The organism is Chloroflexota bacterium (genome assembly GCA_026706485.1).
GTDB lineage: Bacteria > Chloroflexota > UBA11872 > UBA11872 > UBA11872 > JAJECS01.
In genome coordinates this window covers 57,672-101,590 of record JAPOYR010000007.1, presented here as the reverse complement: position 1 = coordinate 101,590, position 43,919 = coordinate 57,672, and the positions used below count along the sequence as shown (strand labels likewise).

Sequence of the window (43,919 nt, the reverse complement as noted above, 5' to 3'; positions counted from 1 at the left end):
TCGTTGGGCGGTCTCCCACCCGTCAGCCGTGTCTCACACCTCTGTGGTCAGTACACCTAGTTGGGTCCGGCGGGGACTTGGCGTTCTACTTCGGAGGGTCTTTCGGCCTCGGCAATCGCCGCCGCTGCGGTGGTTGTGCAGGTCTCAAAGGGCCCGAACGGGAGGCCCCGACAAGGGAGAGATCTCCCTAGGCTGGCTCAGGAGTGACGATGCGACGCCGAGGGTCAGGTCGTGGCGGGCCACGAGGCCGGGCCGACGGGCTTCACAGTGCAGCGCCAGCTGCAGGCCGAAGACTTTGCGTGTCGGGGACTGCACCGGCGCTGATCCCGCACTGGCCCGGCGACCGGGTGAAGACCGACCGGCGCGACGTGCACCAGTCGGCCGAGTTGCTGCGCGCGGACCCGCTGACGAGGAGCATCCGCCCAGTAGCGACTGGGAGGCCGTGCACGATCCCTGCAGGGGGCGACCGCCGCGTTCGTCTCGTCTTTGGTGCCGGCGCGAGGATGCTGCGTCAGGGTGGGCTGGCAACGTCTACCGACGATCGCCGTGACGACGCGCGAGCGCCGCGCACTCCTTCCGCTTGGTTTCGATCATTCTCTTGTCAGGATTCTTCCATCCACCGAGCTTCGTAAGGTTCAGTGGGGGGCGCAGTTGGTCAATCAAGTCAGCCTCAGTCGTGCAAGGATCAGCAGATGCAACGCCGATGACACGAACCCTCGCGGCAATCCACTTGGTCAGCCTCTCTTCGCCCGCGGCGTCGAATCTGTAGTTGGTGTACCGCTTGGAATCTCTGGGCTTCTCGGATCGAGGTTGCGGATTCAGATCCAGCTTCTTGCGCAACAAAGCGCCGATTGAGCGCCGGAGCGTTGAGCTACCAGTGCGACTCTCGACCAAATGCGTTCGGGATACGCGCGCCCGAACGCCGGTTTCCGCTTTCCCCACGTAAAGAACCACGGGATCAGAACGAGGAGTAAGGCCAAGCTCTCTCACGGCTTCAGGCCCCGCGGCGAGGACATAGCAGCCCGGATTGGCAGGCAATTTAGCGTCCGCAACGGGCTCGGCCTGCGCAAGATTGACCTTGTTCACACTGAGTGCCTCGCTGCTTGGAGTGAGTCCCGACATGCGTGCGGATAGTACTTTGTGCGCGAAGCGCTTCCGGGCCACCGACCACGAGTAGTCGTCGTGACTGGCGTTGATGTGAATGCGGAATCCTTGACCGACAAGCGTGACGTAGAGCTTGTCAACGTTGCCGACCACAAGGATTGCCGACCGAGCGCGTGTCGCACCGTCGAACGTTGCGATGCCCCAACGGATGTCGCTGCGGTGCTCACCGGTGCTGCTAATTCGGGCCGTCCTCATGCCGAAATCTGGCGCTGTGACCGTCTCTCGCCACGTGCCTAGGGGCAGGGTAACGAGATGATCCTCGCGCCCCATCCCGTTAGCGAGCACGACCTGGCGAACGACCCTGGTAGCGATCCTGAGGTACCCGTTCCCGAACATGGCCTAAAGGGGCGGCCAAGTACGCCGGACTCGCTCCCCAAATCAGCAGGTCGATCCGCACCATGTGCCACACCATGGCCCCTCGACGACGAGCCCCACGGGCAGTCAGGTCATCCACGCCCAACGTCTTAGCGTGTCGAGCCTCTTAGCTGCTCGCATAGGTGCCCGTGAACGACTGCCACCGGAAGTCCACCGACCACGGCTGGTCGAGGGGCAGGACGCTGATCGCGGTCCGGAAGTCCGTTCAGCTCATGGCGAAGGGACGCCCCTGACTGGTGAGCGACACGGGCTGGTCGTCAGTCCCGCCCCCCAGCTCCTCCCACACGCCAGGACTCAGCACCACGGTCACTCTCTCTCCGGGTTCGCCCGAGACGTGCTGGCTGACATCCACGACGAATGTCTCCGGCTCGATTGCGTTGATTGTGTCTGACGCACCCTCGACAAGGTCTGAAAGTCGTAGCCCCTGAGCATTTCCATGAGCTCGCGCCGCTGGGACTCGTTCTGAGCGAACTCGAAGTCGAACCCAGCGGCGATCATGATCAGGACGGGGAGTGGAAACCGCGATAGCGACGGCGGTCGGCGTGGCGAGTTTAATCTGCGTCTCCTTCCGATGATTTGGAGTCGGAGGGGATGACCGTGCTTTCATCCGGCTTGACGCTACGCCCGATGGCGTTCGGGGGGACCTCGCATGGCTCCGCCGTTTCAACCGGCACGCTAACCAGGCGCTCACCGACTTCGGGCGCGGTGTACTCGGGCAGCGGCGGGGAGTGGTGGCCCGTGTCGTCATCGCCGCTGACCGGGACTTCAACCACCACCTTGCTGACGATGATGTTGTCGCAGGGGCCGGTATCCGGGGGCACTACGGGTATTTCTCCCGCGACGGCCGGTACCAAAACCGGTCCCGTGTAGCGGATGTCGCGAAAGTCATCAAGCGACTCCCACCCGTTGCGCTGCCGCATGCTCTCTCGTTCCGCCGGCGAGAAGCGTTCCCAGCTGTAGACGATGAGTTCGTCGTGGAAGACATCTCCCATGCGCACGGTCGTGCCCGACGGAATGTGTAGGGCTGGCACTCGCGCGTTGATGACCGCCTCGGTGGCCCGCCGACGCATGTCGCCCGACGGGTACGCCGCGCGTGCATTGGCCAACCGACGCTCGACCTCACGGAGGTCCGTGACGATCCGCACGGTCTCTGAGCTTTCGGCGGGCGAACTGGACGTGAAGTACGGCACCGCGGCCGGTCCCGTCACGTGATAGTCGCGAAGCGCGTCGAGCGACGGGGCCTCCACGCGCTCGCGCTCCGCTGGCGACATTGTTTCCCAGTAGTAGGCGATCACGTCGTCCGGGACGACATCCCCGAGGCGGACCGTCGTTCCCGCTAGCACGATGAGTGCTGGCGCCTCGGCAGCGGGCACCGCGTTCCCACACGCCGCTGGCGCGATGACCAGCGCCCCGACGACGAGCACGACCACGGCGATAGTGCGGATCCCGCTAGTGATGGCAGCCAGCGTGGGGCGTGGCATGCGCGGCATCGGCGCCCCCGTCCATCGGGTGGGCCCCGCTGCCCACCCGAAGGCAACGTAGCTCGCGGTGGCCGACGCGACAAGCGGGTTTCCTTCGCTGGCGCATGCCAGGTGGCAATCGGAGGCGGCCATGGAACAGGCGAGCGGGGATATTCCAGGTCTGCTGCAGGGGTGTTTGGACAGCGCCGCACTCATGGCGTGCCTGTCGGCGCCCGTCGGGCTGTGCCTGCATGCCTTGGTCCGCTCGCGGCGGTCGGCGGCGCGGCACCGCGCAGCCTACAATTACTCGACCACAGACACGCGTAGGCACCCCGATGCTGGGCAGGTCCGACCTTCGCGACTCGCCCGCTGCGAACACCCTTGGAACACTGTCTAGCGGCGCTGACCGCGAAGGGCGCGTCCCCGACGACCATCGAGAACTCCCGCTCGGTCCTGCCGTCGTACCTGCGCTGGGCGACGACGGCTGCGGTACCAACCTTCTCCGACTTTACCCTGCGGCAGGCGGGAGACTATGTGGCTCACGCCAAGGGCGAGCATCTGTGTTTCGCCCATCAACGCAACGTCCGCGCCGGCGGTCGGCTCAGTGACTACACCACCAGCCCGCCCGGGCGTGCTGCGGGCTTTCGCCCCCTGTGCTCGCGCGCGAGGACTGCACGAAACAGCAGGAGCCGGCGCGGTTAGGCCGCCGCGCCAACTACCAAGCCAATCGTGCCCATCTCCCCCGAGGGATGCTAGGGGCTGGTGGCCACCCTGACGGGCCCGACCAGTCTACGGGCGCGCGGGCGGACGAGTTTGAACCTGCTCTTCCATAGCGGCATCCGGGCGCCGGAGCTGCCTGACATTCGGCTGTGCGACCAAGATCTGCGGACGGGAATCCTAGGCGGGCGCGGCAATGGCAGTCAGCGCCAGCGAGATGAGTGGCGCACTGTCGGCATAGGTGAACTCGCCCAGCGCGCGGCGCAGCAACACGCCTTCTGCCATCGGCCGCCCTACCTCCGGGGAGGGCCGAGCGAGGTCGTGCTCGTCGAAGGCGTGAGCCGCGAGGAACCGCTCGTCGCCTTGGCCGCTGGCACGTGGCGCACGAAGGTCGAAACCGCCGATGCTAGGATTGACTTGGCGTAGATTGCCGTGGCCGGGCCGGAGTTCGGTGGGGTCGCATATCTCCAACCTGCGCCCCGCTAATCTCCTGGAAAGCCACGGACGCCTGAGTCGGGGCCCGCCGGACACTGTATAAGGGCACGAAATCCATACCAGAGTGAACGCGGTCAACTATCAACCGTTGTCGGTTACCCTGGAGCGATTGTGGTGGCGCTAAACGTGCTGCCTTAGAGTACGACGTATGACCTAGTGCAAGTGATCCTGGAATTCTGGGGACGGCTTGACCGCAGCCGTGTCGGACGCAGCATAGCGAGCCTCGTGCAGTCAACTGTGCTGCTAATAGTCCTGCTGGCATTGAGTCAACTTACAGACTTCATCATCAGCCTTACTGTCCAAGACGACCTGATGGAGTCCATTGCAGACCAGACGGCAGACCTTCTAATACTCTTCGCACAGATTTCTGCCGTCGCAAGTGGGTCATTCATTGTAATTGCCGAATCTATATATGGAATTGTCGAATATTTGGAGCTCAGGAACAAGTCGAGGCGAGAAGGCTAATGTATACTTTAGTTTATGTGCGGCTACTTCTCATTGGCTTAGTGGGTGGAATAGTGGGGCTAATTGCTGCCATCAGACAGGATTCGCCGGATTTGCTGTTCGCCTCCATCTTGGCTAGTGGCGCTAGCTTTATGATAGCAATAGAGATTGTTGCTCTCGGCTGGTACTATGTCATTTGGTGGCCGGCCGCTAGATGGATGGCGTCGATTGGGAGACGACTTGATGCTATTGAGCAACGAGTTGATTCTCTGGCGGAGGATATGGGTATATCGCTAGATCGGGATTCCGTCCCTGATCTGAGCTTAAGGCAAAAGATAACCCTCACTGCCATACGGCTCACTTGGTCGAATTTTGTGCCCGGCGGTCTTGCGATAGCGGTGGCGAGCCTAACTTGGACACTCCTGGCCGCCGGAATCGACAATCTACCTCAATCTATAGTGCTGGATGTACAATACGGAGTAGCGCTGACCGCAGTTGGACTGTTGCCAGGATTTTCCTGGGTCATTTTGACGGAATACAAAGTTAGGAAGCTAAGAACCATGCTTAGCAGGGTCCTGTTAGCCAGCGTTAGGTGTGAGTATGAACAATTTCCGATCAGCACTCACGGAACATGGCTCTTGCCTGGTGCCTTCCTGACAGGCTCTAAGTGGGGCTGATCGTTGGAAAGCGATAGTGGGATGCATAGGGCATCCGGCTAGTGGCGTTCGCGAGACGGTAGTCTCTACGGATGCGACTCATTAGGTGTGCGTGGATTGAGTCGACCGCTCCGCTACGGCGCGGCAAGGCAGCTGCCATGTTGTCACGTGTGGGCGCTAACTGGATGGGAATGGTTAGCCCACGGGATCGCACTGGCTCGGAACGTCTACGGCTTTCGGTCGTGCCGAGTATGTGGCGAACATCGAAGGTCTCCACCGCCAGTGCGGTAGTTCCTTGCACTGGCAGATGACGGGCATCGCGCCGTGGTGAGCTTAAGGAAAGCTCTGGTCTAATCCGGGGGCGGCTTATGGGCGGGGTCGATGCTCATGCGTGCCGACGATCCGGGGAGGGCGCCGATGGTTGCGCTACGCTCACTTGCCGACGTGGGGTATGACGGCCAACCGCGCCAGACGCGGCGGGAGCGTTTTCTCTAGCGCATGGACGCGCTGCTGCCCTGGGCACGGCTGGAAGCGCTCATCCGCCCGGTCTACCCCACCGGCGAGCGCGGGCGGCCGCCGTATCCCTTGGCCCTGCTGCTGTGGATTCACTGCGTGCAGCTGTTCTACAACTTGAGCGACCCGGCGATGGAAGACGCGCTCTACGACAGCGTGGCGGTACAGCGATTTGTGGGGCTGACGGCGCGGGACCCGCGGCCCGATGAGACCACGATCCTGCATTTCCGGCACCTGCTGGAACGGCACGACCTGGACGCGGGGCTGCTGGCGGAGATCACCCAGCACCTGGCGACGCAGGGCCTGCGGCTGCGGGAGGGGACGATCGTGGACGCGACGATTCTTGACGCGCCGGCGTCAACGAAGAACCGCGCCCAAGCGCGGGACCCGGAGATGCATCAGGTGAAGAAGGGCCAGCAGTGGTATTTCGGGATGAAGGCGCACATCGGGGTGGACGCCGCCACGGGGCTGGTGCACAGCGTGGCGACGACGGCGGCCAGCGTGGCGGATATCACGCAAGTGCCGCAGCTCCTGCACGGCGCCGAGACGCGCGTGTGGGGCGACGCGGGGTACGAGGGGGTAGCCCGGCGCCCGGAGCATCGGGGGCGGGCGATCGATTGGCAGGTGGCGTTACGCCGGGGGCAGCGGCGGCGCTTGCCGCCGGGCAGCGCCGCCGCCGAGGCGGAGCAGCGCAAGGCCTCCATCCGGGCAAAGGTGGAGCATCCGTTCCTGTATGTGAAGCGGCACTTCGGCTATGGGCAGGTGCGGTATCGCGGGTTGGCCAAGAACCGCACCCGGCTGTGCCTGTTGTTCGGGTTCGTCAATCTGCTGCTGGCGACACGCGCCGCACCCGCGTAAGGGGGGGTGATCTGCGCCCTGCGCGGGGTCGAACCCGGCCCCGGGCGGGGTTTGAACGGCGGGGTCGAGCTGGCGCAGCGCCCCGGGCAGCGATTCCGGCCCCGCCCAAGCACCCTGGTGCTCAGGCACCCCAGTTGTTCAGAGGTTTCCTAGGTCGATAACACCATCCCATGCGGCTGTCTCGGCAGTCCGATTCCAGCAGCGATGCTTCGGAATCACGTGTTGCAGGTGAAACGTGAAGCCATCGCCGCCACGCGCCCGCACGGCCCGCGTCTCGTGCAAGAGAAGCCCGCCGCCTTCGCCTGCTGCTTGACTCAGTAGCTGATCTGGAGTTGCTCAAATCAGCCCTGGCAGTCTTTACTGGGAAGTAACCGAGGCCAGCTAGCGACCGACCATGCCCGACTTCTTCGCGCAGCCGATTCTGAACTCTCCCTACGACTATCCGGGGGAGCATTGGGAGCTCGACGAAGACGGGCAGCCGACCAACCGCATCGTCCAGGGCCGCCGGGCCGCCAAGTTCGTCACGCCGGTCCCCGCTCCGCGCAAGCGCTCGGCGCAGCGCCAGATGGTCCTCGACGAAGGCGAGGGCCTGTCGAGCGAGGACCAGCAGTACGACCCGATGCCCATCATCGCGAGCCTGCGGCAGCGGGTGGATGAGTGGCGCCTCATTCCCGACCCCAACAAGTGGGGCGTCACGCCGGAGACCGCCCGGCTCTTGCAGCACTGGCGCAGCCACCAGTTCAGCAGCTTCCGGCCCTTCTTCTGCCAGGTTGAGGCGATGGAGACGCTCATCTGGCTGACCGAGGTCGCACCGAGTGGCAGCCGCGACGGGCGGAGGTTCATCGACCACCTGGCGGGCGCCAACGAGCAGGCCAATCCCGGTCTGGCGCGGCTGGCGCTCAAGCTGGCCACCGGCGCGGGCAAGACCACGGTGATGGCGATGCTGATCGCCTGGCAGACGCTCAACGCCGTGCGCCGGCCAAACAGCCGCAACTTCACCCGCGGGTTCCTGGTGGTCACGCCGGGCATCACCATCCGCGACCGGCTGCGCGTGCTCCAGCCCCACGACCCGGACAGCTACTACAAGGACCGCGAGCTCGTCCCATCAGACATGCTGGCCGACCTGAACAGAGCCAAGATCGTCATCACCAACTTCCACGCCTTCAAGCTGCGGGAGACCCTCGAAATCTCCAAGGGCGGACGCGATCTGCTGCAGGGACGCACCGGCGCCGAGGTGCAGACCACGGAAACCGAAGGCCAGATGCTCCAGCGGGTCATGCCGGAGTTGATGAACATGCGAAGCATCCTGGCCATCAACGACGAGGCGCACCACTGCTACCGGCGGCGGCCCGAGGAGGCGGACGACGAAGGCAAGCTCACCGGCGACGACCTGAGCGAGGCCAAGCGAAACGACGAGGCCGCGCGAATGTGGATCTCGGGGCTGGAGGCCGTGGACCGCAGGCTTGGCCTGCGGCGTGTAGTCGACCTCTCCGCCACGCCGTTCTTCCTGCGCGGCTCGGGCTACGCCGAAGGCACGCTCTTTCCCTGGACGATGAGCGACTTCTCGCTGATGGACGCCATCGAGTGCGGCATCGTCAAGCTCCCGCGCGTGCCGGTCGCCGACAACGTGCCGAGCAGCGACATGCCCGTGCTGCGCGAACTCTGGAAGCACATCGGCCCGAAAATGCCCAAGGGCAACCGGCGCTCGATGCCGAACCTCGATCCGCTCTCGCTCCCCATTGAGCTCGTCAACGCGCTGCAGGCCCTCTACGGCCACTACGCCAAGACGTTCGATCTCTGGCGGAAGGCCAACATTCCGGTTCCGCCGTGCTTCATCATCGTCTGCAACAACACCGCGACGTCGAAGCTCGTCTACGACTACATTTCCGGCTTCCACCACGAGCAGGATGACGGCTCGCAGGTCTTGCGGAACGGACACCTGGAGCTGTTCCGCAACTTCGACGACAACGGCCAGCGGCTGGCCCGTCCGCGCACCCTGCTCATCGACAGCGAGCAGCTCGAATCCGGCGACGCGCTGGATGCCAACTTCCGCAAGATGGCCGCCGCCGAGGTCGACCGATTCCGGCGCGAGATCGTCGAGCGCACCGGCGACCGGAGCCGGGCCGACCATGTGACGGACGAGGACCTGCTGCGCGAGGTCATGAACACCGTGGGCAAACATGAGCAACTGGGCGGCGACATCCGCTGCGTGGTCTCGGTGTCCATGCTCACCGAGGGCTGGGACGCGAACACCGTGACCCACGTGCTGGGCGTGCGCGCGTTCGGCACGCAGCTGCTGTGCGAGCAGGCGGTGGGCCGCGCGCTGCGGCGGCAGTCCTACGACCTGAACGAACTGGGGCTGCTGAACGCCGAATACGCCGACGTGCTGGGCATCCCCTTCGACTTCACCGCAAAACCGGTCGTGATCAAGCCACCACCGCCGCGCGAGACGGTGCAGGTCCAGGCCATTTCACCCGAGCGCGACGACTGCGAGATTTCCTTTCCCCGCGTGCTTGGCTACCGCGTCGAGCTTCCGCGGGAACGCCTGGACGCCGACTTCACGGCGGACTCGACCCTCGTACTCACGCCGGAGCTCGTGGGTCCGACCGACACCCTCGTTCAAGGGCTGATCGGTGAGAGTGAGAATCTCACCGTCGAGCACCTCGGCAGCATGCGCCGGGCCGCGCTGGAATACCACCTCACCTGGCGGCTGCTCGAAACCAAGTGGCGCGACCCGGGCGAGGCGCCCAAGCTGCATCTCTTTGGCCAACTGCGGCAGATCACGCGCCGCTGGCTGAACGAGCACCTGGTGTGCCGGGGCAAGACCTATCCCGCGCAGCTGATGCACCGGGAGCTTGCCGACATGGCCTGTGAACGGATCACCCGCGCCATCACCCGTTCGCATCAGGGCGAGAACCCGGTCAAGGCCATCCTCGATCCCTACAACCCCGCCGGCTCGACCCGCCACGTCAGGTTCACCACCTCGAAGCCGATTCGGTGGCGCACAGACTTTCGCCGCTGCCACGTCAACTGGGCGATCTGCGACAGCGAATGGGAGGCCGAGTTTTGCCGCGTCGTCGAGGAGCACCCGCTGGTGCGCGCCTACGTCAAGAACCAGGGTCTTGGTCTGGAAGTTCCCTACCAGATGGGATCGACCAGTCGCCGCTACATCCCCGACTTCATCCTGCTGGTGGACGACGGTCACGGGGAAGCCGACCTGCTGCGCCTGGTCGTCGAGATCAAGGGCTACCGGGGGGAGGACGCCAAGGAGAAGAAGGCGACGATGGACACCGACTGGATCCCGGGGGTCAATAGCCTGGAGAGTTTCGGTCGGTGGGACTTTCTGGAGCTCAGAGACGTCTACGCGCTCGGGGACGAGTTGGACGAGGCGATCACGGCGAGCTTGAATGAAGTCCTTGTGCGGACCGGCGCAAGCCTCGCGCCTGCTTCGAGCGCTCAGAGAGGCTAGGACTGGATGACGAGGAGACCGCAACCGCTCAAGGTCGAATCGCTGACGCACGAGATGGCCGGCCCGCCCGCCCGCGGCGTGGTTCGGATCCGCACCGCGCGCCTCAAGGGAATCCAGCCGCTAGGCTATGGATCATGGGCGCGCAGATGACCAAAGAGGAAACGCTGGAGCTGCTGCGCGAGCATAAGCCCGTGCTGGTCGAGCAGTTCGGCGTCACCTCACTGGCGCTCTTTGGCTCCACGGTCCGCGATCAGGCCGAGGACGACAGCGATATCGACATCCTGGTCAGCTTCGATGGGCCGGCGGATTGGCGGCGCTATTTTGGTACGCAGTTCTATATCGAGGATCTCCTGGGCCGCCCCGTCGACCTGGTGACGGATAAGGCGCTGCGCCGCGAGCTACGCCCGTATGTCGAAGCGGAAGCCGTCGATGTCTGACGTCGATGCCGAACCGCGCCGATGGGATTTCTACGTGCGGGACATGATCGAATTCTGCGAAAAGGTCACGTCCTATACCAACGGCTTGAACCAGGCAGCGTTCGTCGCCGCCGAGTTGACCTACGACGCCAGCCTTCGCAACATCGAGCTCATCGGAGAAGCGGCAACGCATGTCCCAAGAGCCGTTCGCGACGCGCATCCGGAGATACCCTGGAGCGCGATCATAGGAACCCGCAACCGCATCATTCATGCATACCTTGGCGTAGATAACGACGTCATTTGGACCATCATTCAGGACGCGATTCCCACCATGTTGCCCCGCCTGCGCGCCTTGCTCGATGAAGTGGAAGGCGGAATGACGGCGCATGGCGCGTAGACGCGGGACGCGGCAACCGCTCAAGGTTGAGTCGCTGTCGCACGAGGCGGCCGCGAGGCCGAACATTCCCAGCGCCGAGCATCAGCCGCTGCTGAAGGACGACGAGCGGCATCCGATCGAGGCGGCGTTCGAGCGCCGCAACCCCGACCTGGACCCGCAGCTGGTCTGGCGGGGCAAGGACGTAGCCGACTGGTCAGACCTGGTGACACAGGCGCCGCCCCTCTACATCCAGGAGAAAGTCTCGCCCAAGGCGCTGATCGACGACTTGCGAAAGATCGGTCAGCGCGAAGGGGCGCAACTCGACTTCTTCGCCGATTTCAACGGACTGCCTGAGGGCGCCGACCGCACCGACTTCTACCAGCACCAGGCCAACTGGTCGAACCGCATGATCCTGGGAGACTCCTTGCAGGTGATGGCTTCGCTGGCGGAGCGCGAGGGATTGCGCGGCCAGGTGCAGTGCATCTACATCGACCCGCCCTACGGCATCAAGTTCAACTCCAACTTTCAGTGGTCCACCACCAGCCGGGACGTGCGCGACGGCAATACCGCCCACATCACCCGCGAACCGGAGCAGGTCAAGGCCTTCCGCGACACCTGGCGCAACGGCATCCACTCCTACCTGACCTATCTGCGCGACCGGCTGACCACGGCGCGGGATCTCCTCGCCGAACCCGGCTCGGTGTTCGTGCAAATCGGCGATGAGAACGTCCACCGCGTGCGGGCGCTAATGGATGAGGTCTTCGGACAGGACAATCACGTCGCAGATATCGTCGTCCTAAAGACCAGTAGCCAGACGTCTCGGTATCTGGCCGGCGTTGCTGACTACGTAGTTTGGTATGCCAGAAGCAAGGAGTCACTGAAGTATCGACAGCTCAATAGACCCAAACAGCTCGGTCAAGTAGGAACTTCCCAATACGTATGGCAACTGATGTCTGATCTCAGCGATTCGCGAATTGCTAGGGGCCGTGAGCCCAATGGGCGCGTCTTTGCCGCCGACAATCTGGCTAGCCAGTCCGGGGGCGCGACTACAAGGTTTGAACCATCAATTAACGGGAACCGGTTCCGGGTGGCTAGAGGAGGGTGGAAGACTAGCCTGCTGGGGTTGTCACGCCTCGGGCGAGCCCATCGGCTCAAGCCTATCGGCAATTCACTCATGTATCGGAGATTCTTGGATGATTTCTCGGTATATCCGATTGCTAATGTCTGGAGCGATGTCCTGGCCACGGGATTCTCTGAACAGAAGATTTATGTAGTTCAAAGCTCCCAAAAGCTGGTGGAACGCTGCCTCCTGATGACCACCGACCCCGGCGATCTGGTCCTAGATCCCACCTGTGGCTCGGGTACGACGGCGTACGTGGCCGAGCAGGGGGGGCGCCGCTGGATCACCATCGACACGTCGCGAGTTGCGTTGGCATTGGCGCGGACCCGAATTATGGGTGCACGATATCCCTGGTATCTGCTCTCCGACAGCCCGGACGGCCGCCGCAAGGAAGCCGAAATCAGCGGCCGGCACATCGTGCAGACCTCCGATCGCGCGCCCCTAGGCGCAACCCACGGCGACATTCGCCAGGGCTTTGTCTGCGAGCGTGTGCCCCACATCATGCTCAGGGACATCGCCAACAACGCTGAGATCGACGTGATCTGGGACCGGCTGCAGCCGGCTGTGGAAGCCGCCCTGGCTGACCTGAACCAGACGCTTCGTGGACACCCGACCCCCTACACGTCACCTACCGGCGGACGGGAAGGCGAGCCAATTGATTTAAGTGCGCCCAGCGGTACGGAAGTTACGCTGCCCTCTGGTGAGTCCGCGCCGGCCAGCAGCCTGCTGGAGTGGGAAGTCCCGCATGAGGCGCCGGAAGACTGGCCGGCGGCCGCCCGCGAGCCGCTGGCCGCCTTCTGGGAGGCCCGCATCGCCCGCCAGGAAGCGATCGACGCCTCCATCGCCGCCCATGCCGAGTTCGAGTATCTCTTCGACAAGCCCTACGAGGACAAGCGCACGGTGCGCGTGGCCGGGCCGTTCACCGTGGAGAGCCTATCGCCGCACCGCATGCTGGGCGTGGACGAGCACGGCGAGCTGATCGACCGGGTGGCCGAGACGCCGGGTCACTACGGCGAGCCGCAGGACTTCGCCGCGATCATCCTGGACCAACTGCGCACGGCCGGCGTGCAGCAGGCGCACAAGCAGGACCGCATCGAGTTCGACTCGCTGATTCCCTGGCCCGGCCGTCACGTGTGCGCCGAGGGGCGCTACCAGGAAGGCGACGAGTCGGGTCCGCAACGGCGCGCCGGAGTCTTCATCGGCCCCGAGTTCGGCACGGTGCAGCGCCAGGACTTGGTGGAAGCCGCGCTCGAAGCCGCCGAGGCGGGCTTCGACCTGCTGATCGCCTGCGCCTTCAACTACGAGGCCCACGCCACCGAGTTCGACAAGCTGGGCCGCATCCCGGTCCTCAAGGCCCGCATGAACGCCGATCTGCACATGGCGGGAGAGCTCAAGAACACCGGCCAGGGCAACCTGTTCGTGATCTTCGGCGAGCCGGACATCGACGTGCTGGACGCCGCCAACGGTCAGGTCCAAGTGAAGGTGAACGGCGTGGACGTGTTCGATCCCAGCACCGGCGAGGTGCGCAGCGATGACACGGATGGCATCGCGTGCTGGTTCATCGACACCGATTACGACTCGGAGAGCTTTTTCGTGCGCCACGCCTACTTCCTGGGCGCGAACGATCCCTACAAGGCGCTGAAGACCACGCTGAAGGCCGAGATCGACGCCGACGCCTGGGCGACGCTGCGTAGCGACATTTCGCGGCCCTTCCCCCGGCCGGAGTCCGGCCGCATCGCGGTGAAGGTGATCAATAACCTGGGCGACGAGGTGTTGAAGGTGTTTCGCATTGAGCAATAGCCAGTAGATTTCAGCCATGCGGACAACGGGGTCGAAGGCGAATGCAGGTGACGGACGACCTGCGGTCTGGCGGAATGATTCCTCTGGCGATGTGTGGGCGGTGCAGAGGCGTGTAGATCAGTCTTTCTTAGCTTCCGGCTATCAGTGACGGTCTACTGCGAGTTGCCGCAAGATCGGTTGCTGCTCAGGCTGCATCAGTTGGGCATTTTGCTGGCGTCGAACCTGCCCCTGGCTAGGCCGCAGCGCATCAGTTGCTGGCGGCAGTGGATCGGCTGGCGGGGCGCGTCTCACGCCGCCAATCCCGGCAGGCGGTCGGGCCAAAAGCTACCACGCGATTCCCGACATGGGAGAATCCACGGTGCAGGCTGTCTGGAACCACCAAGATCCGTTGGATCATCCGTAGAGCTAGGCGTCTTGGCCGCCTGCGACGCAAAACGCGGCCGGTGCAAGTCACTCAACCTGGTTTGGCGGCGCAAGGTACCCGGGATGGTGGCGATCCCACGACCGGTCTGATTGGCAGCGGCGGCATGTCACAGGTCGTCGCCGAATGGGATACGCGCGCGGGCCTGTAGGACCTAGGCGGGATGTTCGAAAGGCCGCCTCGCAGGCCTTTCACGCTTCCAGACACCAAAGATTCGGGCACGGCCTTTGAGTTGGGTGGTAATGCATGGAACCCAGGCTCACCGTGACCCTCGCACCAGCCATATCTTGCTCCCGATCCTCGACCCGCCTGTTGTTCTGGATCCGAGAGGGCGCCGGGCCGAGGGTTCCGGAGTCAGAGGTACCCGATGCCACCAATCGGCGCCGACCGGCTCGCTCGGACGAATTACGGAAACCTGGATTCCGCCAGGCGCCGTTCCTCCCTACGGTTGGCTGTGACAGACGAAGGCCGACCGGTGGACGGCCTGAGTTCATCCCAAACGACCGGTTGCGAACCGACCCGCCAAGGAGTTCACTCGATGAATGGCACACGGCATGTCGCGGGCGGTGCAGTTCGCTCCAGCCGTAGACAAGGCCGAGGGCCTGCAGCACCTGGATGGCGGATCTGTCGAGTTCGACTCTGTGAAGCCGAGCCACTGGCCCGCGTGGCGCTGGGGTCCAGGGCATGAGGAAGTTTCGCCGCGGAACCCCGGGACCCCACGCAATTAGGGCCTATCTGAAGCCAGCGCATGGCTGCGCCCTGCCGTTCGACCATGCCAGAGTCCGGGATCCCCACGCCCTGCTCGATCAGGGTTTCGCGGACCTTGTGGCCGACGAGCGCTTGGCCGTCCGCTTCATCATCGAGCCGGCGGACGCGGCCACCGTGCGCGACTTTCGTGCCCAGGCCGAACGCCTGCGGGCCGAGCGGCATGCGCCGCCGGACACTCTGGGCGGGCGCATCCGCCACCTGGGCAGCAGCCTCTGGTGGGGCGTACGCCAGCGCACGTCCCTGTCGCGGCTGCGACGGCACGCAGCCGCGGTGGAGGAGAAAGCCCGCGCCCAACTGCTGACCATGCAGATTCATCTCTGGGTGCAGGCGGCGACGCCGGATCTAGCCGAAGGCCGCATGATGCGGCTGCGGCAAGGCTTCGACGCGTGCGCGAGTTGGCGGAACTGGCTGCGCCGGCACGAGCCGTGGCGCCGGCGGCGCTTCGACCGCTGCTTTGCCGGGGAACGATCGTGGCCGGGCGCGACGCTGGTGGTGAGCCTTGATGAAGCGTGTGTCCTCACCGGCCTGCCGCGGCTGGTGCTGGCGACCCTCAGCGAGCGGCAGGTCTGGACGCGCTGGAGTGGTGGTGGCGGCGAGATGCCGAGCGCCACGGGACCGAATCCCGGCGACGGTCCCGACGCGTGAGCGGCGACGTTCGCCGCACGCGCCGCCCTGCGGGGCGGGCTCGCCGATGAATGCATGACCCCGCCTAACCGGGACATCCCGACTCCCCACACGATTCGCGCCTACCTCGTGCCCAAGCAGCATTGGGCGCTGCCGCTGCGCCACGACTTCAGCCAGGACCCGGTCGTCCTGCTCGACCGCGGCCTCGCCCATCAGACGGCGGGCGAACGCGTGGCGGTGCGCTTCCTCGTCGCGCGGGCGGGCGAACGCCGGGCTCGCGAGGCCCAGCGCTGCGTCGCCCAACTCCGCGCCGGGCAGCGACTGTCGGGCGGCGGGCTGGGACGCACCGTGTTGCGCGAGATCGGCAGCGCGCTGCGAGAGATGCTGGCCTTCCTCATGACCGGCCAGGACTACCACCCGACGCGCCGTGAGCCCACCCATGAGATGCAGGCCCAGGCCCGGGCCGCCGAGACAAAGGCGCACAGCCCGCTGCTCACCATGCAGCTCCAACTCTGGCTGCACGCACCGAGCCGCGCGGAGGCCGAGGATCGCTTTGACCTGCTGCTGGCTTGTTTCGAGCCCACCCGCGGCGCGTTCAACTGGCTCGTGCCCCACCGCCCCTGGCGCAAGGAGCGCTTCGACCGCTGCTTCCTGGATCAGGACTGGTGGCCGGGCGCCAGCTTCGTGGTGAGCCTGGCCGAGGCGCACGCGCTCACCGGCCGGCCACTGGTCGAGCTCGAGACTCTTGTCGGAACCCAGGTCTGGACGCGCTGGGGCGGCCGCTACGGCGACGTGCCCCACGGCCGTGACCTGCGCCTGGGGCAGAGCGGCGACGCATGACCGAGCATCCGGGTAAAGAGTGGGCCTGCATCAAGCCCCACGACGCCCTCAAGCACGTGCTCGTGGTCGGTCCCACGGGCGTGGGCAAGAGCACCTTTCTGTACTGGTGGGCGCGCTCGGTCATGGAACAGGGCTACGGCCTGCTTGTGCTTGATCCGAAGGACGACCTGGTGGAGGCGCTGCTCGCCGCCGTGCCGCCCGGTCGCGTCAGGGACACGATTCTGCTGGACTTCGCCGACACCGAGTGGCCGGTGGCGCTCAACCCGTTGGACGTCCGGGATGCGGCCGAGGGCGAACGCGTGGCCGGGGCCGTCTACACCATGATGAAGGAGCTGGTGAAGGGCGAGGACCTGCACTGGGGCACGTCGATGTCCCAGGCATTCGCCTACGGTTTCCGTACCCTGGCCGCCAATCCCCAGATCAAGCCCTCGATGCTGGACTTGGAGCGGCTGTTCTTCGATCGGGACTGGCGGCAAACGCTGCTGCCGCAGGTGAGCGACCCGTTCCTGCGGTCCTACTGGCAGAACCAGGTGGACCGCACCTCGACGCGGCAGTTCGAGCTCACGTTCGGCGGAGCGCTGCGGCGGATGGCGATGCTGGTGCAGGACCCGCGGGTGCGCAACATCCTGGTGCAGCCGCGCTCGGCGGTGGGCTGGGACGGGGCGCTGGCCGACCGCAAGATCGTGCTGGCCAACCTGGACCAGGCCGACACTGCCCTGGGAGCGGCGGGCTCCCGGCTGCTGGGCAGCATCCTGGTGACCCAGTTCTGGCAGGCGGTGCTGCGAAGACCAGTCGACATCCGGCCACCGTTCTTCGCGGTGTTCGATGAGTTCCAGGAGTTCCTGGACACAGGCCGGGACATGGCGGCGTTCTTCGAGCGCTCGCGCAGCTACGGGGTGGGACTGACGGTGGCGACGCAGAACCCCGGCCATCCGCGGCTGCGGCCGATCCTGGACAGCGTGCTGATCAACACCCGCACGCACGTGGTGTTTGGAGGCCTGCGGGCACAAGTGCGGCACTTCGTCGATGAGATGGTGCCGACGTTCACCCGCCAGCAGCTCGACGGGCTGCCGGCGTATCACATGGCGATCACGACGCTCGTGGACAATCGGCCGGCGCGCCCGTTCGAGGCGCGGGTGGTGCCCATCCCCGCCGGTGACCCGGTGACGGCCGACGGAGTGCGGGACCAGTGCCGGCAGCAGGTGGGCAAGCCGCGGGCGCGGATCGAGGCGCTGGTGGCGGAGCGCTACGGCGAGCCGCCTAAGGACGCCTCCCGAAAGACCAAGGAAGCCAATTCCAAACCTGCCACACCGCCCGAGCCTTCGACCACGACCGGCGTCAAAGTGGGCACGTCGGAGCCGTTGGACGGACTGGATCCCAACCCGAGAGGGGGCGCATGACCGCGGCGCCAGCCATTCGGATGACCCATCGGATGACGTTGCGATAGGTGGCTCGATAGCGTGCTCGAAAGGCGTTTCGAATGGCCCGAGCGCTCGACGCGAACGTCTGGGCCGTGCACCGGCCTCCCGCCAAACCTGATGGACGAGGCCCAATGTTTCGCATTCGTCAAGCATTGGTGACCTTTCGCTTCGTGGAACTGTTAACCCGTACCCCCACTCCTCGTCCTCTTCGATCCTCGTCCTGGGGGTACGGGTTCCCGGCCGATCCGAGCCCTCGTAGTTCCAGCGACTACCCCATGCCCACGACCCCTGGCATCCCCAATCCTCAAGCTCCCGATTCCCGTAGGGTCCAAGCTCTCGCAGTTCCAGCGACTGCCCCATACCCACGACCCCTGGGATCCCCAATCCTCAAGCTGTCAATTCCCGTGAGGTCCGAGCTCTCGCAGTTCCGGCGACTGCGCCATACCCACAACCCCTGGCATCCCCAAGCCGCGAGCTTGCTGTTCCCGCAGGGTCCGAGCTCTGGCAGTTCCAGCGACTGCGCCATACCCACGACCCCTGGCATCCCCAAGCCTCAAGTTCCCGATTCCCGTGGGGTCCGAGCTCTGGCAGTTCCAGCGACTGCGCCATACCCACGACCCCTGGCGTCCCCAAGCCTCACGTTGTCGCTTCCCGCGGGGTCCAAGCCCCGGCAGATCCGGCGTCTGCGCCATTCCCAACGCCCTCGGCAGTATCGGATCTCGTGATGCGCGTCCGTGTGGGATCCCGGCAGCTCCAGGTGCTGCGCCTGCTCTTCACCCATCGCCTGCTGACGGCCGCTCAGGTCCAGGCCCTGGCCTTTGAGACCGCCACGCGGCGCACCTGCGAGATCTGCCTGCAGCGGTTGCATCGCAAAGGGTGGGTGGTGCGGGCCGAGCCCCTCCATGGGGGCGCTGGGGGCGGCCGCAGCGGCTACGTCTACGGTCTCTCCGCCGCGGGTGCCGACGTGCTCGTGGCGTTAGCCGGGATCCCGCTGGCCGACATCCCGACGGTCGCCGGGCCCGAGGCCCTGGAGCCCCGCTACGTGAATCACCAACTGGCCGTCAACCGCTGCATGCTGGCGATCCGGCAGGCCTGTCAGGCCGATCCCGGGGCCACCCTGCGCGAGTGGAGGGCCGACCCGCACGCGCGGGTGCGATATCAGGTGGGGCGGAGCTGGCGGACGGTGCACCCCGACGCCATCGCAGAGGTTGCCGTGGATGGCCGGTGCCGCTGGATCTATCTGGAAGTCGATCGGGGGACGGCGGAGTTGCGGCGCTACGGGCTCAAGCTGCGGCGCTATGCGCATTTCTATCTCTCGGGCAGTTGGAGGCGGGAGTACGCGACGTTTCCCGAGGTGCGGATCGTCACCGCCCATCGGCCGCGAGTACAGCGGATGCTGATTGAGGTCGAGGACGCGCTACATGGCTTCAACCAGGCTGACCATGAGGCGCTGATTGCTGGGCTCGTCGTGGCGGTGACGTGGGAAGCGGCGTTCCTGGCGGATCCGGCCGCGGCCGTCTGGGGATGCATCTTTGCCGGGGACAGTCACGAGCCGCTGCTTGCCAGTGCCGACCGCACCGCCGACCCAGCTCGTGATCAGCCCTGGTAGGCGACGACGACACCGAGCCGCCCTTGAGGTGCAGCGGGGCTCTCCGTGGCTGTGACCGGCGCGTATGTCGTTCCGTTGTCGACGAACCCAGATCGTGCCTCCTGAGCCGATGCCATGACATTCGCCGCCGCCGTACCGACCTTCGGCGGAGATGTCGGTCATGCGCGGAAAGCGGACCAACTACGGAAACCTGGATAGGCATTCTCGACCGGAGACCGCATGCTGCAGGTGCCGCATACCCCGCGCAGCAAGTAATCGACGCGGGCCTGCGGCGGAAGTTGATGCGACGGGACGCGGGAGGTCGTCCGCGTCGCGAGTGTCGGGGCGTCGACTCGCTGGGAGGACGTGGTCGTCGCCGGTTGGAGGACCCCCGAGCGGCGAGAGGACGCTCGGAGCATAGGAATTCGTTGTCGGCGGATTGAGCCGCCGGCGGGCATGCCACCGAATGGTGGTTCGCGCCCCGCCGGTGCTGGATCGCGGCGGGCCTTGGCCGCCCATGAACGGGTGGAAGGAGGAGCGTCGCGGTTCCACGATGTAGGCGTTGGCTGTCCCGGGCAGCGCAACGCACGTTTCAGCGTGGCAAGCGCCCGGCGCCAGCAACGCCACGCACAGCCGCGGTTGGCGCGTGGCCTGCGGCGGACCCTGAGCGCGAGGTCTGGGCAGTGGCCAACCGGCAGGTGCCCTGTGGGAGCGACTGCCGCGAAACCGGCAATTGACGCCGCTGGCGGATCTGCTGGGCCTGGAGGTGGTGACCGCCGCGCCAGCGCGCAATCGCTGCGATGTGGGCCGGCTCGATCGGCGAACTGGGACCGATTCGATCGCCAAAGTGACCCACTTGGTGCTGTCAGTCCAGCGAAGGCTGCCGGGCGTTGAGCAACTCGATTCGAGAACCGGTAGCCATAGCATGGCGCCTGGGCGGGTCGTGTCGGGCGCTGGGCGGGCCCGCGCGGGCGTCGTACGCCAGGCCAACGCCAAGTCGGTGATTGGTACACCGCTAGCTCGGCGATTCGCGGGAGATCAAATCCGAGCGCTGGCCCTGCCCATCGACATCGTCGGTGCGGCCCCGGCCGGACCATGAGTCACAGCCGAACCCCGCGCAGCAGGGAACAGCGTTGATGTGGCTCGCCGGTTCCTGGACGAATCCAGCAGACAGCGGCGCGAGCTACCCAGGACCCGTCGCAGCCAATCAACGGAATGAATAGTTGCGGGCTGGCGCGTACTGGACACCAAGGCGAGCGGCTGGCCCAGACCTTGGTGTCCGGCGCTACCTGGCATGCCTTGCGCCGTGCATGGCCGACGTCTGAAGTCGCGCGCAGCGCACGCGTCGCCAATGCGACCGCGTGCGTGGGGCCGCCTGGCACGGGATCGGGCAGAGCCCACCGCAGCAATCACCCGTGCTCGCACAATCTCACCTCCGGTCGCGACCGCAGGCCTCGGCGATCTCCGCGTCGGCTGAACGACGGCCGTCACGCAGCAGACGGGTCACCGACTTTACGGAATCCTGCCTAGGCGAACCGCGCGGTTGCGCCGATGGTGGGACGGTGCTCAGGTTGCGACCAACGCCCAGCGTGTCAAGTTCACAAGGCTCGCGCGAACGGCATCAGTGGCCGGATCCGCGCCGCATGGTGAGTTCATCGCCCGTCGGTCGCCACCCCGTGGGGTGGATCCCACCGCGGTGACGCCAGCCCGCCGTCGGAGTGTCACTGCAAATCGCGCCCTGCGAATGCTCACCGTCCGGCAGGTTGCCGAACTTTGGCAACTCAACGAGGGGCGCGTACGCCGCATGTGCCACGCCGGCCTCATCCGCCACATCCGCATCGGGCGTTGGATCCGCATCCCCAGCCACACGCTGCAAGAAGACCTTCACGCGCTGCTCGATTCCGGGCAGCCCGGGTTGAGCAGCCACCAGGACCAGAAATGGAACGCATGACCTATGGCTCACATTCGCAAGCGCGGCCCCCGCCGCTGGGAGGTATCCGTCCACCTCGGCGGCGGCAAGCGCCGCTGGCACTCCGTGCGTGGCACCAAGCGGCAGGCCGAGCGCGTCGCTGCACGATTGGAAGAGGACGTGCAGTCCGGAGCGCTCGTCGAACCCACCGCGGCCACCCTCGGGACATACCTTGAGCAGTGGCTCGAATCCCACGTCCGCCTCCACAACGCCCCGCGCACCTATCAGGACTACCGCTATCACGTTGAGCGGTTCCTTCAACCCCGGCTGGGGCACCTTAGGCTCACCCATGTACGCCCCCTGCATCTGCAAGGACTCCAAGTCGAGCTGCGCCAGCAGGGCCTCACCCGAACGGCGGACTACGTGCACCAAGTGGTGCGAAAAGCCCTAAACGATGCCGTCCGACTCCAATTGCTGGCGCGAAATCCGGCCCTGGCAGCTCGCCCGCCACGTTCACGACCGAAGCCCGCAGACATCCCCAGCGTTGAAGACGTCCGGGCCGCGCTGACCGCGATCCGCGGTACCGAACTGGAGCTGCCGATCCGCCTGGCCGTAACGACGGGCGTGCGCCCCGGCGAACTCGTGGCGCTGCGCTGGCGCGACCTCGACCTCGAAGCTGGCAGGGCGCGGATCCGGCAGTCGCTGCAGCGCATCAAGGGGCAGGGGCTGGTCTTCGCGCCGACCAAGACGCATCGCAGCACGCGCACGATTGCGCTCGACGCCACCGTAGTCGAACAGCTAACTAGGCACCGCGAGGGCCAGGAGGAGCACCGCCGGGAGCTCAGTCCATGCTATGACGACCTCGATCTCGTCTTTGCCCAAGCCGACGGTCGCCCTATCGAGCCCAGCGTCCTGCTCGCCCGCTTCCAGCGTGTGCTCCACCGGGCAGGCCTGCCGTCGCTCCGCACTAAGGATCTCCGGCATGTCCACGCCAGCATCATGCTCAGTGAGGGTGTGCATCCGCGGGTCGTCCAGGAGCAATTGGGCCACGCCAGCATTACGCTGACGCTCGATACCTACTCCCACGTCACACCCGGCATCCAGTCGGAGGCCGTGCAGCGTGTGGGCAAAGTCTTGGACGCGTAACCACGCTCGATTTGGAATACCCCGTGCACCTTCCACCGATCGGCGAATCACGAGCCAGTCGACACTCCCCCGAGCCATGCAAGAGCCACCCTGCTAATGGGCAACCATCGTCGCTCACGACTGCTTGATCAGCACGGACCTTCGGTCGCAGGCGCCGCCCGTAGTCTCCGCGACTGATTACTACCGACGGTTCAAGATTCTGCGCATACTCGACTCACCTGATCACTGCAAGCAATAGGCCGCCGTGCGACCCACAGCTTTCCGAGTACTGGCCGGAGGGTTCCAATCTCGCTAGGTTTGCCCGGCGAGGCTACGAGCGCGGATTAGCCACGGCCGGTTAGCTCGCGACTCTCGCACTATTCCGTTCCGTCAGCGGCGTCCGGGCAGAAGCTGCAGACTCCAGACCCTTCTGGGCGCATGACACCCAGTCGTCGATGCTGATACCCGCAGAGACCCGCAGGCAGCGCGGCTAGAGGCCCTCGGCGACACCGCCTCCCAGACTGTGTGGCCAGGGGTGGCTTTGGGGGGCGATGCCGCCTCGCTCACCTCTCCCGCTACTAGGCCTCGCAGCGCCTCACCGATGACCACGGAGTGCGGCCAACGCTTGCTTGTGGTGTTCTACGACGAGATTGGGGCACACTGCTTCCTGCGCGTCGCGCGCAAGGAGATCGTGGCGTCCGCGTCGACCTGTCACTGCTCGCCTCTACAGCGCGCGCCTGCGCGAAGGAAGGGTCGCTCGGACGCGCAGCGCGCGTGCAGGGACGAACGGCTTTTCGTAACCCACATAAGGCTATCGGAGCGAGTAGCCCAACGTGCGCGGATCGATGCGGTCACAGCTGGCCAGCCAGGGAGTTCGTTGACACCTCGCACTCGGCAACGGGCATCACGGGCAGTGCGCGGGAGGAACACAGGACACGTTGCCATGCACGTACACTGCGGCTACAGACGGGGCCTCCACAGACTGGGTGCATATGGCAACGCCAGCGGATCTGCGCGAGAGTGAACTTGAGAGGATTCGCGACCTGTTGGATCGCGCGACCAGAGAAGAACTCGACGCCGCCGAGCACCCGCCAGTAGACCGCGCACTGTCGCTGCTCTCGAAGCGGGATGACTTACGGATCCTTGTAGGGCGGATGATAGCCGATGCACTTCTCGATTGACGCGGAGACTCGTGGTGGTCTGAGGGTTATTCCCACCATCCCGAACATTGATCGATGTTGGCTTGAGGGGAGGAACGGGATCGGTAAGACCGTTGCCGTGCGACTCCTCGAGCTTGTCGCCGGGAGACAGCCGTTCCGGAGCGATCTAGACGCCTGGGTGGCGCTGAAGGAGAATCTAGGCCCGACCACCATTGTCATTAGTGAATTCCCCTCCACAGCTAAGATTGAATCCATCCGCATCGAGCTCACACCCGACAAGTGGCCAGCTGATCCAATTCCCCTGACCGAAGATCTGGGATCCGTTTTCATAGATGGGAATCAGCGTGACCACCAGGCCTTACGCGAACTCTTCGACTTAGTTCGGATCGGAGGTGACGAAACCGTTGTCTCACAGCTAAGCAATCTGATTGGCGACGACTATGCCCTTGCAGCTCGCTCCAGACAGTGGTTGGAAAACATAGCTAAAGACGCAGAGTCAATCCTAACGCCACTGATCATTGACATTGATCGACTCTCAGAATCTGACTTTGAGGCTGCTGACGATGCTGTCCAAATCACCACGAAGGAACTAATCGACATTGATTCCAAGGTCGAAAAGGCATCAGGTCGTAGACTCGATCTTGAGGAATTGATTACGCTGTCTGAGCTTCGGCAGCAGCAGGCACGGCTTGGACCGGAGATTCGAGTAAAGCTTGATGCGGCCAAGTCGAGAGTAAGGAAGCTGACCGAAGCGAAAGAAGAGCTGGCAGAAGAGCTTCGGGGGTTAGTTCCAAATCACGCCGCCCTACAGCAGCTCCAGCGCGAACTGGAGGAGTTGCAGAGTCAGCGTGACGGGCGACGTAGCCGGGCCGCGCGCACGCATTGGAGAGCTCAACAGGCCATGCAGGCAGTTGGTGCCACAGCCGGCACAGTAAGCTCGATGTACCAACGGGCGCTTGTTGGGCGGAACAAACTTCGCAGAGACCGAGCTGCCCTAGCATCCCTTCCGGACATGCTTGATCTGATCGGCGATGCACGAGCACCCCTCGCTGTTGTCGAGGGATCAAGCCTTGACGACGAGATTCTTGCGGTAGTCGACACCAACGTAAGGGTGACAACCTCGGACCTACGCGCCGGACTCGATGCGAGAAGTGACGAGTTGGAGAGAGACGTATCATATGAACAGCTCGCGAGGATCGATGAGCAGATAGCAACGTCAGAATCTCGTATCAGAGTGCTTTCGAACGTTTGCGAAGCGCTTCGAGACGCGGACCGGAAAGCAACCCTGTTGCTTGAAGTGGAGCGTGAGATCGAGGCAAAGGAAGACCAGATTCGAGGCTCATCAGGGGATAAGTATTCAGAGATGTCCGAGCGGCTGCGCGCGGTAGAGCTGCAAATTACCAGCGAGATCCAGCGTGAAGCGGAGCTGCGAGTACATCTTGATTTGCTCAATAGGAGTGGGGGCGCATCAACCTTGGACAGTAAGGTGGCGGACTTGGAGCAACGCTTGGAGATCGCAGCTTCCGGAGCCCAAGAGGCCCTGAACGATACCGTCGCGCTCCGTCAGGACCGAGTCGCCGAACAGCAACGTCTCCGCGACGAGCTCTCGCTGAAGAAGGCACTACGCCGTGAACTAGAGGACCAGCTCGTCCGCGCCCTGCGCCTCATCGCACGGGGCGCCGACTATCAATGGCTCAGGGAAAGTGTCCCTGCTGGCACCATCCCGACACTCAAGGCAGACCGCACGGACGCGCTTCGACGATTGGTGCGTCTAGCGGATGCGGCGCGACGCGTCCAGTCGGACGTTGACGCTTCACTGAATCAAGTCGCCGCTGTTGAGGCGGCTCTAGACGACATCAAACGCTCGATCGTCGTACGCGGCTACCCCAGCCGGGCTCGATACGCCGAGAGCCTAGTTAAGTGGTACGAGGGACAGATGGCCGACTATCTCTCCAACCAAGACATCCGTGAGGCCATCTTCGATGGGGGTGACTTTCAGCGATTTGACCTGGTGAATGGGTTCGTGTCCTGGCGCACGAAGACTGGTGAACAGAGGCGACGACCGATCGAGGCGTTTTCGAGCGGGGAGCGAGCGTTCGCATACATGTTGGCTGCGATCCTGAGCCATGGTACGTCCGCGGCTCACTACCGCGTATTCGTCCTTGATGAGTTTGGTGCGTTCGTTGAGCAGAGTAGGAGGAGCCGTCTCTGGCATTTCCTAGACCAGCGACTCCTGAAAGAAGGTCTGGCAGCTCAAGTCGTCGTGATCCTGCCTTCACAGGCGAGTCCACCTGCCACCCTCAATGGTGAACTGTTCACGGCCGAAGACTACTTCGCCAGGGACGCGGGCCCGTGAGCAGGGTGCGCGATCCGTCGGACATCTTCGGCGTGCCATTCGTCCTTCGGAGACAGGATGGTCAGAATCTCGTCAACAGTCTTGGCCAGCTATGGATCGTGCAAACGGGTGAGCCGACTAGCAGTCTCGATGATGATCTCAAACTCTTGTTCTCCAAGCTCTTTAATCCCAGAACATCTGGCGCTCGCCTTCGCGATGCCCTGACTTCCCTGCCGGCAGCGCCGAGGGTCCGTTCTCGTTTCCTAGATCCTCCGCTCATAATCCAGGCTGGCCCGTCCACTCTCGTCACGCCTGAAGGTCGGGCCGTATACGCTCTGCTACGCCGCGTACTGCAAGAGTCTGACGAAGATCCAATTGGTCTCGATCCAATCGATGCCTTTGCCTTGGTGAGCCTGACCCACCAAGGCTACAGGGAAGTAGGAGTGAGGCGGCTTGAGGACGCAGTAGGTCTCCTGGAGGGCCAGGCAGAGGGGCTTCGACTACCATCGATTGCACTCCTGCTGTTTCTTCTGGTTAACGGATCAACTTCTTCTGCAACGGCCATCCGGAGACCGAGCGATAGCGATGAACTGAACCGACTGGATCACACCGTCGCGAAGGCCATTTCGGCATTTGCTGACACTCTCAGTTCGCGTGCTCGGAATCCGAGTCATTTCTCGCTCTACTCCGGATACGCGGTGACGGAGGCACGGCGACGCCTCGGTCAGATCATGGGTCCGACTCCCCACGAGATTTACGTGGACGACAATCACCGGGACGCCGTTATCGAGCGCGTTGCCAGCGAGCTCCGGCGTAGTCAGCGCTCCCCCGAGACCCGGCACGTCATGACTGCGTTCGACAACCTCGTCTTAGCCTACCGAGAAGAGAGGCCGACCCTCGCATCGCTGGGCGTCACGCACGAGAGCCGTGTAGAAACAGCAAGACTACGCGAGCAGTTGGAGCGCGCGCTTGCAGACCCGTGATGTGCTGCGCTTGCTATCCGAGTTGCTGGAGGATCCAGATGAGGACGATAGCAACACATCTGTCTTGCCCATAGTAGTCGATGATTTTGCCGGACACAGCGACCTCGTGCGGGCCGCCGCGCACTCTGTCGGTGCTTCGCTAATTGTCGCCTCTGATGTCGAGCGTGGGGTCCGTGGAGGATTCGATCACACTCTGAAGACCCGCATCGAGGGGTACTTGCGGGTTCCGCGTTCCGGAGGCGCAGAGTCCCGAGTCAATATCCGGGCCGACGAGAGCATCGTGCACGCGAGCATCGACGACCGGACTGAGCTCGCGAGCAGATCCGAGCGAGAAGTTTCTGGGCTCGCTACTGCCCTGTTCTCAGAAGAACTGCAGACGAGCAGTCTTGCGTTCATTGCCTACAACGAGGCTGTATTGGACGACGAGTGGGCCGAAGCCATCTGGCGCCTCTTCGGCAGCATCGATGGGACGCGGTTCTGGGCGGTCAAGCGCCTAATCTTGCTCATCGAGCGGTCCGGCGAGGACACGCCGGATCACCACCTAGACTCCGAGCCTACCGTTCGGTTCTTCGTTAGGTCGTCGGGAATGACGCGCCGGAAGCCTTGGCGCGTTGACCTTGCAGAAATCCGCTATATCGCGGAGCAGGCCGCCAGCAGCGGCCTCGTCCTGTTCCTCGGGGCTGGGTTCTCAAGTTCGTCGGGGCTCCCGCTTGGGAATACCCTTCGCGACGATGCACTCAGAGGTTTTCTTGCAATGCCAGAGGCAGGGTTCGGCGAACTCGCTCCGGCGTTCTTCGAGTACCTCCGAGCCAACGAGCGCCTGCTCGAAGTCGAGCATCAGATGCAATCGGACGAATTCCACCGTCGGCTCACACTTGAGCGAGTGCTCCGTGAGGAGATCTGGAGGAGCGGTGCCGACGATAGTCGGACACTGAGTGATTTTGAGAAGATGAACGAAATTGCGTTGAAGAACCGAGGTCCTGCCGTCTCTGGCTTGCACAACGTCATAAAGGTCATTCCGAGGACCGTCGTGATTACCGTGAATTTCGACACCCTCGTAGAGGTTGGCGATGGCGGCGTACACACGATGGTCACGGAGCAAGAGTTCAGGAACGGCCGAGACTACCTGCCTACGTACCTCGCTGAACCCGACAATCCCGTACCCTTCTTGAAGCTCCATGGTTCGATTGGGTCGAGAGAGACGATAATCGCCACGGTGGACCAGACCGCTCAGGGGCTATCCACGGAAAAGGAGGACTGCATTCGTGCCATCCTCGAGACTAACAGCAAGGTGCCATGGGTCTACGTCGGATACAGCATGCGCGACCCGGACATTTGGAGCGTTCTCCAATCCCGGGTCGTCGCCGATCGTGCCGACGAATACTGGGTTGGTCCCTTCGAGGATCCGAACGCTCTCGCTTGGTCCGGATTGCACCGGCAATTTGGTCAAGAAAAGCAGACGTTTTGGGAAAGATGCATCACCCTGACTGCCGATAGGTTCTTCGAGCAGCTCTCAGTTGCCTGGGCTACACAGCACGACTAGCCGCTCGGTCAACGCATGGTGGTGCCGAACACCATTATTGGCCCATCTGGCGCCCCGGAGCCGGATGGTACTCACGTCCACGAGCTTCAGGTCGAGCTCTTGGGCAAGCTGCGCTAGCAACTCAGGCGTGTCGACATACACGCCATAAGGTGCACTGTCACCAACCACGAGGGCGATGCGTGCTCCGGGCCGTAGGCACTTGCGCATGTTCACGAGCACGTGGCTCATACCTTCAAAGTACGGCCCGATCACTCGATCATACTCCTTGCCTCTGGCTCGCCGCTTGCGTTCCGCCTGTAGCCGATTTGTGAGTGACCCGAGGACCAATGCAGTGTGCGGTGCTATGGCAGCAACCCGAGCCATCGACTTAGACGCCGCCGCACTGCGGGCCTGCTGAGTCGATGCTGTGAGCATTCCGGCTCTGACCCGCTCAACCATCTCGGACCAAGTGCGAGCTACCCCCCAAAAGTAGAGCTCAAGCCGGGTTGCATCTGCGTAGTCAAAGTTGTTGAGGTAAGGGGGCGATGTCACGACTGCGTCTGCGGGTTCATCTCCGAGGACCCGACCCCAGTCGCTCAGTCGCCGAGCGTCCCCACGCAACACGGTTGCTCCTGAGTCTGGGGACGACTCGCTCAGGTCGGCCGCCATCCACTCTGCCCTTCGAAGAAACGCTCGCGCCGGCTTGGAGATCCGTGGCTTCCTTCGGATCGCGGGGCGCTGGTAGGGCCAACGGACTTGGACCATTGCGCAGTCCCGCAGGGCACCTAGCAGGGACCACTTGAGATACCGAGTCGTCGCTCTATGGGGATGAGCCTTCAATTGGTCCCGGATGCTGACCAGTTCGCCCAAGGAGTCCTCGTCAAAGCTCCGAGTCACCAGATCCGTCTCGCGTGAGATGTCCGCCTTGACAATGTCACCAGCGACGCGCTGTGCGTCGTCAACGATGCGCGCCGGCCTCGCGAAGGGCTGCACCTTGAGCTTGGCCAACTCGGCAATCTCCGGGTGCGCCTCGATCCCGGCGTACCGGAATCCTTGCTCAACCCCAGCTCTCCATCCCGTTGCAGCGCCAACGAACGGATCAATCAGTAGATCCCCGGGCCGCACGGCCACGGCCTGCAGCGCAGCTCCGAGAGCTGTCGGGGAGAACCCTGCGGGATACCGGAACCAGCGATCAAAGGGCACGTTCCGCGGTCCGTTGGAAGCTCCGCCACCGTTTGTAAACTTCACCGCGGCGCTCTTTATCCCGCCACGGCGAATATATCGGATTCTCCGTGATTGGTCCAGTGTGCAGGGAGGACTCGTGGACCCCACTATCGTCGACTTGGAGAATTGGGAACTCTCAGTCACTGGCTGATCGAGCGGTCTACACCTAGTCGCGAGGGCCCGAGCGTTGCGGTCTGGCACCGTGCGCTGTCCTGCCTCAATAGGCTTCGGGAACCGCTTTAGCCTAGTCGCGAACTCTCCCGTTGAGCTGTCGTGGTCGCGGTGCGTAGTGCCAAGTCAGCCATCCGCCGGCAGCACCACTTGGAAGCAGACTGCCCCCTGGTCGTCCGGCGTGATGGGCGCGGGCGTTTCGGGAGAGATGACCGGGCGAAGTCCAAATCGCTCAACGACGCCGAGGATCCGGTTGGCGCACTCGTGCAATCTCGTCCCGCCCTCATCGTATTCACGACGGACCGGCGACAGGGCACGGAGCACTTGAGCGGCCTGGGGCACAACAAGCACGTCCGTCGCTGCGTTATTCGGCGCCAGCCGGGGCATCGGGAGCGCCCAGCACTGACTGGCCGGTGGAGTTGGAGCTGACGCAGCCAAAAAGGGAGCGTACTGTGAACCCTTTGCCGGGAGACTCTCCTATGGAAAGACTCCGAATTTTCCGGCCGGATCAGCGCCTAGGATGTCCTCTTCCCGAGATGTAGCGACGGGTGGGGCTCATCTCGACGGCCTTTGCGGCCACATTTTGGCAGCTCCAAGGACTTGGGCTGGAGCTCGACCTTGAGTGCGGCACCCTGTGTGGGCGCGGTCGTGGTTGTAGTACGCAAGATACTGGGCCAGATCGGTGCGCAGGGCCGCGAAACGGAGGATCAAGGCCCGGGCGAAGGTGGGTGGTAGCACTTCTCCCAGATGGTCTGGTGGACGCGCTCGACGCGGCCGTTGCTCTGAGGCCGACCTGCGCGGATCCGCGTGTGGCGCGCGTCGGCGTGGGCCAGGGCCTGCCGGAAGATGGCACTGGTGAACCCGCTGGCCTGTCGGCGCTGACGCGCAGGAGCGACCAGCTGTGACGGGCCAAGACTGCCGTGACCTGCTGGGCTAGGGCCGCAGTGTGGCGGGCGGCGGGATTGCGCGGGGTGTTGTGCAGGGGGCCCAGGTGTAGCTGGTGGCGACATCAATGGCGGTGTACTGCCAGGTGCGTCCCCGGGAGCCTGCCAGTAGGCAGACGTGGAAGCAGTCCAGTTGCACCAGGTCGCCCGGCTGCGCCGCCTCGATGTGGCGCACCGGCTTGCGCCAGCGGTAGTAGGTCGACGGATGCACGCCCAGGATTCGGCAGGCGGCGCGGACGTTGCCCAATTCCTCGGCCAGCGCGAAAAGCCGTAGCCGAAACCGATACAACACGTCATCATGGGTCATGAGCGCTGCCTCGCTTCCATCTCATCGTTTGATCCCGACGAGATAAAGCGTGCACCGCTCTCTGGCGTCAGCCCAAACCTACGCCAAGTGTCGCGTCTCTTTGGGAAGAGGACAGCCTAGTTGACTCGTAAAGAGTGCTCAGACCTTGCCTGAAGCAGCCGGGTCTCCCGAAGAAATGTTGGCGAAATGTTGGCAAATGGCCATTTTCGGAGGCTCTTGAGACCCTCAAGAGCAGCCTTTCAAACCTGGTGGGCCGGGTGGGACTCGAACCCACGACCTTCGGATTAAAAGTCCGCTGCTCTACCAACTGAGCTACCGACCCGGTCCAAGTTTAGCGGTCGAGCGGGTCTGGCCGGCGCGCAGCCTGCGCCAGACTGAACGGCTTGCCTACTCCGCCTGACCGTTCGTGATCTGGCCGTCGAGCATCTCGACGATGCGTCCGCACGCCTCGCCCACGCGCGGGTCGTGCGTGACCATGAGGATGGTCTGCTGACGCTCGGTGTTGAACCGGCGCAGCAGGTCGAGGACCTCGTTTGTGCTCTCGGAGTCCAGGTTGCCCGTCGGCTCGTCGGCGAGCATCAGGTCGGGCTGTGTGACCAGCGCCCTCGCGATGGCCGCGCGCTGCTGCTGACCGCCCGAGAGTTCCGTGGGCCGGTGGTCGCCGCGATCCCCGAGCCCGACCCAATCCAGGGCCTCCGCGGCCGCCCTCATGGCCTCGGAGCGGCGGCGGCCCGCGTATTCAGCGGGGAGCGCCACGTTCTCGATGGCCGTCAGCGTGGGCACCAGGTTGAACGCCTGGAAGACGAAACCCATCCGCTCCGCCCGCATCTTGGTCCGCTCGCGGTCCGAAAGGTCGGCTACGTCGTTGCCGCCGATTACCAGGCTCGCCGGCGGGTCCGAGTCGTCGGGGGAGTGCAGCAGGCCGAGGATGTGCATCAGGGTGCTCTTGCCGCAGCCTGAGGGCCCCATGATCCCCACCATCTCTCCGGCCTCGATGGCGATGTCGGCGCCCCGCAGCGCGTGTACGAGGTTCTGGCGGCCGAGCCGATAGGTCTTGTGCAGGTGGCGGGCTTCGAGGAATGCCATGCGCGCCTACTCGTACCTGAGCGCCTGGACCGGATCGAGCCGGGCGGCGTTCCAGGCTGGCAGCAGCCCGGCCACGGCCCCGAGCACGGTCGCGAACGCCAGCGCCACCACCGCGGTCGGCGCCGTCAGCTGGAACAGGATGTTCCCCGAATCGCGTCCAAGCTCGTTCGCTACGGTCACCACGACGGCGCCGAGCCCCAGTCCCAGCAGTCCCCCGAGCAAGCCGATGCTGGCGGCCTCGATCACGATCTCGCGCATGATCCGGCCGCGCGTGGCGCCGATCGCCCGCTTGATCCCGATCTCGCGCGTCCGCTCGGCCACGCTCATGGCCATGGTGTTGATTACCGAAAGGCCGCCGACGACCAGGCTGATGAGGCCAATGCCGACCACGATGGCGTTGAAGATCTCCGTCGCCGAGGTGATCTCTCGGTCGAAGTCCGCCCCCGTCAACGTTCCCACCTGCGCCACGCTGGCCTCGATGGCGTCGGCGAGGACTTCCGTGTCCACACCCGCCTCTGGGTAGACCGTCACCTGAGAGATCAGCTGGTCGGCCCCTAGACCGGTCGTGGCCAGAATTGGCGCGTCGGCGGTGAGCAGCGCCTGGGCCGCCTGGAGCGGGACGTACGCCAGGGTGTCCGGCGCGGTCAGGGTGGGTTCGAGCACGCCGATGACCTCGAATTCCACCTGGCGCAGTTCGATGGAGTCTCCGGCGCGCTTGCCAAACTTGCGGGCAAGATCGGCGCCCAGGACCACGACGTTCGCGCCTTCGTCATCCGGTGTCGTCAGCCGGCCTTGGGCTGCCCGGACCTCGAATGCCTCGCGCCCCTCATCGGCGTCCGCCACGGCGCCGACGATGAAGTCCGGCAGGCCGAATCCTCCGCCCCCCGCCTCATTCGGATCGAGCAGCAGCTGGACTTCGGGGACCACGACCGCCGCCCCGGGGACGTTGGCAATCTGGTCGGCCACGCTGAGCGGCATCGGGGTGGACCCCAGGCCAAACGCGGGATTCGTAGCGTCGCTGACGATGATCTTGTCCTGGTAGTAAGTCGAACCACCGTCCACGATGAAGTTGATCCGGTTCGCCATCGAGCTCATCACGACCAGCACCCATATGCCGATGGTGATTCCAATCACGGTGAGCGCCGTGCGGAATCTCCGGCGGGTCAGGTTGCGCAGGATGCGGACCACATACATCAGGTTGCGTGCTCGGTGAATGTGTCAGGGGGCAGCCAGGCGGAACGGTACCGCACGGACCGGCCTTGAGATGTAGCAACGGTTACTTACCACCCAGCGCTGCCGGCGCAAGTTCGTGCTCCTCAATCCTGCTGGGCTCGTATCTGTCATTCCGAGCGCAGCGAGGAATCTCAGACGTTCATCCGCGGCCGCACGGATGGGCAGCACCAACGCACGGCCCGCCTTCGCTCGCGCCTCAGTTCCCGCCCGGCGTCCCCTCCACCTCGAGAATCGCGTCCAGGATCGTGCTGATCGACGGCCGATCGCCGATGCCCTCGCCTACCTGACGCCAGTGCACCACCCGCCACTTCCCAATCAGCAGCACCGCCGGCGCGGACACGCCGTCGCCCAGCAGGTCGAAGACGCCGAAGCTCTCGGCCACCACGTGATCCGGATCCGCCAGGATCGGATATTCCGCGCGCGTGTACTGGGCCATATCCGCGGCTCCCTCGACATCGTCCGTGCTGATGGCGACCGGTCGGTACCCCACCTCGGCGAAGAGGGGAAGGGCTCCCTGCAGCTCCACGAGCTGCGCGCGGCAGATCCCTCAGAAGAAGCCCCGATAGAACACCAGGATGACGCCCTGACCGTCCTCGACAAGGCCGGACAGCGTCACCGCGTTCCCGTGCGCGTCCTGCACGGTGAAGTCCGGCGCAATCTCCGCGCCTTCCGGCGGACCCTCCTCGCCGCACGCCAATAGCAAGCTGCCGACCAGCGCGAGAGCAACCAGGGCGACCAGAGATTTCATGCGGCAAGGATACGGCACCTACCCTCACGGCAATCGGTGCGCCTGTAATGTCATTCCGAGCGCAGCGAGGAATCTAAGGGTCAGGTAAACGGGCACAACGCCCGTGGCGTACCGGCGGCGTTCCCCCACAGTCATTCCCGCGGAGGCGGGAATCCACCCCTCCAAGACCTCCGCGCCAACCGGCCACCTCCCGCCCCGCTATAGACTGGACCCCACCCGCGGCCCCGGGCCTCACCTGGACCCCGCCATGCGCATCACCCGCGTGCGGCTCTTCGAGCTTCACGGCGAGCTCGACTACGACGGCGAGCTGTGGGAAGAGCGCGTCGTCCGCCCCATCGACGTCTATCCCGAGCACAAGCACGAGCGCGGCTACCCCATCGCCAGCGGCGGGGTCGGGCAGCAGCGCAACGCGCGCGGCGCATACCCGATTTCGTCCATCTTTGTGTCGGTCGAGACCGACGAGGGCGTCAGCGGCCTGGCGGGAACCATCGACCGGCAAACGGCCTTCGTCATCGACACCGATGTCGCACCGCTCGTCGTCGGTGAGGACCCGCTGGCCATCGAGCGCATCTGGGACAAGCTCTACCGCCAGCTCATCCACGCCCGCAAGGGCCAGCCCATGTTCGCCATCAGCGCGCTCGACGTGGCGCTGTGGGATCTCAAGGGCAAGTGGCTCGGCCAGCCGGTCTACCGGCTGCTGGGCGGCCCGGTGCGCGACAGCATCCCGGCCTACGCCAGCATGCTGGGCTATTCGCTGGAGCCCGACCGCGTCACCGCCCGCGCGCGTGAGGCCGTTGACGCCGGCTTTTCCGCCACCAAGTGGTTCTTCCGCCACGGGCCGGACGACGGCGAGCCGGGCGCCCGCGCCAACGTGGATCTGGCGCGAACCGTGCGCGAGGCCGTGGGCGACGACGTCGAGGTGATGCTCGACGCCTGGAATAGCTGGAACGCGCGCTACGCCATCGACATGGCCCACCGCATGGCCGAGTACCGCCCCCGCTGGATCGAGGAGCCGGTCAAGCCCGACGACATCCCGGCCTACGCCCGCATCCGCGCCGCCTCACCGGTCCCTATCGCCGGCGGCGAGCACGAATACACCCGCTGGGGCACCCGCGACTACATGCGCGCCGGCGCCGTCGACGTCTTCCAGCCCGACACCATGTGGTGCGGCGGCATCAGCGAGACCATGAAGATGGCCACCATCTGCTCGGTCTACGACGTCCCGATCGTCTTCCACGGATCCAGCGTGCCGGTCAACGTCCACATCAGCGCCGCGCTGCCGCCCACCCTCTGTCCCTACGTCGAATACCTCATCAAGTGGAACGACATCCGCCAGCTGCACCTGCAGCACAAGACCCAACCCATCAACGGCCGCATCGCCCCCACCAACGCCCCAGGCCTCGGCCTCGACATCGACGAGTCCACCGTCACCGAAAGGCGGGAGCTCTCCTGGCGGTAATCCCCGATCCCGGGTCCCCTCCGTCATCCCGAGTGCGTCCGTCATTCCGAGCGCCGTATCTGTCATTCCGAGCGCAGCGAGGAATCTCAGGGGCAGGCGATTGGGCACACCGCCCATCAAACCCTCGCGGCCGCCGGCCGGCCGGCACTCCGGGAAACGCCGAATACTGCTTACGCTCCGTTCGCCCCCGTATCAAGCACGGGGCAGGCCCTGAGCTTGTCGAGGGGCGTGGCTCGACAGGCTCACGACGAACGGGGTGAAGAGTCTCAGACGTCCGACCTTCGCCGTGCGGCGAGGATTCGCGCTGGATTAGTTGAAATAATCTGGCTAGACTAGCTTGATGAAACGCGCCAGTGTGAGCGAAGCCAAGAACGGCCTCAGCGTGCTCCTCAACGAGGTTCGCCGCGGGGAATCGGTGCTCATTACGCACCACGGGGCGCCCGTGGCGCGGATTGAGCCGTACCAGGCGTTGGGAATTGGGCTGGATGCGGCGGCGGAGGAGCTGGTGCAGCGGCAGGTTGCCGACCCGCCGCGGGCCGTATTTGACGCCGAGCGTTTCCTGGCCGAGCCCGCGCCGCGCCTTGGCGAGGGTTTCAGCGCGAGCGGCACAGTCGCGACGGAGCGGGACGAGAGTCGCTGAGGTATTGGGACTCGTCCGCGCTGGTTGCACTCCTGGTCGAAGAACCGACCAGCGCGGCGCGGCGGACGCTGCTGCGACAGGACCCCCGCATCGTGACGTGGTGGGGCAGCTGGATCGAGTGCGCGTCGGCGCTAAACCGCCTCCAACGGGAGGGAGGTCTCGACCAGCACGACCTACACCAGGCGCTGACGCGACTTGAACAGCTGGCCGCCGCGTGGCTGGAGATCCGACCGCTGGAGCAGGTGCGGCGACGGGCATTGCGCCTGCTTCGGATTCACCCTCTGCGTGGCGCCGATGCCCTGCAATTGGCCGCGGCGCTCAGCGCGGCGGCCGAAGACACCGCCAGTCTCGAATTCGTCAGCAGTGACACGCGCTTGTCAGCCGTGGCGCACTTGGAGGGCTTCCGAGTCCGTTAGGTGTGCGCTTCGGGGATGACTCGGCGACATCGCTGGCCAGAATTCCGGCGCTCCGGTCTTACCCCGGCGTCTCGTAGGCGAAGTCCCACCCGTCCCACTTGCGCAGGGGCTTGATGGTGCGCGGCAGGTCGGGCTCGCCGGCGGCTTGCCAGGCGGCTATCTCGTCCTGGTGGCCCAGGCGTTTCAAGCCGCTCCACATGGGCTGGTGGTTGGCCCGGCCGCAGCCGCCCGCGGCGTCCCAGAAGAACATGTGCCCCGCGCCGGCCTCGTAGACCGTCGACGCCCGGCGGCGAAAGTCTTCCGGCGACTGGTGTCGCGGCATCAGATTCGGCGCCAGCACGCAGTCGGTCCCATCCACGAGGTCCACGAAAAACGCCAGCTGCGACGGGTCCGTCCAGGACGGGTGGTGGCTGTCGTAGACCGGCTCGGAGCTATAGGGGATCAGCGTGTCGATCAGGCCTTCGTTTAGCCACGCGCGCAGGTCGATGCCGTCCTGCAGGTTCTCCTGCTCGGTGGCTGCGACCACCGCGCCCACGTCGATGCGCGACCCCCGCGCCGCGCCCGCCTCGTTCATCGCCGCGCGCACCTCGCGCATGAAGCCCGTCAGCGTGCGCGCGCGGTAGGCCAGCCAGCGCGGGTCGTCCGCCGCCAGCTCGCGCGGGTCGAGTCCGTATTCCTGCTGGAAGCCCTCCACTACCGGCGGCTCGTACTCCACCAGCGGCATGCGCCGGTTGAACAGCAGGCACACGCCATCCACGGGCCGCTCCACGATCTCCCGCAGCAGCGAGATGACAAACTCCCGCACCGCGGGATAGCTGTAGGCCATGCGCGGCGTGCGGTTGCCCGCCCGGTCCTCGCCGCGGCATTCGGGATGCCGGTCGAAGAAGACCTCGCCCAGGCTCGCGCCGTCCAGCGGCGGCGGGTATTTGAACCCCGCCACGCGGTAGCAGGCGTGGAATTCCATGCCCAGCGCGTGCGTGTGCGCCAGCGCCACGTCGAAGGGGTCCACGCCCTGCCGTTGAAAGTCCCGCCAGCTTTCGGCGTGCATGCGATCGCCGCGCCGCCCGAAGTCCTCCTGCCCTTCCATGATTTCGGCGCGGGCGACGCGGCTGAAAAACCGCGTGCGGTCGCCGCCGCCGGCCTCCCAGTAGATGCGGGAGACGTCGGTGTCGCGGTAGGGCTCGATCTCGCGCCGCACCTCTTCCTCGGTGGTGAGCCGGAACAGGTAGTGCGGCCCGTGCGAGTCGTTGTGCGCGAACAGCCGCCGCGTATCGGTGCGGGCCAGGTCCGCCTGCCAGATCTCGAGTTCGTCGTCGGTCAGCGGCACCAGCTTCACGTAGGCCACGCGCGCCGCCGGCCCGCTGAATGACCCCGGCGCGTCCCCCGGCGCCACCCGCCGGACCAGCTGGCAGATATCGAGGCTCATGTCCGTGAGGTCGGCGATCTTCCAGAACATCTCGGCCACTCCGCCGCCATGCCAATCCGGCAGCAGCCGGGATTGCTTCGAGGAAAGGTCCAGCGTCAGCAGGGAATAGGTGTCGTCGCTGCTGAGCTTGACCGGAACGGCCACCGTGGCGGTGTCGTCGGTGCACTTGAAGTTCGGCACGATGCCCACCGACACCGCGTGCCAGCCGCTGGCGCGCAGCGGAAAGCTCACCACCGGCGCGGCGGTCTCCGGCCCCGCCGCGATCATGGTGCCCGCCACGTCGTCCGTCTCGAACGACATGGTTCGCCAGTGCCCCCGCTTGCCCGTGGCGCTCAGCGCCGAGGCCGGCTCGCAGCGGTCCAGGTCCGCGCGGTACTGCGGCGGGCTGCTGAGCCAGCCGTCGGCAAAGAGATCGGTCGCCGCTGCCGTCATGCTCATTGCCTCCTCTTCACTCGATTGCCGCCCGACTCCCTCTCCCTGGAAGGGAGAGGGCTGAGGTGAGGGTCATCCGCCCCCCTCTCCCTCGACGGGAGAGGGCCGGGGTGAGGGTGATTCGGCACACGGCCAACAGCCACCATCATCCCGGCGTCGTGTAGGACAGGTCCCAGTCGTCCAGCACGTCCACGTTTTGCGCGGTGGGTTGCAGGGAAGGCTCGCCCGCCGCGCGCCAGGCCTCGATCTCGTCCCGGTGCCCCAGCCGCCGCAGCGCGTTCCACATCGCGCCGAAATTCGCGCGGCCGGAGCCGCCCGCCGAGTCCCAGAAGAACAGGTGATCGGCGCCCGCGCCGTAGATGCCCGCCGCCTGGCGGCGCACGTCCTCGGGCGGGCGGTGGCGCGGCAACATCCCCGGCGCCAGCACGCAGTCCGTCCCGCGCACCAGGTCTACGAAATACGCCAGATCCGCCGGATCCTCCCAGGACTCCTCGCGCGACTCACCCATCGGCACCGAGGTGAACGGAATCAGCGTGTCGACGATGCCCTCCTCGACCCAGGCTCCCAGGTCGATCGCGTTCTGCAGGTTCTCCTGCTCGCTGCTCACCACCACGGCCGAGACGCCAAGTCGCTTGCCGTGCACCGCGCCCATCTCATCCATCGCCTGCCGCACCTCGCGCATGAACTGGGTGAGCTCGCGCGCGCGGAACCGCAGCCAGCGCTCGTCGTCCGCCGGCAGCGCGTGCGGATCGAGGCCGTATTCCTCCTGGAAGGCCGCCACCACCGGCGGCTCGTACTCCACCAGCGGCAGGCGCCGGTTGTAGAGCAGGCACACCCCGTCGATGGGCCGCTCGGCCATCTCGCGCAGCAGCGAAACTATGTAGGCCCGCACCTCGGGGTAGGAGTAGGCGATGCGCGGCGTCGTCTGGCGGTTGCGATCCACCCCGCGCCATTCCGGATGCGCCGCGGCGAACGAGTCGCCCACGTTGAAGTGGTCCATCGGCGGCGGGTACAGGAATCCGGCGACCCGGTAGGATGCGTGAATCTCCAACCCGACGTCGTGACAGTGCTCGATGGCGATATCGAGCGGGTCCTCGCCCAGCTCGCGATACTCCCGCCAGCTCTCGGCGTGCAGCCGGTCCCCCACGCGCGCAAAGTCCTCGGCCTCGTCGAACGTGCACCAGCGCGCGAATTTGCTGAAGTAATAGCTGATGTCGCCTTCGCCGGCCTCCCAATACATGCGGGAGAAGTCCGTGTGGCGATAGGGCTCGATCTCGCGCCGGATGCCCTCGGCATCCGTCAACCGCCACAGGTAGTGCGGTCCGTGCGCGTCCTGGTGGGCGAAGAGTGTGCGGGTGTCAGTGCGCTGGCGCTCGGTTTGCGCCTCGGCGGCCTCGGCGTCGGACAGTGGCACCAGCTTGACATAAGCAATACGCACGATCTCCGACCGCCAGGCGCCCACCGCATCCACCGGCGCCGTCTGCCACTGCGGCTGCCCCAGCACCAGTTGTTGGCCGGTCAAATCGGCCGTGCGCCAGTACAGCTCGACGAGTTGCAGGTCGTGCCCGATCTCGGGATGCGCCGGCTGCGCCGTGAGCATCGTCGGCGTCGCATCGCCGCTCAGGCGCGCCAGCACTTTCGATGGGGCGCCTTCGTAACCCGGCGGCGGCATCACACCCAGCGTGATCGCGTGCCAACCGCTCGCGTTCAGGTCCAGCGTCACGTCCGGCGCGGCCGTCTCGGGACCCGCCAGCAGCATCTGGCCGCTCAAATCGCCGGCGGTGTACGACATCGCGCGCCAGCGATGGAATGCCGGCACCGGGCCCACGGCGTCCGCCGGCTCCACGGCGCTCAGGTCGGTGATGTAGACCGGGTCGTTGACCAACCCGCGGTCGGCGATGCGGTCGGTCATAGGCACCTCGCCCTCAGCAAGGACCGCGGCCGCTCACGCCCCACTCGCGCGGCAGGCCCGGCGCCACGGTGATTGCCGCACCTTACGCCGCACCGTTCCCGCAGCACAAATCCGGCGCTGTTGACTTCTGGAGTCCCGCGGTTTGGGGGTCTCACCGAGCAGCCGCTTTGTTCGTCATCCCGGCGGAAGCCGGAATCCAGCCACTCCGGGCGTCGGTCCGCGCACCGGCGTTTCGCTGCCTTAGTCGCCGCCGACCATCTCGAGCAGCTTCCCGACCGTTCGCCAGTTGCGAATGGTGATCGTCGTGCCCAACGTCCGGTCGAAGTAGTCGACCGTCAGCTTCGACCGCGCCGTGCCGTTCGGGAAGTGCAAATAGACATCGCGTCCCCTCACCTCGAAGGCGTCCTGCGGGGAGCGGTCCGGACCGAGCTCGGCGATCCTTGCCGCACTGGGTTCCTCCGCCAGGAACCCCACGTGAAGCTTCGCCGGGTCCGCCCCCGCCGCCAGAAACGGATTGCCGTCCACCACCGCGCCCAATTCCGCCGCCGACCGCGTCACGACGGGAACCTGGAATCCCTTGGTGGCGGCAATCTCCGCTTCAATGAGCTCTGGAATACGCGCCGCCAGCGCCGGCTCCGCCCGGAACACCACATTCCCGCTTTGGATATACGTGCGCACGTCCGCGCAACCCGCCGCCTCGAACATCGCCCGCAGCTCCGCCATCAGCAGCTTCTTGGTGCCGCCGACGTTGATGGCCCGCAGCAGCGCGATGTAAACGCCGCTCATGCGTGGCTCCTCTGCAATCGTCCGCGCTTCGCCCGAATCAGACGACCATAGACCATCGGGCCGAGCCAGCGTCCGCCGGTAGGGGCGAGTTTCAAACTCGCCCGCGCACAACCATGCCGCCCACCCGTTCGTGGTGAGCCAGTCGCACCACAACGGCAAGCTGCCACCGATATGGTGCGCCAACGCGGTACCCGCGCCCGCCCTACAGCCTCGCCTTCCTCATCACCTCGATGAGCCGGCCCCGCAAAGGCCTCGGGGCCTGCAGCAGCTCGTAGAGCCGCTCCTCGACCTCAGCCTTGTTGGGCACCTTCCAGTCGGGGTATCCCCCGATTCTCCGCTTGAGGAACTGCCGCAGCTCACCGGGCCCGGTAAACGTCTCCTTCGCCGACAGCAGCTCCGCCAGGTAGGCCCGGCGATGGGCGTAGGCGTGGGATCGCCCCGCCAGCTTGTGCGCGATCTCGACGTGCTCATGCAGCACCACCAGGTAGGCGAATTCCGGCTCGGCGTTCACGAAACTCTCGGGGAGGTAGATGTTGCCGTCCTCGTCGTACATGGCGAGATCCGCCCACTCGGGCCACGGATCGCAGATGAAATAGCGGACCTCGGTCCGATCCACCTCGCACGAATCCACACGGGTCACGTTGGCCTTGAGGGCTGCGATCAGCTCTGTGAGCTCTGGATGCGGCAGCTTGAGCTTCTTGGTGGGCTTGGGCATCGCTTGCTTCTCCTTTGTGAACTCCAGCGCCCTGGCAGCTCTTTCCCCAAATAGAACGCGCCGCGGCGCCCATGCGCCACGCACTCATGAACAGCGCTTCCCCATCGACCACAGCCAATACGCTTCGCCAACCCGTTCGTGGTGAGCCAGTCGAACCACAACGGGTTGGCGAAGCTGTTCGATCCTTCCCCTGGTCGTCCATACCCATGGCCCGCGACGTAACGCATGCCGCGCGTGCCCGATGCCGATGCTGACGCGCCCGCGCACGTAAGGCACGATTCCTACATGCCCCAGAACGGACCGGACCTCAACCCCGCCTGGCCCGTGCTGCGCAGCTATCGCGGCGCCCGCTTGCGGCGCGTGGCCATGCCTATTGGCGGCATCGGCACGGGTACCGTCTCGCTAGGCGGACGCGGCGATCTGCGCGACTGGGAAATCGTCAACCGACCCGCCAAGGGCTTCGTCCCCAACGTGCCCATCACGCGCAACATGACCGAGCCCCGCGCCTTCTTCGCCGTCCGTGTGCAAGCCCAGGACCGGCAACCCGTCACGCGGCTGCTGGAGCGCGACCTCGACCCGGTCGACTACGAGGGGACGCTCGGCTCCCCTGTCCCCCACCACGGCCTGCCGCGCTTCGCCGACGCATCGTTCCACGCCGCCTATCCGCTGGCGCAGGTGTGCCTGCAGGATCCGGACATTCCCGTTGACCTCCGCCTCGAAGCCTTCAACCCGCTGATCCCCGGCCGCGCCGACGACAGCGGCCTGCCCGTGGCCGTCCTGCGCTGGGTGGCCGCCAACCCGTCAAACGTTCCCGTTCGAGTCTCGGTCTGCGCCGCCTTGGCCAACTTCATCGGCACAGACGGCAAGCACGGCGAGCCGAAGCGCAACGTCAACCGTTGGCGCCTGGGCAATGGCCTCCGCGGGCTCGATATGCGCTCCGACGGCGTTCCCGCCGACGCCGAGCAGGGGGGGATCCTGGCCCTCACGGTCCTCGACGCCCCCGATCACACGGTCACCGCGCGCACGGCTTGGTACGACGTTCCCTGGGGCGACGCGCTGCTCGACTTCTGGGACGATTTCAGCGCGGACGGGCGGCTGGTCGACCGTCCGCCCGGCGCCGCCGATTCACCCACGGCCTCTCTTGCCGCCGCCGTGGACCTGGGTCCGGGCGAAGAGCGCGCCGTCACCTTCCTGCTCGCCTGGCACTTCCCCAACCGTCTCACCTGGGACGTCATGCGCACCGGCGACGACCGCGCCGACTGGGTCGGGAATCACTACGCCACCCGCGTCCCCGACGCCTGGGCCGCCGCCGAGGACGCCGCCGCCCGCCTGCCCGACCTCGAGCGAGACACCGTCCGGTTCGTGCGCGCCTTTTGTGACGCCGACATCCCTGACGCGATCAAGGAAGCCGCGCTGTTCAACCTCAGCACCCTGCGCTCGCAGACCGCCTTTCGCAGCGCCGATGGCGGCCTCTACGGCTTCGAGGGCTGCTTCGACGACGCGGGCGCGGGCTTCGGCACCTGCACGCACGTCTGGAACTACGAGCACGCCACGGGCTTTCTCTTCGGCGACCTGGCCCGCGTTATGCGCGAGGTCGAGTTCAACGAATCCACCGGCAGCGACGGCCACATGGAGTTCCGCGCGGCGCTCCCCCGTGGGCGCTCGTCCGACTGGGGTCTGGCCGCCGCCGACGGCCAGCTCGGCTGCCTGGTCAAGCTCTACCGCGACTGGCAGCTCAGCGGTGACGACGACTTCCTGCGGCGCGTCTGGCCCGGCGCCCGCCGCGCGCTGGAGTTCTGCTGGATCGAGGGCGGCTGGGACGCCGACCGCGACGGCGTCATGGAGGGCTGCCAGCACAACA

28 protein-coding genes, 1 tRNA gene and 1 pseudogene (1 of these 30 only partly in view) are annotated in these 43,919 nt (G+C 65.3%); 18 read left to right on the top strand and 12 right to left on the bottom strand.

Going from position 1 to position 43,919, the window contains the following annotated elements; all coding sequences use genetic code 11:
- Window positions 1-531: 531 nt before the first annotated feature.
- The 3 genes from OXG79_06045 to OXG79_06035 form a co-directional block, all read right to left on the bottom strand.
- Window positions 532-1,359 carry a hypothetical protein gene (locus OXG79_06045; protein MCY3783328.1) on the bottom strand — a complete coding sequence of 276 codons (828 nt, stop codon included), beginning with the start codon at window positions 1,357-1,359 and terminating at the stop codon, window positions 532-534.
- A 385-nt stretch (window positions 1,360-1,744) separates the two neighbouring features.
- Window positions 1,745-1,891, bottom strand: a complete 147-nt coding sequence (locus tag OXG79_06040; protein ID MCY3783327.1) for a hypothetical protein — start codon at window positions 1,889-1,891, stop codon at window positions 1,745-1,747.
- A gap of 199 nt (window positions 1,892-2,090) precedes the next feature.
- Window positions 2,091-3,029 carry a hypothetical protein gene (locus OXG79_06035; GenBank protein MCY3783326.1) on the bottom strand — a complete coding sequence of 313 codons (939 nt, stop codon included), beginning with the start codon at window positions 3,027-3,029 and terminating at the stop codon, window positions 2,091-2,093.
- Between the two features lie 2,699 nt (window positions 3,030-5,728).
- On the opposite strand from OXG79_06035, the pseudogene OXG79_06030 reads away from it, so the two are divergent.
- The 14 genes and pseudogenes from OXG79_06030 to OXG79_05965 all read left to right on the top strand — a co-directional run bounded on the left by OXG79_06030 (window position 5,729) and on the right by OXG79_05965 (window position 28,580).
- A pseudogene (locus OXG79_06030) lies at window positions 5,729-6,682 on the top strand (IS5 family transposase).
- Window positions 6,683-7,076: 394 nt separating this feature from the next.
- Window positions 7,077-10,151 carry a DEAD/DEAH box helicase family protein gene (locus OXG79_06025; GenBank protein MCY3783325.1) on the top strand — a complete coding sequence of 1,025 codons (3,075 nt, stop codon included), beginning with the start codon at window positions 7,077-7,079 and terminating at the stop codon, window positions 10,149-10,151.
- Between the two features lie 146 nt (window positions 10,152-10,297).
- Window positions 10,298-10,588, top strand: coding sequence for a nucleotidyltransferase family protein (locus OXG79_06020; protein ID MCY3783324.1), 291 nt, complete (start codon window positions 10,298-10,300; stop codon window positions 10,586-10,588).
- Window positions 10,581-10,964 (top strand): DUF86 domain-containing protein, encoded by a 384-nt coding sequence (locus OXG79_06015; GenBank protein ID MCY3783323.1) that lies wholly within the window; start codon window positions 10,581-10,583, stop codon window positions 10,962-10,964. The genes OXG79_06020 and OXG79_06015 overlap by 8 nt, the downstream gene beginning before the upstream one ends.
- A complete protein-coding gene (locus tag OXG79_06010; protein MCY3783322.1) occupies window positions 10,954-13,863 on the top strand; it encodes a site-specific DNA-methyltransferase in 2,910 nt (969 codons plus the stop codon). The genes OXG79_06015 and OXG79_06010 overlap by 11 nt, the downstream gene beginning before the upstream one ends.
- A gap of 1,105 nt (window positions 13,864-14,968) precedes the next feature.
- Entirely contained in the window at window positions 14,969-15,697 is a 729-nt protein-coding gene (locus tag OXG79_06005) for a hypothetical protein (GenBank protein MCY3783321.1), read from the top strand.
- Between the two features lie 54 nt (window positions 15,698-15,751).
- Window positions 15,752-16,516: a hypothetical protein gene (locus OXG79_06000; protein MCY3783320.1), complete on the top strand. Its 765-nt coding sequence runs from the start codon at window positions 15,752-15,754 to the stop codon at window positions 16,514-16,516.
- Window positions 16,513-17,916 (top strand): type IV secretion system DNA-binding domain-containing protein, encoded by a 1,404-nt coding sequence (locus OXG79_05995; GenBank protein MCY3783319.1) that lies wholly within the window; start codon window positions 16,513-16,515, stop codon window positions 17,914-17,916. Before OXG79_06000 ends, OXG79_05995 begins: the two co-directional genes overlap by 4 nt.
- A 745-nt stretch (window positions 17,917-18,661) precedes the next feature.
- On the top strand, window positions 18,662-19,546 hold the full coding sequence (locus OXG79_05990) for a replication-relaxation family protein (protein ID MCY3783318.1): 885 nt from the start codon (window positions 18,662-18,664) through the stop codon (window positions 19,544-19,546).
- 1,723 nt (window positions 19,547-21,269) lie between these two features.
- On the top strand, window positions 21,270-21,476 hold the full coding sequence (locus OXG79_05985; protein ID MCY3783317.1) for a helix-turn-helix domain-containing protein: 207 nt from the start codon (window positions 21,270-21,272) through the stop codon (window positions 21,474-21,476).
- Window positions 21,477-21,479: 3 nt separating this feature from the next.
- Window positions 21,480-22,580: a tyrosine-type recombinase/integrase gene (locus OXG79_05980; GenBank protein ID MCY3783316.1), complete on the top strand. Its 1,101-nt coding sequence runs from the start codon at window positions 21,480-21,482 to the stop codon at window positions 22,578-22,580.
- A 1,143-nt stretch (window positions 22,581-23,723) separates the two neighbouring features.
- Complete coding sequence (locus tag OXG79_05975; GenBank protein ID MCY3783315.1) at window positions 23,724-26,075, top strand: hypothetical protein; 2,352 nt, start codon at window positions 23,724-23,726, stop codon at window positions 26,073-26,075.
- A 383-nt stretch (window positions 26,076-26,458) separates the two neighbouring features.
- A complete protein-coding gene (locus OXG79_05970; GenBank protein ID MCY3783314.1) occupies window positions 26,459-27,037 on the top strand; it encodes a hypothetical protein in 579 nt (192 codons plus the stop codon).
- The gene (locus tag OXG79_05965; protein ID MCY3783313.1) at window positions 27,024-28,580 is read left to right on the top strand and encodes an SIR2 family protein; all 1,557 of its coding nucleotides are present in this window, start codon (window positions 27,024-27,026) and stop codon (window positions 28,578-28,580) included. The genes OXG79_05970 and OXG79_05965 overlap by 14 nt, the downstream gene beginning before the upstream one ends.
- A 2,307-nt stretch (window positions 28,581-30,887) precedes the next feature.
- Here OXG79_05965 and OXG79_05960 read toward each other — a convergent pair.
- The 5 genes from OXG79_05960 to OXG79_05940 form a co-directional block, all read right to left on the bottom strand.
- Window positions 30,888-31,205, bottom strand: coding sequence for a helix-turn-helix domain-containing protein (locus tag OXG79_05960; GenBank protein MCY3783312.1), 318 nt, complete (start codon window positions 31,203-31,205; stop codon window positions 30,888-30,890).
- A 246-nt stretch (window positions 31,206-31,451) separates the two neighbouring features.
- Window positions 31,452-31,527, bottom strand: a tRNA-Lys gene (locus OXG79_05955).
- A gap of 65 nt (window positions 31,528-31,592) precedes the next feature.
- A complete protein-coding gene (locus tag OXG79_05950) occupies window positions 31,593-32,291 on the bottom strand; it encodes an ABC transporter ATP-binding protein (protein ID MCY3783311.1) in 699 nt (232 codons plus the stop codon).
- Between the two features lie 6 nt (window positions 32,292-32,297).
- Window positions 32,298-33,485 (bottom strand): ABC transporter permease, encoded by a 1,188-nt coding sequence (locus OXG79_05945; GenBank protein ID MCY3783310.1) that lies wholly within the window; start codon window positions 33,483-33,485, stop codon window positions 32,298-32,300.
- Between the two features lie 235 nt (window positions 33,486-33,720).
- Window positions 33,721-34,272 (bottom strand): peroxiredoxin family protein, encoded by a 552-nt coding sequence (locus tag OXG79_05940; GenBank protein ID MCY3783309.1) that lies wholly within the window; start codon window positions 34,270-34,272, stop codon window positions 33,721-33,723.
- A gap of 247 nt (window positions 34,273-34,519) precedes the next feature.
- Between OXG79_05940 and OXG79_05935 the strand changes: the two genes are divergently transcribed.
- From OXG79_05935 to OXG79_05925, 3 genes are all read left to right on the top strand, one after another.
- Entirely contained in the window at window positions 34,520-35,731 is a 1,212-nt protein-coding gene (locus tag OXG79_05935) for a mandelate racemase/muconate lactonizing protein (protein MCY3783308.1), read from the top strand.
- A gap of 340 nt (window positions 35,732-36,071) precedes the next feature.
- Window positions 36,072-36,371, top strand: coding sequence for a type II toxin-antitoxin system prevent-host-death family antitoxin (locus OXG79_05930; protein ID MCY3783307.1), 300 nt, complete (start codon window positions 36,072-36,074; stop codon window positions 36,369-36,371).
- A complete protein-coding gene (locus OXG79_05925) occupies window positions 36,368-36,787 on the top strand; it encodes a type II toxin-antitoxin system VapC family toxin (GenBank protein MCY3783306.1) in 420 nt (139 codons plus the stop codon). Before OXG79_05930 ends, OXG79_05925 begins: the two co-directional genes overlap by 4 nt.
- A gap of 58 nt (window positions 36,788-36,845) precedes the next feature.
- On the opposite strand, the gene OXG79_05920 is transcribed toward OXG79_05925, so the two are convergent.
- From OXG79_05920 to OXG79_05905, 4 genes are all read right to left on the bottom strand, one after another.
- A complete protein-coding gene (locus tag OXG79_05920) occupies window positions 36,846-38,651 on the bottom strand; it encodes a family 10 glycosylhydrolase (protein MCY3783305.1) in 1,806 nt (601 codons plus the stop codon).
- Between the two features lie 139 nt (window positions 38,652-38,790).
- Window positions 38,791-40,557 (bottom strand): family 10 glycosylhydrolase, encoded by a 1,767-nt coding sequence (locus OXG79_05915; protein ID MCY3783304.1) that lies wholly within the window; start codon window positions 40,555-40,557, stop codon window positions 38,791-38,793.
- A 240-nt stretch (window positions 40,558-40,797) separates the two neighbouring features.
- Complete coding sequence (locus OXG79_05910) at window positions 40,798-41,343, bottom strand: DUF1697 domain-containing protein (GenBank protein ID MCY3783303.1); 546 nt, start codon at window positions 41,341-41,343, stop codon at window positions 40,798-40,800.
- A 202-nt stretch (window positions 41,344-41,545) separates the two neighbouring features.
- Window positions 41,546-42,058 (bottom strand): hypothetical protein, encoded by a 513-nt coding sequence (locus OXG79_05905; protein MCY3783302.1) that lies wholly within the window; start codon window positions 42,056-42,058, stop codon window positions 41,546-41,548.
- A gap of 285 nt (window positions 42,059-42,343) precedes the next feature.
- On the opposite strand from OXG79_05905, the gene OXG79_05900 reads away from it, so the two are divergent.
- On the top strand, window positions 42,344-43,919 hold the 5' portion of the coding sequence (locus OXG79_05900) for a GH116 family glycosyl-hydrolase (protein MCY3783301.1). The gene runs 983 nt beyond the window's last position; 1,576 of the gene's 2,559 nt are visible here — the first part of the coding sequence; it begins with the start codon at window positions 42,344-42,346; its stop codon lies beyond the right edge, outside the window.

Bases quoted from the DNA above. Each gene is read 5' to 3' on its own strand.
- OXG79_05930 (MCY3783307.1), top strand. From the start codon at position 36,072: ATGAAACGCGCCAGTGTGAGCGAAGCCAAGAACGGCCTCAGCGTGCTC.
- OXG79_05980 (MCY3783316.1), top strand. From the start codon at position 21,480: ATGGCTCACATTCGCAAGCGCGGCCCCCGCCGCTGGGAGGTATCCGTC.
- OXG79_06045 (MCY3783328.1), bottom strand. From the start codon at position 1,359: ATGAGGACGGCCCGAATTAGCAGCACCGGTGAGCACCGCAGCGACATC.
- OXG79_05950 (MCY3783311.1), bottom strand. From the start codon at position 32,291: ATGGCATTCCTCGAAGCCCGCCACCTGCACAAGACCTATCGGCTCGGC.
- OXG79_05935 (MCY3783308.1), top strand. From the start codon at position 34,520: ATGCGCATCACCCGCGTGCGGCTCTTCGAGCTTCACGGCGAGCTCGAC.
- OXG79_05910 (MCY3783303.1), bottom strand. From the start codon at position 41,343: ATGAGCGGCGTTTACATCGCGCTGCTGCGGGCCATCAACGTCGGCGGC.
- OXG79_06000 (MCY3783320.1), top strand. From the start codon at position 15,752: ATGACCCCGCCTAACCGGGACATCCCGACTCCCCACACGATTCGCGCC.
- OXG79_05960 (MCY3783312.1), bottom strand. From the start codon at position 31,205: ATGACCCATGATGACGTGTTGTATCGGTTTCGGCTACGGCTTTTCGCG.
- OXG79_06020 (MCY3783324.1), top strand. From the start codon at position 10,298: ATGACCAAAGAGGAAACGCTGGAGCTGCTGCGCGAGCATAAGCCCGTG.
- OXG79_05920 (MCY3783305.1), bottom strand. From the start codon at position 38,651: ATGAGCATGACGGCAGCGGCGACCGATCTCTTTGCCGACGGCTGGCTC.
- OXG79_05990 (MCY3783318.1), top strand. From the start codon at position 18,662: ATGCGCGTCCGTGTGGGATCCCGGCAGCTCCAGGTGCTGCGCCTGCTC.
- OXG79_05905 (MCY3783302.1), bottom strand. From the start codon at position 42,058: ATGCCCAAGCCCACCAAGAAGCTCAAGCTGCCGCATCCAGAGCTCACA.
- OXG79_06025 (MCY3783325.1), top strand. From the start codon at position 7,077: ATGCCCGACTTCTTCGCGCAGCCGATTCTGAACTCTCCCTACGACTAT.
- OXG79_06010 (MCY3783322.1), top strand. From the start codon at position 10,954: ATGGCGCGTAGACGCGGGACGCGGCAACCGCTCAAGGTTGAGTCGCTG.
- OXG79_06015 (MCY3783323.1), top strand. From the start codon at position 10,581: ATGTCTGACGTCGATGCCGAACCGCGCCGATGGGATTTCTACGTGCGG.
- OXG79_05995 (MCY3783319.1), top strand. From the start codon at position 16,513: ATGACCGAGCATCCGGGTAAAGAGTGGGCCTGCATCAAGCCCCACGAC.
- OXG79_06005 (MCY3783321.1), top strand. From the start codon at position 14,969: ATGAGGAAGTTTCGCCGCGGAACCCCGGGACCCCACGCAATTAGGGCC.
- OXG79_06035 (MCY3783326.1), bottom strand. From the start codon at position 3,029: ATGCCGCGCATGCCACGCCCCACGCTGGCTGCCATCACTAGCGGGATC.
- OXG79_05985 (MCY3783317.1), top strand. From the start codon at position 21,270: ATGCTCACCGTCCGGCAGGTTGCCGAACTTTGGCAACTCAACGAGGGG.
- OXG79_05945 (MCY3783310.1), bottom strand. From the start codon at position 33,485: ATGTATGTGGTCCGCATCCTGCGCAACCTGACCCGCCGGAGATTCCGC.
- OXG79_05975 (MCY3783315.1), top strand. From the start codon at position 23,724: ATGCACTTCTCGATTGACGCGGAGACTCGTGGTGGTCTGAGGGTTATT.
- OXG79_05915 (MCY3783304.1), bottom strand. From the start codon at position 40,557: ATGACCGACCGCATCGCCGACCGCGGGTTGGTCAACGACCCGGTCTAC.